This window comes from Pseudomonas kilonensis, from assembly GCF_001269885.1.
GTDB lineage: Bacteria > Pseudomonadota > Gammaproteobacteria > Pseudomonadales > Pseudomonadaceae > Aquipseudomonas > Aquipseudomonas kilonensis.
Genome location: NZ_LHVH01000017.1, coordinates 517,062 through 574,080, shown reverse-complemented (window position 1 = coordinate 574,080; position 57,019 = coordinate 517,062). Strand labels below are relative to the sequence as shown.

Below are 57,019 nucleotides of genomic sequence, written 5' to 3'. Positions count from 1 at the left end.
GCATTGTCGGCCCGGGGCTCGGCGACCACGCGCTGGGTGCGTGGGTCGTCCAGGAACAGGTAATGCACCAGCGCCGACAGCCAACTGGCCACCTTGTGCGGTCCCCGGTGTTGCTCTTCACCCACCAGCATGTGGATGCCGCGATCGTAGTTGCCGGCATCATAGAACGGCGCGATCCGATCTTCCTTGGCCCAATAGGCTTCGAAATAAGCGAACGGCTGGTCATCGAAACAGCCGATCAGGGTCAAGACCCGGGGGTCGGCCTGCAGCTTGCCCAGGTACTCGCGATGCTGTTCCAGGCTGCCCTCCTCCTGCCAGAAACTCGCCACCCGCGGGCTGTTCTGCCAGCGGTTGAAACGCGTAAGGTCCTGCTCGATTTCCAAGGTGCGCAAGGACACCCAGGCCCCCAGCCGCGCATCGAAACGCCGGTACACCTCGCCACGGGGCTTGATGGGCCGACGTGGATGACGCTGGCCATTGGTGATGATCATGTGTTGCGGGTAACTGCCGTTGAACGACACTCCCAGCCAGGGCTGCGGCAATTGCCAGAACATCGTGCGCTCGCAAACGTATTCACCGGCACGTTCAGTGGCCGTCAACAAACCGCTGAGCAAGGCTTCGCCGGGGTGCTCGTCGAGGTGCCAGGTCAGGCGCTGGCAGTCGGGATCGCGAGCAAACAGCCAATAGCAGGCCGCCCACAGCGCCGGGCCCACCGGACGGTCGTTGATTTCCTGCAAGTGCACGTGCAACTCGGGACCGCGCGCAAGGCGCAGCCGGATCAGCGGCGCGCCTTCGAGCATCAGGCTCAGGTGGCGTTCGGTTTCATCGGCGCCGAGGCGACGGCCGCCGGGCAAGGGCAGCGTCGTCGGGTGATTGAAGTTGGACATGGGAGGGGCTCGCGTATTCGTCGGTAGTCAACGTGGGACGTGAGCCGGGGAGGGAAATTTAGTGTCGCCTTCAATGGGAATGCGTGGGCACCAGTTGGATCTGGTAGGGCTGGAAAATCTTCAACAACTGACCGTTATCCCGCAGCGTTTGCAGCAACTGGGCAAACGCTTCACTGGAAATGGGCGCCTGTGGCCGGATCAGCGCGTAATGGTGGTAAACCTGATCGATACGCTCGGACACCAGCAATTGCGGGCCGACGTCCGGATTGCGCAACACGTAATCGTTGAGGTACGAACGGGTCACCAGGGCGATATCCGCCCGTCCTCGCAACACCATCAACAGGTTGCTGTCGTGGGAATACGTCAGCGTGGCGTTGTATTGGCCGGCGAGGAACTTGGGGTCGGCGTTGAATTCGGCAAAGGCGTAGTGATAACCGCTGAACAGGGCCAGGCGCTTGCCCCCGAGGTCAGTGAAATAACTTTGCTGTCGATCCGGCTGGCGCTGGGCGACGAAGACTTCCGCATCCTCCAGGCCCATGTCCACCGAGGTGTGCGGCACATCTTGCCAGCCCCACTCGGGGTTCTCGAAAATCGCCATGTCGACCCGACCCTGCTTGAAATCATTGAAGCGGCGCGGGATCGACGTCGGCACCAATACGAACTGGTAGTCGGTTTGCGACTGGTTCAAGGCCTCCACCATTTGCGGCAGCAGGCCGGTGTCGGCGCCGTTTTCGGGACGAACGGTATAAGGCGGAAAATGCGCAGCACCGATCCGCACCAGTTGCGCCGCCTCGGTCGGCAACGCCAGGAAAACGGCCAGAGCAGCCAGCAGCAGACGCGAGGTCATCCTCATCGGCGAAAACGTCAAGATAACCCACTCCCCAAAAGTCCCATCAATAACAATCAAGCTAGGCGGTTTCAGCCACTTAGCCAGCCACACGGTCATTTAAGGCATTGCTCGATTATTGTTTTTCTTCAAGCACCAGGATCAGGGCTTGCTCGGCCAGCTCATCAAGGCTCAGGCTGCCTTCGGCGCGAAACCAGGTGGTGGTCCAGGACAACGCTCCCGTGAGGAACCGCCGGGTAATGAACACATCACCGCGAATATACCCGGCCTCCTTGGCCTGGCCCAGGACCTCGAGCCACAAGTCTTCATAAATATCACGCAGGGCCAGCACGTGCCGCTGCCCTTCCTGCGATAGCGAACGCCATTCATAGACCAGCACCGCCATGGCCTCGCCGGTGCCGCCCATGATCGACTGCAATTCGCAGCGGATCAGCGCCAATACCCGCTCACGCACGCTGTCGGCCTCGGCCAGGGCGGCGCGCATCAATGCGGTGTTGTAGCGGATGGTTTCTTCCATCACCGCCCGCAGGATTTCGTCCTTGCTCTTGAAATGGTGAAAGATGCTGCCTGACTGGATGCCCACGGCACTGGCCAGGTCGCGCACCGTGGTGCGCTCGAAGCCTTTGTTGCGAAACAGGTGGGCGGCGGTCTGGAGCAGTTTGCCGCGAGCACTGTCCGGGTCGGTCAGTTGCCCGTTGTCGACCAGCTCCCGCATCACGCCCAGGGCTTTTTGCTCGTCCACCCATTCTCTCCTACAGTCGATCAACCCACGCGCGAGCATTGCACACCAAATCATCAGTGGCGCGGGCAATTTAAGCTGACCGAGGCAACCAAGCAAGCGCTCGGCCAGAAGAACCAGCGGCCGTTTACAAACCAAGCGCTTGCTTGGTAGTCTCGAGCCACCTTTGCCGGAGGGAGCGCCATGCCCAAAACGATCCGAATCGGTTGCGCCAGCGCCTTTTGGGGCGACACCTGTACTGCGGCGGCGCAACTGGTCGAGGGCGGGGCGCTGGATTACCTGGTATTCGACTACCTGGCCGAGGTGACGATGTCGATCATGGCGGGAGCGCGGCTGAAGGATTCTTCAAGCGGCTATGCCACGGACTTCATCGAGGTCCTCACACCGCTGCTACGGCGCTTGCATGACGATGGGGTGCGCGTGATCAGCAACGCCGGCGGGGTCAATCCCCAGGCTTGTGTGAAGGCCCTGCAAGCGGCCTGCGACCAGGCGGGTGTGCCGTTGAAGATCGCCGTGCTGCTGGGCGATGACCTGCAACCGCAATTCGAATGGCTCGCCGCCCAGGGCGTCCGTGAAATGTTCAGTGGCGAGCCCCTGCCGCCCGCGTGCGTGTCCATCAACGCCTACCTCGGCGCGCCCGGCATCGTCGAGGCGTTGCGCCTGGGGGCCGATGTCGTGATCACCGGCCGCGTGGTGGACAGCGCCGTGGTCAGCGCCGCCCTGGTGCATGAATTCGGCTGGGCCTGGGACGATTACGACCGATTGGCCCAGGCCGCATTGGCCGGGCACCTGATCGAGTGCGGCGCCCAGTGCACGGGCGGCAACTTCACCGACTGGCAGCAAGTCCCGGGTTATGAACACATCGGCTTTCCCATCGTTGAGGTCAGCGCCGACGGCCAGTTCACGGTTACCAAAACCGAAGGCAGCGGCGGATTGGTCACGCCATTGACCGTCGGCGAGCAGTTGCTCTACGAAATCGGCGACCCGCAAGGCTATCTGTTGCCGGACGTGATCTGTGATTTCAGCCAGGTCAGGTTGATCCAGCAAGGCAAACACGCCGTGCGCGTCCACGGCGCCAAGGGCTTGCCGCCCACCGATCAATACAAGGTCAGCGCCACCTGGCCGGACGGCTGGCGCTGCACCGCCACCTGCCTGATCGCCGGCATTGATGCGGTGGCCAAGGCTGAACGGGTCAGTCAGGCAATCGTCGCCAAGACCTCGCAGATGTTCATCCAGCGTGGCTGGCGGCCCTACAGCGAAGTGAACATCGAACTGCTGGGCAGCGAAGCCACTTACGGCCAGCACGGCCAGCGCCGGGACAGCCGTGAGGTGGTGATCAAGCTGGCGGTTCGGCACCCGGAGAAACAGCCGCTGGTGCTGTTTTCCAGGGAGATCGCCCAAGCCGCCACCGGCATGGCGCCGGGGCTGACGGGGCTGGTCGGTGGCCGGCCGACGGTGTCGCCGTTGATTCGTCTGTTCTCGTTCCTGATCGACAAAGCCACTTGCCGGCTCGACATCGAACTCGACGGCCAGCGTCACCCTTGCCCCCTGCCCACTTTCGCACCGCTGCACACCGTCGATCTGCCGGTCGCCCCGAATGTGCCCAAACCCCAGGGCCGGGCCGATGCCAGCGTACCGCTGGTCAAACTGGCGGTGGCGCGCTCCGGCGACAAGGGCAACCACAGCAACATTGGCGTGATCGCCCGTGAACCCGAATACCTGCCCTGGATCGCCGAAGCGCTGACGCCGGAGGTGATGGTCGACTGGATGAGCCACGTGCTCGACCCGCGGTTGGGCCGGATCGAACGTTGGTACCTGCCGGGCACCCACAGTTTGAATTTCCTGCTGGAAAATGCCCTCGGCGGCGGCGGTGTCGCCAGCCTGCGCATCGATCCCCAGGGCAAGGCGTTCGCCCAGCAGTTGCTGGAAATCCAGATTCCGGTGCCGCAACACATTGCCGACCGGGTCAACGCCTCCCCACACCGCCCTGATGCATGCCTGACCCGTAGGAGCTGACGAGTGCAACGAGGCTGCGATCTTGTCCCGGACAATTGAGTCGCGAGCGAAAGATAAAAATCAAGATCAAAAGATCGCAGCCTTCGGCAGCTCCTACAGGGGGGGCGATTTTGCGCTAATCCGTTTGAAAGGAGTTTGCATGCCAGTCATCGAATCGCACCTTGATCCCCACAGCGCTGACTTCACGCGCAACCACGCGGCGATGCTGGCCGGCGTCGAACATTTGCGCCAGCTCGAACAGGCCGTGCTGGAGAAAGCCGCCCAGGCCCAGGGCAAGTTCGACCAGCGCGGCCAACTGTTGCCGCGCCAGCGTTTGAACTTGCTGCTCGACCCCGGCGCGCCGTTCCTCGAGCTGGCGAGCCTGGCCGGCTACAAACGCCATGACGACAAGGACGGCAGCCAGGCCGGCGGCGGCCTGATCGCCGGGATCGGCTACGTGTCCGGGGTGCGGGCGTTGGTGGTGGCCAACAACAGCGCAATCAAGGGCGGCACGATTTCCCCCAGCGGCTTGTACAAGACTCTGCGCCTGCAACAGATCGCCATGGAAAACAAACTGCCGGTCATCACCCTCGCCGAAAGTGGCGGCGCCAATCTCAATTACGCCGCGCAGATTTTCGTCGAAGGCGCGCGCTGCTTCGCCAACCAGGCGCGCATGTCGGCCATGGGCCTGCCGCAGATCACCGTGGTGCATGGCTCGGCCACGGCCGGTGGCGCCTATCAGCCGGGTTTGTCGGATTACGTGGTGGTGGTGCGCGACAAAGCGCGGCTGTTCCTGGCCGGGCCGCCGTTGCTCAAGGCGGCGACCGGCGAAGTGGCCAGCGAGGAGGAACTGGGCGGTGCGCAGATGCATGCGCAGGTGGCGGGCACCGCCGAATACCTGGCCGAGAACGACGCCGACGGCGTGCGCCTGGCCCGGGAGATTCTCAGCCTGCTGCCCTGGAATGCACAACTGCCGCCGCAGCCCGAACGGAGCTGGACGGAGCCGCTCTACCCTGCCGAAGAATTATTGGGACTGATCCCCGACGACCCGAAGAAACCCTATGACGTGCAGGAAATCATCGCCCGCATCGCCGACGGCTCGAATTTCCTGGCCTTCAAAAGCGAGTTCGACGCCCAGACGATTTGCGGCCACCTGCACATTCGCGGACATGCCTGTGGCTTGATCGGCAACAACGGACCGATCACGCCCCAAGGCGCCAGCAAGGCCGCGCAGTTCATCCAGTTGTGCGACCAGAGCCGTACGCCGCTGCTGTTTTTGCACAACACCACCGGGTTCATGGTCGGCACCGAGTCGGAGCGACAAGGGGTGATCAAACACGGCGCCAAGATGATTCAGGCGGTGGCCAATGCCCGAGTGCCCAAGCTGACCGTCGTGGTGGGCGGCTCCTACGGCGCCGGCAATTACGCCATGTGCGGCCGTGGGCTGGACCCACGCTTCATCTTCGCCTGGCCCAACAGCCATACGGCGGTGATGGGCGGTGCCCAGGCCGGCAAGGTCCTGCGCATGGTCACCGAGGCCACGCAGATCAAAAACGGCCTGACCCCCGACCCGAAGATGCTGGACCTGCTCGAGCAAACCACCGCGCAGCAGCTCGACAGCCAGTCCACCGCCCTCTACGGCAGCGCCAGCCTGTGGGACGACGGGCTTATCGACCCGCGCGACACCCGCACGCTGCTGGGCTTGCTGCTGGACATCTGTCACCAGGCCGAGCAGCGGCCACTGCAAGCCAACAGCTTCGGCGTGGCCCGTTTCTGAGGACGCTCCACGGCTCACAGGAGAACACTAAACATGATCTTCACCCAGGAACACGAAGCGCTGCGGCGCACCGTTCGCCAGTTTGTCGACCACGACATCAACCCTTACGTCGACGAATGGGAGAACGCCGGGCGTTTTCCCATCCACGAGGTTTTCCGCAAGGCCGGCGAGCTGGGCCTGCTGGGCATTTCCAAACCAGCTGCCTTCGGCGGCATGGGCCTGGACTACAGCTATTCGATCGTCGCGGCCGAGGAATTTGGCACCATTCATTGCGGCGGCGTGCCCATGTCCATCGGCGTCCAGACCGACATGTGCACCCCGGCCCTGGCCCGTTTCGGCTCCGATGAGTTGCGTGAAGCGTTCCTGCGCCCGGCCATACGCGGCGAACAGGTGGGCTGCATCGGCGTCTCGGAGGTCGGCGCCGGCTCCGACGTCGCCGGGCTCAAGACCACGGCGCGCAAGGACGGCGACGACTACGTCATCAACGGCAGCAAGATGTGGATCACCAATGCACCCAGCGCCGATTTCATTTGCCTGCTGGCCAACACCTCGGACGACAAGCCCCACGTCAACAAATCGCTGATCATGGTGCCGATGCACAGCCCCGGCATCAGCCTCGGCCAGCACCTGGACAAACTCGGCATGCGCAGCTCGGAAACCGCCCAGGTGTTTTTCGACGACGTGCGAGTGCCACAACGCAATCGCATCGGCCAGGAGGGCGCCGGGTTCATGATGCAGATGCTGCAGTTCCAGGAAGAACGCCTGTTCGGCGCGGCCAACATGCTCAAGGGCCTGGAGCATTGCATCGACAGCACCATCGCGTACTGCAAGGAACGCAAGACTTTCGGCGCGGCCCTGATCGACAACCAGGTGATCCACTTTCGCCTGGCGGAACTGGCCAGCGAGATCGAATGCCTGCGGGCGCTGGTCTACCAGGCCACCGAGCAGTACATCAACGGCCAGGACGTCACGCGGCTGGCGTCGATGGCCAAGCTCAAGGCCGGACGCCTGGCCCGGGAAACCACCGACAGTTGCCTGCAGTACTGGGGCGGCATGGGCTTCATGTGGGACAACCCGGTCGCCCGGGCCTATCGCGACGTGCGGCTGGTGTCCATCGGTGCCGGTGCGGACGAGATCATGCTGGGCATCATCTGCAAGCTCATGGGGATTTTGCCGGGGAAGCACAACTGAGTACATCGCCTGCCAGACCGCCATCGCGAGCAAGCTTTGCTCCCACAGGTGAATGCACTCACTGGGCATTGTGGGAGCAAAGCTTGCTCGCGATGAGGCCCAAACAGACACCACAAAAACCCAGGAATGAACCCCATGCCCGCCTTCAGCAAAATCCTCATCGCCAACCGCGGCGAAATCGCCTGCCGGATCCAGCGCACCGCCCAGGCCCTGGGCTATCGCACGGTGGCGGTGTTCAGCGAGGCCGACGCCGAGGCGCTGCACGTGCGCATGGCCGATGAAGCGGTGTTGATCGGCCCAGCCGCGGTGCAGCAGTCCTACCTCAACCCCTCGGCCATGCTCGATGCAGCCCGGCGCTGCGGGGCCGATGCGATCCATCCCGGCTACGGCTTTCTTTCGGAAAATGCCGGGTTCGCCAAGGCCTGCGAAGCGGCCGGCATCGTGTTCATCGGCCCCAGCCCCGAAGCCCTCGACCTGATGGGCAGCAAGCGCCGGGCAAAAATCGCCATGATTGAAGCCGGCGTTCCCTGCATCGCCGGTTACCAGGGCGCCGCCCAGGACGACGACACGCTGCAGCGCGAAGCCGGGCGCATTGGCTACCCATTGATGATCAAGGCCAGCGCCGGTGGCGGCGGTCGAGGCATGCGCCTGGTCCAGCGCGCCGAAGACCTGCTGGAGCAGTTACGCAGTGCGCGCTCGGAGGCCCTGCACGGTTTTGGCAACGACGAGTTGATCCTCGAACAGGCCTTGATCGATCCGCGGCATGTGGAAGTGCAGATTTTCGGCGACCACCATGGCCAGCTGATCCATTTGGGCGAACGGGACTGCTCGATCCAGCGGCGCCACCAGAAAGTCATCGAGGAAGCGCCCTGCCCGGTCATGACCACTGACCTGCGCCAGGCCATGGGCGACGCAGCACTCAAGGCCGGACGCGCAGTGAATTATGTCGGTGCCGGGACCGTGGAGTTCCTGCTCGCTGCGGACGGTCGGTTTTACTTCCTGGAGATGAACACGCGCCTGCAGGTCGAACACCCGGTCACCGAGTTGATCACCGGCCTGGATCTGGTGGCCTGGCAATTGGACGTCGCCGCCGGCAGGCCGCTGCCCCTGCGCCAGGAGCAGGTGACGCTCAGCGGCCATGCCATGCAAGTGCGGCTGTACGCCGAGGACCCGGCGGCGGATTTCCTGCCCCAGACCGGGCGGCTGATCGGTTGGGAGCCGCCTATACAGGACGGCGTGCGAATCGACCATGGCCTGCTGGAGGGCCAAGCCATCACCCCGTTCTACGATTCGATGCTGGGCAAGCTCATCGTCCACGGCGCCACCCGTGAGGAGGCCCGGCGCAAGTTGTTGCGAGCGGTGGAAGATTGCATATTGCTTGGCGTCCAGAGCAACCAGCGCTTGCTCGCCGGGTTGCTGGCACATCCGCGGTTCATCGACGGCGCCTTTGGCACCGGTTTCATCGGGCAGCACTTAGCCAATCATGCGGCGCTCTTGCCCCTTGAGCCCTCTGCCGAACAACTCGCCATTGCCACGGCGGCGTTCTATCAGGCCTCGCAAGCACGGCATGCCCCGGGCATGGGCGGATGGCGCAACAGCCTCGGCGCGGCGCTGCATTATCGAATCGGCGTCGGGGAGCACGACTGGACGCTGAGCCTGGAGGCCGAAACCGACGGCACACTCAACATCCGCAGCGCCGGGCGCTTGATCGAACTGAGGCTGCTCGACGCTGACCCCCATGGCGCAACACTGGTGATCGATGGGATTCTCCGGCGGCATGCGTGGCGCCTCGATGGCAACGATCTCTGGCTGTTCACCCGACCCGGCGGCCTGCACCTGCAGGACCGAACCCATGCCCCCATCGCCGCCAAGGCCAGTGCCAACGACGGCACGCTCAAGGCGCCCATGGACGGTGCCATTGTCGAGCTGCTGGTCCGCGAAGGCAGCCCAGTGCGCCAAGGCCAGCTGCTGATGGTGCTTGAGGCCATGAAAATGGAGCACCCACTCAAGGCGGGCATTGACGGCGTGGTCAGGCAATTGCAGGTCACACGGGGTGACCAAGTGCAAAACCGGCAAGTTTTGTTGCGTGTCGAAACAGGCGACTAGTCGGATGCCGCGGGTTTGACTACGCTCAAACCCATCAGCACGCCGATACCGGGAACCCTGCAATGCCTCACTGGCTGGTGATTGATCTGGAGGCCACCACCGATGAAGGTGGCTGGCCGGTAACCGAAATGGAAATTATCGAAATCGGCGCCACGCTGGTGAATCGTGACGGTCGCGAGGTGGATCATTTCCAGCGCTTCGTGCGGCCCCTGAGGCGGCCGCTGCTCACGCCCTTCTGTCGCGAACTGACCCACATCACCCAGGCCAATATCGACGGTGCCGCGCCCTTGAGCGAGGTCTGGCCGGCGTTCGAGCGCTGGCTGGCGCCGTATCAGTCGAAGCTGGAAAGCTGGGTCAGTTGGGGCGATTACGACCGCAAGCAACTGCTTCAGGAATGGCAGCACCAGCAGTTGCACAGTGTCCTCGGCCAGGTGCCGCACATGAACCTCAAACAACGCTTCGCCAAGGCCCGTCGACTGGAGCGACCGCTGGGGCTCAATGGCGCGCTGCAACTGGCTGGCCTGCAATTCTGCGGTCAACAGCACCGTGCGCTGGAAGACGCGCGCAACACCGCGCGGTTGTTGCCCCTGGTGCTTCCGGGTTGAACGCCTGCCACCTGCCGGTGCGGCAGATGACGAATGTTGCAGCCTTGTGCATACTGGCCGGCCTTTTCCAGCCCCTTTTTCGAGGAATCGCCCATGTTTAAAGTCAACGAGTACTTCGACGGCACCGTCAAGTCGATCGCTTTTGGCACTGCCGAAGGCCCTGCGACCATCGGCGTCATGGCACCGGGCGAATATGAGTTCGGCACGGCCCAACGGGAAATCATGCACGTGGTCTCCGGCGCCCTGACCGTGAAACTGCCTGACAGCACCGACTGGGAAACCTTCGAGGCCGGCAGCCAGTTCAATGTCCCGGCCAACAGCAAGTTCCAGCTCAAAGTGGCCGTCGATACCGCTTACCTGTGTGAGTACCGCGGCTGATTCTGTGGCATAGATACGCCGCTCATCTGTGGCGAGGGGATTTATCCCCGCTGGGCTGCGCAGCAGCCCCAAAAAGGCTGAACACAATCAGCCTGATACACAGAGGGCGGCAGGTCTGGGGCTGCTTCGCAGCCCAGCGGGGATAAATCCCCTCGCCACACATTTTTATTCACGGATCTTTTTATTCGAGCACTTCAACCGGCATGCCGACTTCAAGCCGACCGTTGCTGTCGTTGACCAGGTTCTGGCCAAACATCGCACCGTCCGGTGTCGAACGGTATTGCTGCAAGGTGGCAAAGGGTTCGCGATTCGGATCGCGTTCGCCGGTTTGCGGATCGACCGTGGTCATGATGCAGCGCGAGCATGGCTTGACCAGCCGGAACTCCACCTCACCGATACGAATGCGCTTCCAACCGTCCTCGGCAAACGCCTCGCTGCCCTCGATCACCAGGTTGGGACGAAAGCGCAGCATTTCCAACGAACGACCAACCCGGCTCGACAGGTCCTGCAAGGACGCCTGGCCAATCAGCAGCAGGGGGAAACCATCGGCAAAGGCGACTTTGTCGTCGTCCTTGCCATAACCGGCTGCCGTGGTGCGCGCCAGTTCCACCGGCACGTGCACCAGCCGCGTGGGGGTGCCGATGAATTCGCTGACCCAGGCCGCGGCCTCGTCACCGGCATCCGGCACGCGCAAGGTGTCACGCCAGATGATCACTGCGCGCCGCTGCTCTTCCTGGGTTGGCGGCAGCGGCACGTCGATGGCGCCATGGCCCGGCGCGCTGAGCGTCAGGCCGCCCGCTTCGTTCCACAAGGCTGAGAGCTGGCTCATCTTCGCCACGGCGCGCTGGGTCAGGAAACGACCCGTGCCCTCATCCACCAGCATCCAGCGCCGATCACCGTCCAATCCCAGCTTGTCCAGCCCAATCCCTTGCAGGGGCTGGCCCTGGCCGGACTTCAACGGATACCGATACAGCGCGCTCAGCCGCAACATGGTCAACTTCCCTGGTGGCGAAAAAATGCCACCTTATACGAGCCGGCCATCGAAGCAAACCATCCTCGGCTTCAGTCGAGCATCAGCCGCTGACGCACCACGTCGACCAGCTTGTCCGGCTGGAATTTGGAGAGGAAGTTGTCGCACCCGACCTTCTTGACCATCGAATCGTTGAAGCTGCCGGACAACGAGGTGTGCAGTACGACATAGAGCCCACGCAAACGCGGATCGTTGCGGATTTCGGTGGTCAGGCGGTAGCCGTCCATTTCCGGCATTTCCGCGTCGGTGAAGATCATCAGCAATTTATCGGTCATCACCTCGCCGGTATCGGCCCAGGCCTTGAGCATGTTCAGGGCTTTGAGGCCGTCGCTGGCGATGTGCATTTTCACGCCCAGTTGCCCGAGGGTATCGCGCAGTTGCGAGAGCGCGACGTTGGAGTCGTCCACCAGCAGCACTTCGCGGCCTCGGGCGCGCTCCAGCACCGGGTCTTCGAGTTTGTCCCGGGAGACCTTGGCGTTGTACGGCACGATTTCGGCCAGGACTTTTTCCACGTCGATGATTTCCACCAACTGATCGTCCACCTTGCTGATGGCCGTCAGGTAGTGCTCACGGCCGGCGCTGGTCGGCGGTGGCAGGATGGCTTCCCAGTTCATGTTGACGATGCGGTCGACACCGCCCACCAAAAATGCCTGAACCGAGCGATTGTATTCGGTCACGATAATGGTGCTGTTAGGACCTGGCACCAGCGGACGCATGCCAATGGCCTGGGACAGGTCGATCACCGGCAACGTCTGGCCCCGCAGATTGACCACGCCGCACACGAACGGATGGCGCTGCGGCATCAAGGTCAGCTTCGGCAGTTGCAGGACTTCCTGGACCTTGAACACGTTAATGGCGAACAACTGCCGCCCCGCCAGGCGGAACATGAGAATTTCCAGGCGATTCTCACCCACCAGTTGGGTTCGTTGATCTACTGTGTCGAGAATGCCGGCCATCGATGACTCCTGGGCTTGTTCGGATGAATCCAATAAAACAGATATCGGCTGCACCAACCGAATCTTGACCCCGGATAAAATACAAGTGAGGGGGCATTGATGTCACATTAACATCATGCTTTACTGGCTTCGCAACTTCATCTGCGATTTCCCTCGCCGCGCGACCCAGGTTTGCGCGCAAAGTTCCGCTGCCTAAGGGATTCCCCTAGGCACAATCAGGTCCAACCTGATATTCCCGTTATCCAATAGCCATTAATGTGACGCCATTCTCATTGCTGAACGGAGTCAGGCTTTTGTGCGCGACCATTGGACATCGGACCTCCAGTCTTTCGGCCGATCCCACCCGTGCAATTGTTTGCGAATTCACTTTCGCTGAACGGCAGGGGCGTGTCGCCGTGCGTCCGTCCGCAATCGACCTTGAGATCCAGCCGTTCGCCATAAGCGGTTTTCTTTCGCCTGACATGATGTTGTGGAGATAAGCATGCCGAACGATCGTAGGAACTGGAGTCAGCGTCTTCCCGAACTTCTGATCGAAGCCGAGACGCTGTTGGCCAAGTCGGAGGAATGCCTGAGCCATCTGCAATTGATCAACAACGACAAGGACGCCATCGATTGCATGCTCAGCACCTTGCTGAAACTCTCGAACAAGGCCAATGCCCTGGCGCTGGAAGCCGTTTCGGAGTTTTCACTGCATATCCATGGTTTGCTCAATCACGCGCAAAACCACATGGAGTTGCATGACCAGGCCTTGGACGCCCTGAAGGATTGCTTGACCCTGATGGCCTGGCAACTGGAACTGGTCGATCACACCACAGGCCAGTTGAGCCTGGACAGCAGTGAACAGATCTCGTTGATCGAGGCATTTGCTTTCCAGGTAGGCCAGTGTCCTGGCCAGGCATTGGCAGCGCCACGTCCGCTGGCGTTGATACCCTACTCCCAGAAACAAGCCTGATGCGATGATATCGGCTCAATGCGGCGCGCCCGGCCCATGGTGCTTTCGCCGCGCCATGCCGAGCGCGACCAACGATAAGCGAAGTGGTACCATCTCGCGCGTCAGCCACTTCAAGACAGCGCCGTAAAAGCCGCCAACCGAAGCCGCCCTCGACCTGAAACGTTTACCCGACCGGCCTGTCAGATGCGCTGACCGGCCTGCCCGCAGCGAACATTCATTGGCTCCATCCGCTATGTACGCCAGCCTCAAGTCATTCATCACCTGGCCTCCCTCCCGAGAAAACGCCCGTCGCTTCACATTATTGTTGTGCGTCTGCTCGACCCTCGGCAGCCTGCTGGCCTACCTGTTCGCCCATACGGTGCCGTTGAGCCTGTTGGCACTGAATGTCGCAGCCATGACCTGTGTCTGGATCCACCATCGATTGTCGCGCAAATCCATCAAGTTCCAGCCCCAGGAACTGGCCGACCGATTACTTGAAGTGCAGGAAAACGAGCGCCATCGTCTGAGCCGCGAATTGCACGACGACATTGGCCAGCTGCTGACCGCGGCGAAACTGCAAGGCGAATGGCTCAAGCGACGGATGCCGGAAGAATTGCAAGGCCAATGCGCGCTGCTCTGCGAGATCCTGGACGAAACCCTCAACAAGGTCCGCGATGTATCGGCGATCCTCAACCCCAGGGAACTGACCAGCCTCGGACTTGAAGCCAGCCTGCGGGCACACCTGCTCAAGACGCTGGCCAACGTCCCGGTGAAATGGAGCCTCGATTGCCAACAGCGCATGGCAGGCATCCCCGAGGAAATGTCGGTCGCGGTGTTCCGGATCACCCAGGAAGCGGTCACCAACATCTTGCGTCATGCGCGGGCGACGAATCTGCTGGTACGCCTGCAACGCCTGCCCGACGGCCTGACCCTGGAGATCAGCGACGATGGCCTGGGGTTTGTCCCGGCCACCCACCCCGCGCGCGAAGGTCAACGGGGCATGGCCGGCATGTTGGAGCGGGTCGAACAATTGGGCGGCACCCTCAAGGTCATCAGCGAGGCCGGCAAAGGCACGCACATCGAAGCACGCTTTCCCTGGGCACCGCGTGCCCTGGAACGAGCCAGTAAGAATAAGGTTCTCCTTTGATTTGTAATTTGCTTCTGGTAGATGACCATTCCCTGATCAGGGCCGGCGTACGCGCGCTGGTCATGGATATCCCCGGTTATGCCGTCATCGGCGAGGCCAGTGATGGCACGCAATTGGTGGAATTGGTCGAACGGCTGAACCCCGATATCGTACTGCTGGACATCTCCATGAAGCACACCAGCGGCCTGGACGCCCTGCTACAGCTCAAGCGAGTGCGCCCCCACAGCAAGGTGCTGATCCTGTCCATGCATACGGATCCGGCGCTGATCATGCAGGCGCTGGAATCCGGAGCCCATGGCTATCTGCTCAAGGACACCACTGCCAATGAGCTGAAACACGCCCTGGAGGCGTTGCGCAACAATGAACGCTACCTGAGCCCGGCCATCGCCCACACCGTGATCAACCAGGCGCTGACTCGCGTCCAGAAGCACCAGCCGCCCCCCGCCCAGGCCCATAACCTGACAGCACGCCAACTGGAAATACTGCGATTGATCGTACGCGGCAAGTCCACCCGGGAAATTGCCAACGGCCTGAACCTGAGCATCAAGACCGTCGAAACCCACCGGGCGCAAGTCATGAAGCGCCTGCAGATCCATGACGTGGCCGGCCTGGTGCTGTTCGCGGTGCGCGAAAAAATCATCAGCCTGGACGATTGAGCGCAGCCGCACCGCCCAACAGCGGCGAATCGGACGGCAGATGCACGCGCAGTGCCTTCGGGCGGACAGTGAAACGCAGGGCGTCGACCTGCAACGGCTCGCCATCGAGATTGATATCCAGGCCTTGGGCGACCTTGATCTCCACCCATGGCAAGCGCGCGCGAACAAACATGTTGTCGATGCCCAGGCCGCCCGCCAGCAAGTCCTTCAACGTACTGACCACTTCCTGAGGCGCCGGCAGGATGCTGATGTCCAGCAACCCATCATCGGCCAACGCCTGCGGGCACAGCACATGGCCTCCCCCCGCCTGTCGACCATTGCCGATACCCAGCGCGAGCAAATCGCCCTGCCAGTGGAAATCGGGGCCTTGCAACTCACCATAGGCGGCACTCAGCTCACTGAATCGCGACAGGCCGGTGAACAGGTAGGCCGCGCCCCCCAGGACTTTCTTGAGGTCCTCGGAGGTGTTCGCCGTCACCTGGCTGCCAAAACCGCCAGTGGCCATGTTCAGGAAAATCCGGCCGCAGACTTCGCCCACATCCACCGCCCGTGGCGCAACGTCAAGCAAATCCAGGGCCTGCGCCGGCTCCAACGGAACGCCGGCGGCCCGGGCGAAATCGTTGGCAGTGCCCAGCGGCAGCAGTACCAGGCTGGCATCGCTCGCTTTGAGGACGATCGCTTCGGCGATGTCACGCAAGGTCCCATCACCGCCGCCGGCGATCAGTCGCGTATAACCGGCCTCCAACGCCTCGTCGACGCATCGTTGGGCATCACCGGCTTCCCAGGTCAACCGTACCGCCAGGTCCCAGCCCTGCTCGCGCTTGAGCATCACCGCCGTGCGAACCTCTTCGTTGAGCGCTTGCTTGCCATGCAAAATCAACAGCGCCTTGCCTTTGCTCATCGTTGTCTCCGTCATTGGAAGGTTCAGGAAATGTGACCGCTCATTCGACCGAAATAGCCTCGATGAAGCTCAATTCATTAAAAAAGGCAGGAAGGTTTGCCCCGGGAGAAAAACCGTTGGGCAGCTCGCACGACCGATACGCCTTGATTCGAAGAGTTTTCTTACAAGATCTGGCGAATCGGCTCAATTGACCCTCTAGCGGTATTGAGAGACCTTGGCCTTCTGTTCTGCTGGAACGCTAAAACCCTCATCACACAAGGAAGCACTTACCCATGGATGGATACGTCACGGCCCGTCGGGGCCGGATCAGTCGTTTGAACAGTTATGGCCAAGGGGATGAACCGTCCCATGCATAACCGTGAATACAAACTGTTGCCCCGGCAGCGCCCGTCCTTCGGGAACGGGCGGGCCGATACTCGGAACGAATGCAAAAGTTGCAGTAATCCCGCTGGAGGAATTGATTTGGAACCGCGCGTCGTTGAACTGGAAACCCACCTCAAATACATCCGCAAAGACATGGATGAAATTCGCACCGACGTAAAGGTGATCCGCCACCGGCTGGCCTACTCGGCTGGCGCTGCAGCGGTGGTGCTCGGCCTGCTGGGCTGGATTGCGAACAATCGATTCGATCAGTTGGTGATGCTGCTCACACGATGAAGGGTGAGACGCATGCAGGCCCGAGTATCCGACTCGGGCCGCAGAACACCTGCCACAGGGCTAGCCAAGGACTTCACTCAAGGGAATGAAGCCCACTTCATCGCCCTCCACCAGCGTCCGTCCCTCGATCACTTCGACCAGCCCTTCGGCCCAGGCCGCGCTGCGCAGGACACCCGAGCTCTGATTTCGGTAGATGATCGCTCGACCATTCTCCATGCGGCCGCGCAAGTACTCTCGTCGACCGCCCGCCTTCGGCCAGGCGAAACCGGCCGGCACCTTGAACTTGAGCGGCGCCACCGACTGAACGCCCTGGCGTCTCAGCAGGTAAGGCCTTGCCAGCAATGCGAAAGTCACGAGGGTGGAGGCCGGGTTTCCAGGCAGGCCTATGACCGGCACGCCGCGGTAATGCCCGAACGTCAGCGGCTTACCCGGCTTGATGGCGAGTTTCCAAAGCGCCAGCTCACCGTCCTCGCGCAAGGCGATGCCCAGGAAGTCCGCCTCCCCCACCGATACCCCGCCGGTGGACAGGATCAGATCGACATCTGACAACTGTGCCAGGCGCTCGCGGGTGGCCGATAAATCATCGGGCAGGATACCCGCGTCAACCACCTCACACCCCATGCGTTGCAGCCAGCCACACAGCAGCACGCGGTTGCTGTTATAGATCTGGCCTGGGCCCAGCGCCTGACCGGGTTCAACCAGCTCATCCCCCGTGGACAGGACTGCGACGCGGACCTTGCGCACCACTTCCAGCGATGCACAGCCCAAGGAGGCCGCCAGCCCCAGCTCGATCGGCCCCAGGCGAGTGCCAGCAGAGAGAACCTGCTCCCCGACGGTGGTCTCCTGTCCCTGGGGGCGAATGTTCTGCCCGCTGACCATACGCTCGGTAAAGCGCACCCGCTGGTCGTCTTCAACCACGGCATTTTCCTGCATCTCGACGCAATCGGCGCCAGCAGGGACTGGCGCCCCGGTGAAGATCCGCGCGCACGTGCCAACGGCCAGCGGCTCCGGGGCCTGCCCGGCAAAAATCCGCTGGCTGACCCTCAACGGCTCGCCATTCCAGTCAGCCAGCCGCAAGGCATAGCCGTCCATGGCGCTGTTGGGCCATGGCGGCAAATCAAGGGTCGACACCAGATCCTCGGCGAGCACTCGCCCTAGCGCCGCGGCCAACGGCAAATGCTCGCGCTGGACAATCGGCGTGGCCGCCGCCATCTCGAGCAGTCGCTCCAACGCGACCTCAACGGCCATCAAGGCCCCGGCCTTGCCCGGTTTACCCACGGGATTCACAAGGCGCTGCCTGTTTCAAATGAGCCACGAAGTTGCACGGCCGATGCCGCACATCCAGTTGTTCAGCCAGGATGCCATCCCATCCGGTACGCACCGCATTGGTCGAACCCGGCAGGCAGCACACCAGCGTGCCATTGGCCAGGCCAGCCAGCGCCCGGGACTGCACGGTGGAAGTACCGATGTCGGCCACGGATATCTGTCGGAACAACTCACCAAAACCATCGACCTGTTTGTCCAGCAGGCACGTGACGGCTTCCGGCGTACTGTCACGCCCCGTGAAGCCGGTGCCGCCAGTGATCAACACCACCTGCACCACGTCCTCGGCAATCCAGGTCGCGACTTGCGCGCGGATCTTGTACAAATCATCTTTGAGCAGGACCCGCTCCGCCAGGTTGTGCCCGGCCGCCGTGAGCCGATCGACGAAGACCTGCCCGGACGTATCGGTTTCCAGGGTACGGGTATCACTGACAGTCAGCACCGCGATATTGAGCGGCACGAAAGGTACATCAGCCTTGGCTTTCATAGGCTCGTCCAGTTGTGGAGGAAACAGCCCGGTGTTATATCACAGCGCTTCATTTTTTCGCCCGTGCGGAGACACGCCATGACCTCGAACACGTCACTGCCACCCTGCTCCATCCTGCTCCTGGCGGGCGGGCGCGGACAACGCATGGGCGGCCAGGACAAAGGCCTGGTGCCGTGGCAGGGCGAACCGCTGATTGCCCATCTGCATCGCCAGACCCGCGCCATGAGCGATGATCTGATCATCTCCTGCAACCGTAATGCGCAACGTTATGCACCGTATGCCGATCAGTTGGTGCATGACGAGGAAGGCGACTTTCCCGGGCCACTGGCGGGCATCCGGGCAGGCCTCAAGGCTGCGAAGCATCCGTATTTGCTGGTGCTGCCGTGTGATGTGCCGCAAATCGACGCCAACCTGCTCGACGACATGCGCAGGACGGCCAGCCAGCACCCCGACCAACCGTTGATGGTGCGCCACGGCGAGCATTGGGAGCCGTTGCTGTGCGTCATCCCGTTGACTCTGGCAGCACGCTTCGAACAGGCCTGGAGCGAAGGCGAACGCAGCCCCGGTCGCATCATGCGCGCGCTGCACGCCGTTGCCTTGCAATGCCCTGCCGACGATCCGCGGCTGGCAAATCTGAACACACCGGAGTTACTGGCCCGACACAAAGGCGTGTCAGATTGACACTAGCCAGGAACTTGCGCGCGATGTATACGTCTGAAGGTCAGTAACTTGAAGAATCCATTTCGGAGAAACACCATGACACAACGGACCCTCGCCACGTTCATGCTCGCTCTGGGCCTCGCCACCCTTGCCGGGTGCGCTTCGCCAACAGTGATCACCTTGAATGACGGTCGCGAAATCCAGACCGTCGATGCCCCACGTTACAATGAAGAAAGCGGCTTCTACGAATTCGAGCAACTGGATGGCAAGCAGACTCGTGTGAACAAGGATCAGGTTCGTACCGTTAAGGATTTGTAATCTGTAACGCTGCTGCCCGATGTCGCTAAAAAACGGCGCTTCCTGAAGAGGGAGGCGCCGTTTTTTTTGGGGCTTGGTTTTGGGTGTATATCCGTTTTTTTGGTAACGGCGGCTTAGGGTTCCGCTCTTACAGCGGCTCACTTTTGAGAAGCGCAAAAGTAAGCAAAACGCTTCTGCCCCACCACTCGGCACCTCGCTTAGGCTCGGTGCGCCCTCACTCCGGCATTGCTCCGTGGGCCCGTGTTTCTCCTGTGGGAGCGGGCTTGCTCGCGAAAGCGGTGGATCAGTTTGTGATGATGTTGGATGTGCCTATGTCATCGCGAGCAAGCTCGCTCCCACAGGTGTTTGTGTCGTGTGCTGATGCTGTGAATACCCGCAGCCCCATGTGGGAGCGAGCCTGCTCGCGATAGCGGTGGCCCAGCCACACAGATGCTGGACATACCCCGCTCTTGCTTTGCTTTGGATTTTGATCTGGACGCCCCGTTAAACCACGCTGGCCGAACGCAGGCATTGTGGAGTGGGTATCCCGGCATGGATGCCGGGATAGCCGCGCTGGGCCATGGATGGCCCTTCGCGGCGGCCCACGGAGCAATGCCGGAGTGAGGGCACACCGAGCCTAGGCGAGGTGCCGAGTGGTGGGGCAAGCCTTTTTTGCTTACTTTTTTTGGCGTTTGAAAAAAAGTGAGTCGCCGTAAGGGCGAAACCCTAAGTAGCCGTTACCGAAGAAACGGATATACACACCATTCCCCTGAACAAAAAACTACCACTGCAACGAAATACCACTCTCGAACCCCCGCTCCTGACCAGTAACCGGATCAACAAAACGCAACCCTTGAGCCAGCAGCTTCAAAGGATTCGAGTAATCATCCTCAACATCCCGAAGCACATCAGGGTAAAACGGATCATTGCAGATCCCCGCCCCAAGGGCATTCATGTGAACCCGCAACTGATGCTTCTTACCCGTAACCGGATACAAGCCATAGCGCCACAATTCGCCGTTCCTTTCCAGCACTTCGATGGCCGTTTCGGTATTGGGCTCGCCCGGCCCTTCCTGCATCCGAAAGAATGGCTCACCATCGATCATCCGGCTTTTGTGCACCATGGGAAAGGCCAACCCAGGCAATGCCCGGGCAATGGCCTGGTAGCGTTTTTCAATCTGCCGCGTCGGAAATAACGACTGATACGCCGAGCGGGTGTTCGGGTTGGCCGAAAACAACACCAGCCCGGCCGTATGCCGATCGATGCGGTGCAAGGGCACCAGATGAGGGTTGTCCAACCGACGGATCAGCCGCCGCAACAAGGTTTGCTCGACATATTCGCCCGCCGGAGTGACAGGCAGAAAATGCGGTTTGTCTGCCACCACCAGGTGTTCGTCGGCGTACAGGATCGACTCCACCACCGGGATCGGCTTCTCATCGGGCACTTCACGAAAATAGTGGATGCGCAGGCCTTCGCGGTACGGCAAGTCGACCTGGATAGCCTTGCCCTCCCCGTCCAATACCCGGCCCCGAGCGATCCGGTCCAGCCACTGCTCGCGACTGATGGCGCTGAAATGCTCGCACAGGCACTCCAGCACCGTCTGCCAGGAACCGGGTGGCAGATACAACGTACTGGCCTGATGATGAGCGGCGGAAAACGATGAACCGGACATTGAAAACTCTTAGGCATTTTTGCAGGGTGGCATTATCCGACAGTCGCACCAGCCAGCCCAGCAATGATTGCCCTACGCCGTGACTGAAGTCGGTTTTGCCGCCGCTTCGGTGAACTCTTTCAACCAGCGCAGCACTTCCACCGCCTCCCAGCGACCTGGATCGTACAGCGCGTACAACAGGCCCTGGTAACCCACCACATCCAACTGTTTGTGATAGCCGGCACGCTGGAACAACGCTTCGATCTCGGCGAAACAGGTGTTGAAATGCAGTTTATTGAAGGGGGTCTTGCCTTCGGTAACCAAGCCATCCAGGCGCAGTTCCAGGACTGCCTCGCGCACAACGTCCGCGGACATCCTGTTCACGCTGCTTTTCAGTTGTTCGACATTGACCAAGGGGACGCACTCCAGATAGCTGTATGGGCATACAGTAACCGAAGACTGCAATTTTCGCCAATGGCTGCGCGTGGATACGATGAATGGAGAGACTATCAACGCAGAAACGCGACAACCTGTTCGGCGTCAAAAGGCCAGTCAAGCTCTGCGTCAGTATCGATTCGGCGCAGGACAGGGATACGTAGCCCATAAGTTTCGGCTGTAGCTTCGCTCTCGGCGATATCCACCAACTCCACCAACAATCCATGTTCGACGAAAGGCATCAGTTCAGCTTCGGCTACTTCGCAAAGATGACACCCCAGGGTGCCGAACAACTGGCATTCAGGAAGCATGGCGGGTAGACCCAAAAAAGTTAGACGGTCATTCTAGGCCCGCCTCGGAAAACCGTCGAGTCGCTGGCTCGCTTCAAGGTGTTTCGGTAAAACGCTGATGCAAATCACTGAGCGCCAATGCTTTTCCAGCGACGCTTGTCGCATTTTCCCCTCTACGCTGTGCGTTGTAGCCTTGAAACGGAGTTCCCCTTGTTTGCCAACCTGCTGATCATCCTTGCCTCGTCCCTGGTGGTCATCGCCTTGTTCAGACGGCTGCGCCTGCCACCCGTGCTGGGTTATCTCTGCGTCGGGCTGGCGGTCGGGCCTACCGCGCTGGACTGGGTCAACGACAGCGAAGAACTGCCAGACTTGGCCGAGCTCGGGGTGGTGTTCCTGCTGTTCTCGCTGGGCCTGGAGTTTTCCCTGTCGAAAATGCTCGAACTGCGTCGGGTCGTGTTCGGCCTCGGCAGCCTGCAGGTGCTGTGCTCGGGGGCAGTCCTGGCGGGATTGCTGGCATTGGGCGGCGCGCCTGCGATCGCCGCGTTGTTGCTCGGTGCCGGGCTGGCCTTGTCCTCCACTGCCATCGTCAGCAAGGAGTTGACCAGCCTGGGCGAGATTTTCAGCAGCCACGGCCAGAACGCCATCGGCGTGTTGTTGTTCCAGGACGTGGTCGCGGTGCTGCTGTTGACCCTGGTACCGGTCTTCGCTGGCAGTAGCGAGCACCCGTGGTACTGGGCGCTGCCCTTGACCCTGGGCAAGACCTTGGTTTTGTTCGGTGGCCTGCTACTGGCCAGTCGGCTGCTGTTGCCCCGGCTGTTCCATGAAGTGGCGGCGTCCCGATCCGCAGAACTGTTCGTGCTGCTGGCCCTGGTGATCGTGTTGCTGACGGCATGGCTGACCCACCTGCTCGGTTTGTCACCGGCCCTGGGTGCGTTCCTGGCGGGCATGCTGCTGGGGGAAAGCCACTACCGACATCAGATCGAAGCCGACATACGCCCGTTCCGCGACATCCTGCTGGGGCTGTTCTTTGTCAGCATCGGCATGCTGATCGACCTGCAGCTGTTCCTCGATGACGGCTTGTTGATCCTGGGATTGACCCTCGGTTTGATGCTCATCAAGGGCTGCGTGGTCGCCATCCTGGTGAAATGGCGCGGCAGCGACGGTGAAACCGCCTGGCGCAGCGGCCTGGCGCTGGCCCAGGGCGGCGAATTCTGCTTTGCCCTGATGGCGCTGATGCAGCAGAACCGCCTCATGCCCGCCGACATCAGCGGCCTGCTGCTGGCCGCGACATTCTGCTCGATGCTGCTGACCCCGTTGTTGCTGCGCGCCGCGCCACGCGTAGCCGCGCACCTGCATCGCAAACCCAACGAAGAGGCGCAACTGGACCAGATCAGCGCACTCAATGCCGGCTTGTCGGGCCATGTGGTCATTTGCGGCTACGGCCGCGTCGGCCAGTCCATCGGGCGGTTCCTGCGCCGCGAAGGCCAGGCGTTCGTCGCCCTGGATGACGACCCGGTGATCATCCAGGAAGCCACCGTCGGGGAAAACTGCGTGCACTATGGGGATTCACGACGAGGTGACCTGCTTGCGGCCGTTGGCTTGAGCCGCGCCAGGTTGCTGGTGATCGCGGTGGACAAGACCGACATCGCCATCACCGTGCTCAAGGCGGCCCGCCAGGTCAACCATCAAGTACCGATCCTGGTGCGCACCCGTGACGACAGCCAACTGGCCGAATTGCAGGCAGCCGGGGCCAGCGAAGTGGTCCCGGAACTGCTCGAGTCAAGCCTGATGCTGGCTTCCCACGCCCTGATCATGCTCGGCCTGCCCGAGCAGCAGGTCCAGCAGCATGTGGATCAGGTCCGTCATGACCGCTATCGCCTGCTCCATGGCTTTTATCCTGGCAACCAGGACAAGGAGCCTTAGTGCAACGCTCAGTCCTGGCTGACCGCGCCGATCTTGTGAATCGACAGGTCGGCGCCGTAATACTCTTCTTCCTGGGTCAGGCGCAGCCCCAGCACGGCGTTGATCACGCCATAGACCGAAAACCCGCCGGCCAGGGCGACGACAACACCCAGTGCCGTGCCAATCAACTGGCTGATCAGGCTGACCCCACCCAGGCCGCCCAGGGCACTCTGGCCAAAGACGCCACAGGCAATGCCGCCCCAGACCCCGCACAGCCCGTGCAACGGCCAGACGCCGAGCACATCGTCGATCTTCCACTTGCCCTGGGCCGCCGTGAAGCACCAGACAAACAAGGCTCCGGCAATGGCACCGGTGGCCAGCGCACCGACCGGGTGCATCAGGTCGGAACCGGCACAGACAGCCACCAAACCGGCCAGCGGGCCGTTGTGCAGGAAACCCGGGTCATTGCGTCCGACAATCAATGCCGCCACGGTACCGCCCACCATGGCCATCAACGAATTGACCGCCACCAGCCCGCTCACCCCGGGCAAGGTCTGGGCACTCATCACGTTGAAACCGAACCAGCCGACAATCAGGATCCACGACCCCAGGGCCAGGAATGGAATGCTCGAAGGCGCGAACGCCACCAGGCGACCGTCCCGGTAGCGGCCGTTACGCGGGCCGAGCAAGAGCACGGCAGCCAGCGCCAGCCAGCCGCCCATGGCATGTACCACCACGGAGCCGGCGAAGTCATGGAAACTGGCGCCGAACCGGGCTTGCAGCCACGCCTGCAGGCCAAAATTGCCGTTCCAGACCACGCCTTCGAAAAACGGATAGACAAACGCCACGATCAACACCGTGGCGCACAACTGCGGGGCGAACCGCGCACGTTCGGCAATACCGCCGGAAATGATGGCCGGGATCGCGGCGGCAAAGGTCAGCAGGAAGAAGAACTTCACCAGGCTGTAGCCATGATCGGCACTGAGCACCGCCGCCGGTTGCAGGAAGGTCACGCCGTAGGAAATCCAATAACCGACAAAGAAATAGGCCAGGGTCGAAACCGCGAAATCGCTGAGGATTTTCGACAGCGCATTGACCTGGTTCTTTTGCCGGACCGTTCCCACTTCAAGAAACGCAAAGCCGGCGTGCATGGCCAGGACCATGACTGCGCCGAGCAGGATGAACAGCGTATTGGAGCTGTGGACCAGACTGTCCACGGCACTTTGCATATTTTCCATGGTATTGGCAGACCTGAAAAAGTTGAAAAAAGCACCAAATCGGTTCGCTTGCCTTGCGAGCGCACCAAGTTGAAACGACTCATTGGCCGGACGCAGCCCGCTGAACCGCTTTGGTGCGCAAGAACGGTCAAAACGAAATCCCGCCTGGAGGTGCTTCGCGGGTTTTGATTATTTGGGTTAAGGTTTTTCGGGCTTTCGCCCAGCTTCAGCGCACTGGCGCAGGCTGACGCACCAGTACATGGCAAAAGCCTGAGCAAAAGTTGTACCAGTCACTTGTACTGAACCTTCCAGCAAGGCTCATACTCGAACGTTTCAGACGTCACTTACGGAGATTCACCGATGGCCAGAACCCAGGCAAAGACTGCTCAAGAAACCCTGATGGAAGATTTCCAGACGCTGGTCAGCGACACGGAACGGTTGCTTGATCACACCGCGACGCTGGCAGGCGATCAAGCCGATGCACTGCGCAGTCAGATTCACGAAACCCTCCTGCGCGCCCGCGAAACGCTCAAGCTTACGGAAGATTCCATGCGCGAACGCGGCCAGGCTGCGGTGGTCGCCACCGAGGAATATGTACAGGCCAACCCTTGGCAATCCGTGGGCATTGCCGCGGGCGTTGGCTTTCTGATTGGCCTGCTGGCAACACGGCGCTAATGATGGGTATCGACGAATCCGGCTCGTCCGAAGCGGGCACACAACCGACAGCACGTCGCCTGGGCGCGGCGTTCCTTGGCTTGTTGCATAGCCACGTCGAATTGTTCGGCATGGAGTTGCAGGAACAGAAGGCACGCACCGTCAGCCTCCTGCTGTTCGCCGGCCTTGCGCTGGTGTTCGGCTTGCTGCTGTTGGTCGGGCTTTCGGCACTGGTACTGATCCTGGTATGGGACACCTATCGCCTGGCGGGCATTATCGGCCTGTGCCTGTTCTACCTGCTGGCAGCGCTGTTCTGCGGTCTGCGGCTCAAGGCAGCGATCTATGACGAGTCCTCCCCTTTTAACGCCACCCTCGAAGAGCTGGCCAATGACCGGGAGCGCCTGCTGCCATGAGCCTGCCTGATATCCCTCAAGCCCGAACCCGACAGGAAATGCGCAAGGCGCTGGTGCGTCTGCGCATGGAAATGCATCGCCAGGAAATCCGTCAGGAAACGCGCCAGTTGCTGCAGCCCTTGCAACGGGTGCGCGGCTTGACGCAAAGCTGGCACGAAGGTTTCGGCATCAAGCACGCGCCACTGTGGGGCGTGGCGGCGGTGTCCCTGCTCGGTTTCATCACCGGCAAACGGACCCGCAATGGTGGTGGCGGTGGCTTGACTGGCCTGATCCGCCTGGCAACCACATTGCTGCCGTTGGTCAAGCTGGCCAAAGACCTGCGCAAACCCTGAGGGACCCGCACCCTGTGGTGAGGGGTTTTATCCCCTCACCACAAAAGGTTATGTATCCGGTCCGTGCGGTCTATAGGCCTTGCAGGGCAGCCCACGAACCGGGAAGCTAGGGCATCGACATCATCAAACGGAGCAACCGGCCTTGGATTGGCATACCCTGCTGACTCGCGAACGCCTCGGAAAACCGCTGCACAGTCCGCAAGAGCTGGGCCGCAGTCCTTTCCACAAGGACCACGACCGCATCATCTTTTCCGGCGCCTTCCGCCGCCTCGGACGCAAGACGCAAGTTCATCCGGTCTCCAGCAACGACCACATCCACACGCGCCTGACCCATTCCCTGGAAGTCAGCTGCGTCGGCCGTTCCCTGGGCATGCGCGTGGGGGAAACCATTCGCAATGCCCTGCCTGACTGGTGCGAGCCAAGCGACCTGGGCATGGTGGTGCAATCGGCCTGCCTGGCCCACGACATTGGCAACCCGCCGTTCGGTCACTCCGGCGAGGATGCTATTCGCTATTGGTTCCAGCAGGCCGCCGGCCGTGGTTGGCTCGATGCAATGAGCGAAGCCGAGCGCAACGACTTCCTCAACTTCGAAGGCAACGCCCAAGGATTCCGCGTTCTCACCCAGCTTGAATACCATCAGTTCGACGGCGGAACGCGGCTGACCTATGCCACCCTCGGCACCTATTTGAAATACCCCTGGACGGCCCGCCACGCGGACTCGCTGGGCTACAAGAAGCACAAGTTCGGTTGCTACCAGAGCGAACTGCCACTGTTGGAGCAGATTGCCCACAAGCTCGGCTTGCCACAGATCGAGGATCAACGCTGGGCGCGGCATCCCTTGGTGTACCTGATGGAGGCCGCCGATGACATCTGCTACGCGCTGATCGACCTGGAAGACGGCGTGGAGATGGATCTCCTGGAATACCCCCAGGTGGAATCGCTGCTCCTGGACCTGGTGGGCGACGATCTTCCGGACACTTACCGCCAGCTTGGGCCGCTGGACTCGCGGCGACGCAAACTGGCGATCCTGCGGGGCAAAGCCATCGAACACCTGACCAACGCCGCCGCCCGGGCTTTTGTCGAACAGCAGGAAGCATTGCTTGCCGGTACATTGCCAGGGGATTTGGTGGAGCATATGCACGGCCCGGCAAAACGCTGCGTGTTGAATGCCAAGGACATGGCGCGCCGGAAAATTTTCCAGGACAAGCGCAAGACCCTGCATGAAATCGGTGCCTACACCACGCTGGAAATCCTGCTCAACGGATTTTGCGGGGCCGCCCTCGAACAGCACGGAGGCCGTACGCCTTCGTTCAAGAATCGCCGCATTCTCGACCTGCTGGGGAACAACGCGCCAGATCCCAACGGCCCCTTGCATAGCGCTTTCCTGCGAATGATCGATTTCATCGCCGGGATGACTGACAGCTACGCCAGCGAAATGGCCCAGGAGATGACCGGCCGCACGCGCCAATAAAAGGCGTGGATCGACGAAGTGCTGCGCCTGGCACAAAACCTGTGGGAGCGAGCTTACTCGCGATGGCGGTGGATCTGTGCGCATCAATGCAGGATGTGCCACCGTCATCGCGAGCAAGCTCGCTCCCACAGGGATTGGCGGTGAATGTGAATTTTGTAGCGCTGCGCCACAAGGAGTTTGAAGTAGATAAACAACTGTATGGTTTACACAAACCTCGATTGAAACGTTTCTTTTGTTTGCACAAACAACACTATCAAAGAAATATCCCTTCACACACCGCCAACACATCCCCCTCTTATTGTCGCCCACCGACTAAAAAACCGATTACCTCGTAATATCTTGCCTCTTTTTTTGTAGGAAACTTCTGAAATTGAAGTTGCATGCCCGTCTCTTCGTACGGCCCTGGTTGTAAGTGGGCTAAGGTGCGCGCTTTATTCAAGTTCGCAGGGTAATTTATTCATGAACTCCGTTTTCATTGTCGACGATCATCCGGTCATCCGCCTCGCTGTTCGCATGCTTCTGGAGCATGAGGGCTATAAGGTCGTAGGAGAAACTGACAACGGCGTCGATGCGATGCAAATGGTGCGCGAATGCATGCCAGACCTGGTTATCCTGGACATCAGCATTCCCAAACTCGACGGGCTGGAAATCCTCTCGCGCTTCAACGCCATGACCACTCCGCTCAAGACGCTGGTGCTCACGGCCCAGTCGCCGACGCTCTTCGGCATTCGATGCATGCAGTCCGGTGCCTCTGGTTACGTTTGTAAACAGGAAGACCTCAGCGAACTTGTCAGCGCAATCAAAGCGGTATTGTCCGGCTACAACTACTTTCCCAGCCAGGCGCTGAATCCGGTACGCCCGGATGACCCACGCAGTATCGAGCTGGACCTTTTCAAAAGTGTCAATGATCGGGAACTGATGGTGCTGCAACTTTTTGCCCAGGGCCGTACCAACAAGGAAATAGCCAAAGGCATGTTTCTAAGCAATAAAACCGTCAGTACTTATAAGAAGCGGCTGATGCAGAAGCTCAAGGTCAAGTCCCTGGTCGATCTGATTGAAATGGCGAAGCGCAACGCGCTGGTGTGAGAAGAAACAGGATGCTCAGACGCATAACCGAATGTCTCCTGCTGATCAGCGCAGCGTTATATGCAGGAGTGCTCATGGCGGCACCGGATGCGCCCGAGCACTATACGTTGCTGGGCCGTTCGTCCATGGCCCATACCGAGATCAAGCTGGATGACGTTCACCGCGCTTGGCTACAGGATCGGCAAGCGCTGGTCCTGGGAACGTCCGCGCCGGATTACCCGCCCTTCGATCTCTCCACCAGCGGACGCGACTACGAAGGCCTGACGGCCGATTACGCCGACATCATCGCCAAAGCCACCGGCCTGCCCATGAGCGTCCTGCGCTTCGACTCCCGCGAGGCGGCCATGGCCGCACTCAAGGATGGGCAAATCGATATGCTTGGCACCGCCAACGGCTTCGAGGCGCGCAACCCCGATATTGTGCTGTCAACGCCGTACGCAGTGGACCAACCCGTTCTCGTCACCCGAACGAATGAAAGCCGATCCCTGACTGACGATCTCGAAGGGTTACGGCTGAGCATGGTCTATCACTACCTGCCGCTACGGGAAATTGAAAAACTCTACCCCAAGGCACTCATCACCACCTACCCGTCCTACCAGAACGCCATCAATGCCGTCGCCTTCGGTCAGGCCGACGTATTTCTCGGCGATACCCTTTCCACCCACTACATGATCAACAAGGGCTACTTGAGCAATATCCGCATGGCCAGCTTCGGCAAACACGAATCCCATGGGTTCGGTTTCGCCGTACGACGTAGCGACACCCGCTTGTTGGAAGTCATCAACGCTACGCTGAGCCAGGTCTCCATTGCCGAGCAAGCCGCCATCTCCAAGCGCTGGAGTGCAGGCAGCGACCTGTATCTCACGGACCACAGGATACAACTGACCGACCGCGAGCAACGCTGGCTGGCCAGGCATCCGGTGGTCCGAGTAGTGGTGAACGACACCTCCGCGCCCTTCACCTTCTTCGATGCGGATGGGGACTTTCGCGGCATCAGTGCCGACCTGCTGGAACTGATCCGGCTGCGCACCGGCCTGCGCCTGGACATCCAGCGCCGCCAGAACGACAGCGAGATGATTACCGCGGTCCTCAACGATCAAGCCGACATGATCGCCGCACTTTTGCCCAGCAGTGAACGACAACTCCAGTTGAAGTTCAGCCGCCCCTACGTCGACAGCTCGTTCGTCCTGCTGACCCGCAAACAGTCCGACACGCCCACGACACTCGATCAGTTCGGCCACGCCAGCCTGGCAATCGCCAAAGGCAATCCGGTCATTGAATGGCTACGCAGCCAATACCCAAACATCCAAATCATCGAAACGGACGGCCCCTTGCGCGCCGTGGAAATGCTCGTCCACGGCCAGGTCGACGGCAGCGTGAACTCGCAGGTGATGGCCAACTACTTCATCTCCTCCTATGCGTGGCGCGACAGGTTGCAAATCAGCAGCACGGTGGGCACCCAACAGGCCATGTTCGCGCTGGCCACGGCAAAAAACGCCACCGAGTTGAACGCCATCCTCGACAAGGCCCTGACCAGCATCGACCCCGACGAACTGGGCGTCATCAACAACCGCTGGCGCGGTTACGTCTCGCCCTCGGAACACACCTGGCGTACCTACAACCGCCTGTTCCTGCAGATCGGCGCGGGCGTTGGCCTGTTGTTGCTGTTTTCCCTGGCGTGGAACGCCTACATGCAGCGCCAGATCAGGCAACGTCAACGGGCGGAACTGGCCCTCAATGATCAGCTCGAATTCATGCATTCGCTGCTCAATGGCACCCCCCACCCCATCTACGTGAGGGATCGCAACGGCATCCTGCAAAGCTGCAACGACAGCTACCTGCAAACGTTCGACATCAAACGCGAAGACGTCATCGGCAAGAGCCAGATGCCAGGATCCATGAGCAACGCCTTCGAAGCGCAGGAGTACCAGGCGGACTACCAGCGTGTCATGGCCGAAGGCACCGCCCTGATCGTCGATCGGCCCCTGCACATCGGGGACAGGCAACTGACGATCTATCACTGGATCCTCCCCTACCGAAACTCCGCCGCCGAAGTGCGAGGCATCATCGGCGGCTGGATCGACATCAGTGAGCGGCGCCAGCTGTTCGAGGAACTGCGCGCGTCCAAGCAACGAGCCGATGACGCGAACCGCGCCAAAAGCACGTTCCTGGCAACCATGAGCCATGAAATCCGCACCCCCATGAACGCGGTGATCGGCATGCTTGAGCTGGCGCTGAAACAGGCCGACAAGGGCCGCGTGGACCGTTCGACCATCGAAGTCGCGTACGAGTCGGCCTCCGGCATGCTCGAACTGATAGGCGATATCCTGGACATCGCCCGTATCGAATCCGGCCACCTGAGCCTGGCCCCCGAACGCGTCGATCTCAGGACCCTGCTGCAATCGGTCATTCGGGTATTCGAGGGCGTGGCCCGGCAGAAAAACCTGGCGCTGTCCTTGCAGTTCGACGCCGCCGAGGGCAGCCCTGACGTGTTGATGGACCCGTTGCGATTCAAACAGGTGCTGTCGAACCTGATCAGCAATGCCCTCAAATTTACCGAGCAGGGCCAGGTCGTGGTCAAGGTCCGGCTGTCTCCAACCAACCAGGACGACGTTCTGCAAATGCATCTGGAGGTCAACGACAGCGGCATCGGTATTGGCCCGGCGGACCTGCAACGTTTGTTCGAGCCGTTTGCCCAGGTCGATAACACCAGCCGGATGGCCCGCAACGGTGCGGGGTTGGGGCTGGTGATCAGTCGCAACCTGTGCCGGATGATGGGCGGCAACCTGCACATGAACAGCCAACCCGGCAGCGGCACCCAGGTCCAGGTCTGCCTGCAACTGACCGTCCTGTCGACGGCGCCGGTTCGCCCGCCACCTGAACCGGTCATCGAAACGGCCCAGGCCACCCTGAACGTCCTGATCGTGGACGATCATCCCGCCAACCGCCTACTGATGTCGCAGCAATTGGAATACCTGGGCCATCACTACCAGGTCGCCCATGATGGTGCCCACGGGCTCGAGGTCTGGCAAAAAAATCATTTCGATCTGGTCATCGCCGATTGCAACATGCCCATCATGAACGGCTACGAACTGGCCCGATCGATTCGTCGCGATGAGTCCGAGCAGCAACGGCCACCTTGCACCCTCCTGGGGTTCACCGCCAATGCACAACCGGAGGAAAAACAACGCTGCCAGGACGCTGGAATGGATGACTGCCTGTTCAAGCCGATCAGCCTGAGCGCCTTGAGCCAATGGATCAAAGCAGTCAAACCCGCCGGACGCCCCACCGTTTTCAGTGTACAAAGCTTGCAGGCGTTGACCGGCGGCGACCCTTCGTCCAACCGGCGCCTGCTGGCTGAATTACTCAGCAGCAGCCGCTCGGACCGCCAGGAATTGCTCGACGTCGCCCGCGGCGCAAACCGGCAAGCGCTGACCGAAATAGCGCACAAGATAAAAGGCGTCGCCCGCATCGTCCAGGCGACCTCGCTGATCCAGTGGTGCGAGGCGTTGGAGCGCGCTTGTCACCAGGCGCAGGCACCTGGACGAATCAGCGATTGCATCGACGCCCTCGACCGCGCCATGAGCGAACTGGAGCGGGCCCTCGAAACGGAGATCGCCAAGGCAAAATAATCCAGCGTTTACTATGCTATTCGCTCAGCAGTGCGTACCTGGGGGGTTCTCGATCGGTTTCCCTTGCACGCGGGAACACCCATCGAGAACACCCCCTGACACTTGGAGTGACTGCAATGCCCAGCGCACCGCGTCCGGACAAACGCCGGTTCCCCCTGCACGTCCACATCAGCGTGATGTTTACCCTGCTTTTGCTGCTGACCGGGGTGGTGCTGGGGGTTTTCAATTACCGGCAAACCACGCAAATCATCCTCTCCAGCAGTGAAAAACTGTTCAACCGTATTGAACAGGACGTGCGCCTGGATTTGTACGACACCTACGAACCCATCCGTCACCTGTTGAGCCTGCTGGCTGACTACCCGGCGACGCGCACGCCGCAGATGGCGCAACGCCTGGCCCTGCTCGTGCCCTTCAGCCAGGCGCTGCGGGACAACCCTAACCTGGCATCGTTGTACCTGGGCGATCAGCGCGGCAATTTCCTGATGGTCCGGCCGCTGCGCACCGCGGCCCTGAAAGCCGCCCTGCAGGCGCCGGCCAACTCGGCCTACCAGGTCTGGACCGTGGAACGGGCCACCGAGCAAGGCCCGGTTCATTCCCAGTCGCGGTTCTACGACGAGGCCCTGACACTCATCGGGCGCCGGGACATAGCCGACGAAATCTACGATCCCCGCGGCCGCAGCTGGTTTCGCAGCGCCGTCGGCAGCACCGAGCAGATTACCACCGAGCCCTACGTTTTTTTCTCCACCCAAAACGTCGGCACCACCCTCGCCCGGCGCAGTGGCGAGCAGGCTGTCATCGGCGCCGACCTGACCCTGGTGGCCCTGTCCCAGACCCTGGCCAAGCACAAGGTGACGGCTGGCACCGAGGTCGTGCTGCTTGATCCCAGGGGCAACGCTGTGGGTTATCCCGACAGCCGCCGGCTGCTCGCCGACGCCCAGTCGACACACCTGATCAAGGCCCGCGACCTCAGCCCGGCCATCGCCGCCGCACTCGACAACAACACTGACACCACGCGCCTGGAAGCGGCCGGACGCCAGTGGATCGTGTCTCGCAGCCACATGCAGGAAGGCGGGCCCCAAGGCCTGGAACTGGCGTTGCTGGTCCCTGAAGATGAGCTGCTGGACAATGCCTACCGCATGCGCTGGCAAGGCGCGCTCATCACCCTCGCCACCCTGCTGCTGTGCCTGCCCCTGGGCTGGCTGACGTCCAGGATCCTGGTCAAGCCTTTGCGCGAACTGGTGCAGGAGGCCGATGCCATTCGCAGCTTTGACTTCAACTACCCGGTGTCCCGTCGCTCCCCGGTGCTGGAGGTCGATCAGTTGAGCGTCTCGATGGCGCGCATGAAAGAGACCCTGGCAAGTTTCTTTGAAATCACCGCCAGCCTGCGCGCCGAAACCCGCTTCGCCCCGTTGCTGGAACGGGTGTTGTTTGAAACCGTGAAGATCGGCCAGGCCCAGGCCGGCCTGATCTACCTGCGCGAGAACGACGACAATCGGGTCAAGCCGTATGGGCTGGTGATCGATGGAACGCCCAGGGACCTCGACGCCTTCAAGTTGCGCAGCCATGCACTACAGGCGAGCGCCAGCCCGCCATGGCTCCAGCAACTGGCTACCTCGGACAACCTCGTGGCATCCCTGGGCTTCGAACAGGCGGGCGACCTGCAGGGCGTGCTGCGGGAGCTGGACTCCCCGCGCGTCCACTTGATCGGTATTCGCCTGCGCAATCGGCATCAGGAAACCGTCGGCGTACTGGTGTTGCTGGTCACCGACAGCGGCACCGAAGCCGACCTGGAAAAACTGCAGCCCGACCGCATCGCCTTCCTCCAGGCCGTGTCCGGCGCCGCCGCCGTGAGCATCGAGGCCCAGCGCCTGCAAGCCAGGCAAAAGCAATTGCTGGACGCCTTCATCCAATTGCTGGCCGGCGCGATCGATGCCAAGAGTCCCTATACCGGCGGCCATTGCCAGCGGGTGCCGGTCCTGACCCTGATGCTCGCCCAGGCCGCCGCTGCCAGCCAGGCACCGGCATTCGACGCCTACCGGCCAACGGAGGATGAATGGGAAGCCCTGCACATCGCCGCCTGGCTGCACGATTGCGGCAAGGTCACCACTCCCGAATACGTGGTCGACAAAGCCACCAAACTGGAAACCCTGAACGACCGGGTCCACGAAATACGCACCCGCTTCGAAGTGCTCAAGCGCGACGCCTGGGTCGACTACTGGCAGGCCGTGGCAAGCGGCGGCGAGCCGTCATCCCTGGCGCAACAGCGTGACGCGACATTGACGGCCCTGGATGACGACTTCGCCTTCGTCGCCCGTTGCAACCTGGGCGCCGAAGCCATGGCCGAGGCCGACCTGCAACGCCTGCAGCAGATTGCCCAACGCCCGTGGACCCGGACCCTCGACGATCGCCTGGGGGTTTCCTGGGAAGAGAACCGACGCCAGAATCGCACGCCCAAGCCGACACTACCGGTCACTGAGCCGCTGCTGGCAGACAAGCCCGAACACCTGCTTGAGCGCCACGCGGCCGAACTGATCCCGGCGGACAACCCATGGGGCTTCCAGCTCGATGTTCCGGCCTGGAAATACAACCGCGGCGAACTCTACAACCTGAGCATCACGCGCGGCACGCTGACCCGCGAGGAGCGCTACGTCATCAATCATCACATGGTGCAGACGATCCTGATGCTCAGCCAGTTGCCCTTCCCCAGTCACCTGGACAGCGTGGCGGAGATCGCTGGCGGTCATCACGAGAAAATGGATGGCAGTGGTTACCCCAAGCGCCTCCAGCGCGAAGAGATGAGCCTGCCGGCGCGCATGATGGCCATTGCCGACATTTTCGAAGCACTGACGGCGGCCGACCGCCCCTACAAGAAAGCCAAGAAACTGAGCGAGGCCCTGGGCATCATGGCCACCATGTGCCGTGACGCCCATATCGATCCCGAGCTGTTCGGGCTGTTCATCGAAGAAAAAATCTACGAGAGCTACGCCAACCAGTTCCTCGACCCACACCAGATCGATGAAATCGACCCCCACGGCCTGCTGGTCAAGGCAGGGTTGAAGGCATGAAGGCTATCCCTGTAGGAGCTGACGAGCGAAGCGAGGCTGCGATCTTTCCCCTGACGCTTGAACCTCAAGCGAACGATCAAAAGATCAAAAGATCACAGGCTTCGCCAGCTCCTACGCAAAGCGAGTCAGCAATCCGTCAGGCGCAGGAAGATCGCGGCCAACTGCTCGATGCCGGCTTGATCATGTTCGGTAAAGCGCGCCAGTTTCGGACTGTCCAGGTCGAGCACGCCGATCAGGCGCCCGTCCTTGACCAGCGGCACCACCAGCTCGCTGTTCGACGCGCTGTCGCAGGCGATGTGCCCGGCGAAGGCATGGACGTCTTCGACGCGCTGGGTCTGCCGGGTCGCGGCCGCCGTACCGCATACACCGCGGCCAAAGGGGATCCGCACGCAGGCGATCTGGCCCTGGAACGGTCCCAGGACCAACTCTTCGTTGCGATTGAGGTAGAAACCGGCCCAGTTCAGATCATCCAGCTGACTGGACAGGAAAGCCGAGAACTGCGCGGCGTTGGCGATGAAGTCACGCTCATCGGCCAGCAAGGATTCCAGCTGTGCCGATAACAGCGCGTAGCCGTCAAGGCCGACTCCGGTGCCCTTCAAATCGATCATGCCTTGTGCTCCAACAATTTCAGGCCAACCCAATAACGGGCAAACTGATAGGCGCAACGTCCGTTGCGATTGCCGCGCCCGGTTGCCCAGCGCACCGCCAGTACATCCAGCGCTTCGTCGCGCTGCCAGGCCAGGCCGGCCTTGGCCGCCAGTTCGCCGATCCAGTGCTCCACCACGTTGAGGAAATGCTCCTGGGTAAACGGATAAAACGACAGCCACAAGCCAAAGCGGTCGGACAAGGCGATCTTGTCTTCTACCGCTTCGCTGGGGTGAAGTTCGCCGTCGACCCGCTTCCAATTCTCGTTGTCGCTTTCCTTTTCCGGCACCAGGTGACGACGGTTGGAGGTGGCATACAGCAGCACGTTGTCCGGCGCCTGCACCAGGGATCCATCCAACACGCTCTTGAGCACGCGGTAATCGCCTTCACCGGATTCGAACGACAAGTCATCGCAGAACAACACGAAGCGCTGGGGCAGTTTCGCCACCTGCTCGACCACGCGGGGCAGATCGGCCAGGTGATCGCGTTCGATCTCGATCAAGCGCAGGCCATGCTGGGCATGCTCAGCCAACAGGGCGCGCACCAGGGACGACTTGCCGGTGCCACGCGAGCCCCAGAGCAAGGCATGGTTGGCGGGCATGCCATCGATGAATTGCCGCGTGTTGCGGCCCAGTTGTTCAACCTGGCGCTCCACGCCGATCAGGTCCGACAAGCGCATGTCGAGGCTGACCTGCAGCGGTATCAGATAGCCGCTGCGCCCGTCACGCTGCCAGCGGGCGGCCAGGGTCTGGGTCCAATCGATGGAGGGCCGAGGCGCCGGCAGCAAAGGTTCGATCCGGGCCAGCACGGCATCGGCACGCTCAAGAAAAGCATTCAATCGCGAGTCCACGTCTTCTCCTCGGACAGGTTCACAGTAATGATGGCGCTCCAGCAACGAAACGCCGTATCCAATGGCGGGTCTACTTCACACAATACACACCGGCTGCACCGGTATTCAGAGATGATCAGCTATGCTTGACCGGCGAAGGGAAACGTAAGTGGCTCATCACTCAATGGACATCAGATTCACCCAACGGCTTTCCTACAAGCAGGCCCGCCTGACCGTCCTGGTGGGCTTCGTGCTGGGCACCTTGCTCAGCCTGATGCAGATTGGCATCGATTATGCCAGCGAAGACGCGTCGATCAACCGTGAAATCCTCTCGCTGCTGGAAATCAGCCACAACCCGGCCTCGCGCATCGCCTACAACATCGACGCCGAACTCGCCCAGGAGTTGTCCATGGGCCTGTTGCGCTCACCGGCCATCATCGGGGCCGAGCTGATCGACAACAACAATACCGTGCTGGCCAGCGTCAAGCGGCCCGAGCTGCAAAGCAGCTACCGGTTCATCAGCGACTTCCTGTTCGGCGCCCAGCGGCAGTTCGAGGACCGGCTCTACCTGGATCACTTGCCCAGCGAATCCCTGGGCATGCTGCGACTGGACGTCGACACCTATGCGTTCGGCAGTCGTTTCCTGCGCCGTGCCGAGGTCACCTTGCTCAACGGCTTCGCCCGCAGCCTGATCCTGACCGGCCTGCTGCTGGCGCTGTTCTACGTGATGCTGACCAAGCCCCTGGTGCGGGTCATCCGCGAACTGAGCAGCCGCGACCCGAGCAGCAGCGAACAGAGCCACCTGGAATGCCCTGCCGGCCATCAGTCCGATGAAATCGGCGTGCTGGTGTCCGTCGCCAACCAGCAGTTCGAAAACATCTCCGCCGAAATCCAGCAGCGGCGTACGGCCGAAAATCGCCTCACTGAATACCTGGCGCAACTGGAGAACATCGTCTCGGCACGCACCGCCGAACTCAAGGCCATCAATACCCGCCTCAGCCAGTCCAACGAGGAGCTGGAAGTGGCCCGGCGCACAGCCCTGGACATGGCCGAAGCCCGCTCCGCGTTCCTCGCCAACATGAGCCACGAGATCCGCACACCGCTCAACGGCCTGCTGGGCATGATCGCGCTCTCCCTGGATGGCCCCCTGACGGCCGAACAACAGCAGCAGCTATCGATTGCCCATGACTCGGGCAAGGTATTGGTCGAACTGCTCAACGACATCCTCGACCTGTCGAAATTCGACGCCGGCCAACTGGAACTCGAACGCATTCCGTTCGATCTCGGCTCCCTGGTGGAGGATACCGCCAACCTGCTTTCCCAGAACGCGGCCCCCAGTGTCGAACTGGCCTGCCTGATCGACCCGCAGTTCCCGGCGCAGGTAGTCGGCGACCCGACCCGGGTGCGCCAGATCGTCAGCAACCTGCTGTCCAACGCACTGAAGTTCACGCGCTTCGGTCGAGTCGACGTGAAGATGAGTCATTACGAAGGCGGCGTGCGAATCGAGGTCTGCGACACGGGCATTGGCATTCCCCAGGAAGCCCAGGCGAGAATCCTGCAACCGTTCACCCAGGCTGGCGCCGGGATTACCCGCCAGTTTGGTGGCACCGGCCTGGGCCTGGCATTGACCTACAACCTCTGCGAAGCCATGCAGGGCCGGTTGACGATCAGTTCCGAAGCCGGCTTTGGCAGCCAGTTCTGTGCCGATCTGCCCCTGCCGTGCCATACCCCGGCGACGCCGGTCGAACCGTTGCACGGCAACGTCGTCGCCATCACCGCCAGCAGCAGCGGGCTGGCCGAGTTGCTGGGCATGCTGTTGCCGGGATGGGGCCTGGATTATGTGCAGCGCTCCATCGAGGACAGGTTGCTGGGGCTCACGCCCGACGTACTGATTACCGACTGCCCGGAATGCCTGTTCAACCTGCGGCCGACCTTTGACGCGCCGATCCTGCTGGTGACCGCCTATGGCAGCTTCATGCCCAGCGAGGAAGCCGCCGCCCTCGCCCCGCTGATACAACAGGCCCGGCCGCTGGCGCGCCATGCGCTGTACCAGATTCTGCGACGCGCCATGCAAAGCGAGGCGACCATCATCAATGACGCACAGATCGAAGCCCTGGCGCCTGCCAAGCGTGGACGGGTGCTGCTGGTGGAGGACAACCCGGTCAACCAACTGGTGGCCAAAGGGATGTTGGTGAAGCTGGGCTGCGAAGTCACTGTCGCGGCCCATGGCGTCGAAGCCCTGGATCAACTGGAACAGCGGGTGTTCGACCTGGTGTTGATGGACTGCAACATGCCGGTGATGGATGGTTACGAAGCCAGCCGGCAGATCCGCCGCAGCGGGCGCTGGTCGGACCTGCCGATTGTGGCCCTGACGGCCAACGCGATGCCCGAGGAACGCGAGCGCTGCCGTGCGGCCGGCATGAACGATTACCTGTCCAAGCCGTTCCGCCGCGAAGAACTGGCGGCAGTGCTGGACCAGTGGGTGCCGACTACGTCAGCGCTTTGATCTGGCCCAGCAGGTGATCGAGACCGTCTCGCAACGTTCCGAGGCGGTCCAGGTCAACACCGCTGTCACATAACAGGCGGGCCTTGAGCGGGCCGACCTGTTCACGCAACGCTCGCCCTGCTGCCGACAGGCTCAAGTGCACCTCCCGCTCGTCCCGGGCCGAACGCTGGCGCTGGACCAGGTCCAACTGTTCCAGGCGCTTGAGCAGTGGCGTCAGCGTGCCGGAATCCAGCGCCAAACGCTCACCCAGGGCCTTGACCGTCGGCTGTTGCGGGGCCGTGTCCTGCCATTCCCACAACACCAGCATCACCAGGTATTGCGGATAGGTCAGGCCGAGCTGATCGAGCATTGGCTTGTAGCCACGAATCACCGCACGCGAAGCGGCGTACAGCTTGAAGCACAACTGGCTGTCGAGTTTCAGCGAATCGGCTGACAGGTCATTCATTTGAGCAGCGCTTCGATCTCACCGGTCAGGTCCTGGGGCTTGGTGGTCGGGGCAAAACGCTTGACCACCTGACCGTCCTTGCCGATCAGGAACTTGGTGAAATTCCACTTGATGCCTTTGGACCCCAGCACGCCAGGCGCCCGCTGTTTAAGCTGGACGAACAGGGGATGGGCGTTGGCACCGTTGACCTCGATTTTCTTGAACAGCGGAAAACTCACACCGAAGTTCAGCTCGCAAAACTCGGTAATCGCCCCTTCGTTGCCCGGCTCCTGCTTACCGAACTGATTGCAGGGAAAGCCCAGCACCACCAGGCCCTGGTCCTTGTAGGTCTGCCACAGCGCCTCAAGCCCCTTGTACTGCGGGGTGAACCCGCACTGGCTGGCCGTGTTGACCACCAGCACAGCCTTGCCGGCGAAATCGGCGAGGGTCTTTTGCTCACCCTTGATGGTGGTGCACGGGATGCTCAGCAGGTTGTCGCTCATGGCAAGGCTCCAGATGGGAAGAAGAGGAGCTTGAAGATAGCGAGCAATTAAATTGCATGCAATTTAATTATCGAAAAAACCCACACAACAGACTGTGGGAGCAAGGCTTGCCCGCGATGAAGGCGATGCGGTCTTTCAGAGATCGAGGCGCCCTGTTTCGCGAGCAAGCTTTGCTCCCACTGAATTACCCCCGTGGGACCAGATCCAGACACACCGAGTTGATGCAGTACCGCAAACCCGTGGGAGGCGGGCCGTCGGGGAAGACGTGGCCCAAGTGGGCGTCGCATCTGGCGCAGACCACCTCGGTGCGAATCATGCCGTGGCTGACGTCCCGCACCTCCACCACCGCGCTGCCCTCGATCGGCGCGTAGAAACTCGGCCAGCCGCAGCCGGAATCGAATTTGGTCTGCGAATCGAACAACGGTTCGTTGCAGCAGATGCAGTGGTACACACCGTCGGTCTTGGTGGCGTTGTATTTACCGGAGAACGGCCGTTCGGTGCCCTTCAATCGACAGACGTTGTACTGCTCCGGGTCGAGCATGGCGTGCCATTCTTCAAGAGTTTTCTCCAACTTTTCCATCGTCCCACCTCGGCAATTGAAAAAGCCCGATCCGACGCTTTTCCGCAGATCGGGCGGCACGTATGATTGCGCCTCGTCAGACGCCAGTCTGGCAGCCACGTCATGCGCATTCAAACGGATTGTGACGCATGTACCGCGCCAGGCCTGGGCACAGACGCAGGATCCCCAGTACGGCCGTTCATACGCCACCTGGATCGTTCATTTTCGGGAACACATCGCCATGCAGGTCAGCAAATCGAACAAGCTCGCCAACGTCTGCTACGACATTCGCGGCCCGGTGCTCAAGCACGCCAAACGCCTGGAAGAGGAAGGCCATCGCATCCTCAAGCTGAACATCGGCAACCCGGCCCCCTTTGGTTTCGAAGCGCCCGATGAAATCCTCCAGGACGTCATCCGCAACCTGCCGACGGCCCAGGGCTACAGCGACTCCAAGGGCCTGTTCAGTGCCCGCAAGGCCGTGATGCAGTACTACCAGCAGAAGCAGGTCGAAGGGATCGGCATCGAGGACATCTACCTGGGCAACGGCGTGTCCGAGCTGATCGTGATGTCCATGCAGGCCCTGCTCAACAACGGTGACGAAGTGCTGGTGCCGGCACCGGACTATCCGCTGTGGACCGCTGCCGTGAGCCTGTCCGGTGGCAACCCGGTGCATTACCTGTGCGACGAACAGGCCAACTGGTTTCCCGACCTGGCGGACATCAAGGCCAAGATCACGCCCAATACCAAGGCACTGGTGATCATCAACCCGAACAACCCGACCGGCGCCGTGTATTCCAGGGAAGTGCTGCTGGGCATGCTGGAACTGGCCCGCCAGCACAACCTGGTGGTGTTCTCCGACGAGATCTACGACAAGATCCTCTACGACGATGCCGTGCATGTGTGCACCGCGTCCCTGGCGCCAGACCTGCTGTGCCTGACCTTCAACGGCCTGTCCAAGTCCTATCGGGTCGCCGGTTTCCGCTCCGGCTGGATCGCCATCTCCGGGCCCAAGCACCATGCCCAGAGCTACATCGAAGGCATCGACATGCTGGCCAACATGCGCCTGTGTGCCAACGTGCCGAGCCAGCATGCGATCCAGACGGCGCTGGGTGGCTACCAGAGCATCAACGACCTGGTCCTGCCCCAGGGCCGGCTGCTGGAACAGCGCAATCGCACCTGGGAACTGCTCAACGACATCCCCGGCGTCAGTTGTGTCAAGCCGATGGGCGCGCTGTATGCCTTCCCGCGGATCGACCCGAAGGTCTGCCCGATCCACAACGATGAAAAATTCGTCCTCGACCTGCTGCTATCCGAAAAGCTGCTGGTGGTCCAGGGCACGGCGTTCAACTGGCCGTGGCCGGATCACTTCCGCGTCGTGACCCTACCGCGGGTCGATGACCTCGACCAGGCCATTGGCCGGATCGGCAACTTCCTCAAGTCCTACCGTCAATAAGCCGGACGGCGTGCGAGGCGTCCTCACCTCGCACGCTGTTTGATTCAGCAACATATCCGTTCTGCCGACTCTGCAAGGCCTTCTACACTACGGGCGGGACCGCCGACGTCCCCCCAGGCTCAACGTTCACGGGGGGCAGGCGTCGTATTTCTTTTCCCCATTCACTTTCAGAAAAGTCTTTCAAACATTTAGGACGCCTGTAGGACACAGTTTGAAATAGTCGGCGAGTTGAATAGCCTGCGGCAGCACCTTATATACCCCGCATAACGCTACATCTTTAGCACGAGGAGATTTTCACAACCATGATGCGCATCCTGCTGTTCTTGGCCACTAACCTGGCGGTCGTGCTGATTGCCAGCATCACCCTGAGCCTCTTCGGCTTCAACGGGTTCATGGCGGCCAATGGGGTTGACCTCAACCTCAATCAGCTGCTGATCTTCTGTGCGGTGTTCGGTTTCGCCGGTTCCCTGTTCTCGCTGTTCATCTCCAAGTGGATGGCGAAGATGAGCACCGGCACCCAGATCATCAGCCAGCCGCGCACGCGTCACGAACAATGGCTGCTGCAGACCGTCGAGCAACTGTCCCGCGAAGCCGGTATCAAGATGCCGGAAGTCGGGATCTTCCCGGCCTACGAGGCCAACGCCTTCGCCACCGGCTGGAACAAGAACGACGCACTGGTCGCCGTCAGCCAGGGGTTGCTCGAGCGGTTCTCGCCCGATGAAGTCAAGGCCGTGCTGGCCCACGAGATCGGCCACGTCGCCAACGGCGATATGGTGACCCTGGCGCTGATCCAGGGCGTGGTGAACACCTTCGTGATGTTCTTCGCCCGCATCATCGGCAACTTCGTCGACAAGGTGATCTTCAAGAACGAAGAAGGCCAGGGCATCGCCTACTACGTGGCGACCATCTTCGCCGAGCTGGTACTGGGCATCCTCGCCAGCGCCATCGTCATGTGGTTCTCGCGCAAGCGCGAGTTCCGCGCCGACGACGCCGGTGCACGCCTGGCCGGCACCAGTGCCATGATCGGTGCCCTGCAGCGCCTGCGCGCCGAGCAAGGCTTGCCGGTGCACATGCCCGACACCCTGAATGCCTTTGGCATCAACGGTGGCATCAAGCAGGGCCTGGCACGCATGTTCATGAGCCACCCGCCGCTGGAAGAGCGTATTGACGCACTGCGTCGTCGGGGTTGATCGCCGGGCTCAAAAAACCCGCAGTAATGTTGTTCACTTAGAAAAAACGGCGCTTCTTTCAGAAATGGGAAGCGCCGTTTTTTTGGTTTTGTTGTTTTGGTGTGTATATCCGTTATTTAGGTAACGGCTGCTTATGGTTCCGCTCTTACAGCGGCTCACTTTTGAGAAGCGCAAAAGTAAGCAAAACGCTTCATGCCCCACCACTTGGTGCCTCGCCTAGGCTCGGCATACCCTCACTCCGGCATTGCTCCGTGGGCCGCCGCGAAGGGCCATCCATGGCCCAGCGCGGCTAACCCGGCATCCATGCCGGGTTGCCCACTGCGCAATGCCTGCGTTCGGCCATCGTGGTTAACGGGGCGCCGAGATCAACATCCACGCCGAGGCGGCCTTATAGCCGACCTGGCTCTCCCGGTCATACACCCATCAGAACTGTGGGAGCAAAGCTTGCTCGCGATGGCGGTGGCTCAGTCACATGGATGTTGGGTTTGCTGGCCTCATCGCGAGCAAGCTTTGCTCCCACAGGGGATTTGGGTGTTCATGAGTCTTGTGTTCACTGCAGCCCCATTGTGGGAGCGAGCCTGCTCGCGATAGCGGTGGCTCAGCCACATAGATGCCGGCCTGAGCCCCCTGCTCTTGCTTTGGATCTTGATCTGAACGCCCCGTTAACCACGCTGGCCGAACGCAGGCATTGCGCAGTGGGCACCTCGGCATGGATGCCGAGGTAGCCGCGCTGGGCCATGGATGGCCCTTCGCGGCGGGCCCACGGAGCAATGCCGGAGTGAGGGCATGCCGAGCCTAAGCGAGGCACCGAGTGGTGGGGCAAAAGCGTTTTGCTTACTTTTGCGCTTCTCAAAAGTGAGCCGCTGTAAGAGCGGAACCCTAAGCCGCCGTTACCGCAGCAACGGATATGTACTCGATCAACAAAATCCAGGCCACCTGTCAGGCCGCCATCGGGAGCGAGCATGCTCCCGATGGCGTCAGCACAACCACCGCTTCAACCTCTGGACAGCCGATAAACACGCTCATCCAACCGTTTCACACCCGCCTGCAAAAACTTCCAGCTCTCCCCCAGTACATCCTGCTCCTGCAACACCTCCAACTGCCAGACACCTCCCAGCAGCCGCTGCACCTCATCATCCCCGACGGAAAACGGCGGGCCAGGCATTTCATCCTGGTTGTAATCCAAGGTAATCAACAAGCCGACCCCATCGGGCAAGATCTTCTGCAGATGAGCCGCGTACCGTTCCCGCATCGGCACGGGCAACGCGATTAATGCAGCGCGGTCGTACAGAGCCGTGCAATCGGCCACATCCTGCGGGTCCAGGGCAAAGAAATCACCGCAGCGAATCTCGATATCACCGGCACGGAACACCCTGAAAGCGCCCTCTTCACTCACAACCGCCTCAAGCTGATGCTCAAGGAAAAAATCCGTGGCGGCTTTTTCCGACAATTCCACGCCCAACACCGAATAGCCCTGATGAGCAAGCCACAGCAGATCCAGGCTTTTGCCACACAACGGCACCAGCACCCGACTGCCCTGGGCCAAGCCCAATTGCGGCCAGAAACGTTGCAGGTAGGGGTTCACCTCTGGCAGGTGAAAACCAATCTGGTTCGATGACCAGCGCTTGTGCCAAAACTCGGGCTCCATGATTCGCTCCAAAAAAATCGATCAAAACGGGCTAAAACTTATATTAGATTTAGATCATTGACCTGACGGAAGATGACTCCATCTTAACGCTCAGGAGTCCCTTCATGCTGCCCAGCCTGTTTATCTCCCATGGCTCACCGATGCTCGCCCTGGAGCCCGGCGACAGCGGTCCGGCATTGGCTCGCCTGGCCGCTCAATTGCCCAAGCCCAAGGCCATCGTCATCGTGTCCGCCCACTGGGAAAGCAACGAACTGCTGGTCAGCGCCAATCCGCAGCCGCGCACCTGGCACGACTTCGGCGGCTTTCCACCAGCCCTGTATGAGGTGCAGTACCCCGCGCCTGGCGATCCTCAACTGGCCACGCAAGTCGCAGCCATGCTCAACACCGCGCATCTGCCGGCACGCCTCGATCCTCAACGGCCGTCCGACCATGGCGTCTGGGTGCCATTGTCTTTGATGTACCCCGAGGCCGACATCCCGGTGGTGCAGGTTTCCCTGCCCAGCCGCCAGGGACCGGTGTTGCAGACACAGGTCGGCCAGGCCCTGGCGAGCCTGCGTCAGCAGGGCATCTTGCTGATCGGTTCCGGCAGCATCACCCATAACCTGCGCGACCTGGACTGGAACGCCGGCCCCAACAGCATTGAGCCCTGGGCCAAGGCCTTTCGCGATTGGATGGTTGAGACGCTGGCGGCCGACGACGAGGCCGCGCTGCATGATTACCGTCGCCAGGCGCCGAACGCCGTGCGCAGCCACCCCAGCGATGAGCACTTGCTGCCGCTGTATTTTGCCCGGGGTGCCGGCGGGAAATTCAGTGTTGCCCATGCGGGGTTCACGATGGGGACGCTGGGGATGGATATCTATCGGTTCGACTGATTGACCGAGTCGCTTCAATCGCGAGCAGGCTCGCTCCCACAGGGGTTTGGTGAGCGCCGAAGATCCAGTGTGGGGCGAGCCTGCTCGCGATTGGCGTCCACACCACACCTCCTGAAGGAACACCAAACGACAGGCATAAAAAATCCCCGAACCAGTCGGGGATTTTTCATGTTCGATCAATCAGCCCAAGAGCCGATCAATCTTCGCGGTAGCGACGCAGTTTGAGCTGCTTGCCAGCCACGCGGGTGTCTTTCAGCTTGGTCAGCAACTTCTCCAGACCATCTTCCGGCAGCTCTACCAGACTGAAGCTATCACGCACCTGGATGCGGCCGATCGCTTCGCGGGCCAGGCCGCCTTCGTTGAGGATGGCACCCAGCAGGTTCTTGGCAGCGATGCCGTCACGGGCACCCAGCGCGGTACGGCAGCGAGCACGACCTTCGGCCAGCGGGATCGGAGCACGACGCTCGCGATCACCACGGTCCGGACGATCACCGGTACGCTCAGGACGATCGCCACGCGGTGCGTTGTTCGGCACCAGGGGACGTTCCTTCTCGATTGCAGCCAGGTTCAGCGCTTGGCCATTGGTGGCCTTGCGCAGCAGTGCGGCGGCCAGGGCGCGTGGGGTGCAACCGATGTCGGCGGTCAGGCGATCGAGCAGATCACCGTGGGTCGATTCGGCGTCAGCCACCAGTGGCGACAGGCTGTTGGTCAGTTTCTTGATGCGAGCATCGAGAACGGCCTGGGCGTCCGGCAGGCGAACTTCAGCTACCTTCTGGCCAGTTACACGCTCGATCACTTGCAGCATGCGACGCTCACGCGGGGTGACCAGCAGCAGCGCACGGCCTTCGCGACCGGCACGACCAGTACGGCCGATACGGTGAACGTAGGATTCCGGATCGTACGGCATGTCCACGTTGAATACGTGGGTGATGCGCGGAACGTCCAGGCCACGGGCAGCAACGTCGGTCGCCACAACGATGTCCAGGCGGCCATCCTTGAGGGAGTCGATCACGCGCTCACGCTGGTTCTGGGCAATGTCACCGTTCAGCGCAGCGGCTTTGTAGCCTTTGGCTTCCAGGGCGCTGGCCAGGTCCAGGGTCGCTTGCTTGGTGCGCACGAACATGATCAGGGCGTCGAAGTCTTCCACTTCCAGCAAGCTGAGAACGGCAGACGTCTTCTGGTCAGCGTGAACCAGCAGGTGAGCCTGCTCGATCGCGGTGACGGTCTGGGTCTTGGTCTGGATCTTCACGTGTTGCGGATCGCGCAGGTGGCGCTCGGCAATGGCACGGATCGATTGCGGCAGGGTGGCCGAGAACAATACAGTCTGGCGAGTCGCTGGCAGGGCCTTGAAGATGACTTCCAGGTCATCCATGAAACCCAGCTTGAGCATTTCGTCGGCTTCGTCGAGAACCAGGTGGTTCACGGTAGCCAGGACTTTTTCGTCACGACGCAGGTGATCGCACAGACGACCCGGAGTGGCGACAACGATCTGCGCGCCATTACGGATGGCTTTCAGTTGTGGGCCCATCGGGGCACCGCCGTAAACGGCCACAACGGTAACGCCAGGCATCTGCTTGGAATAGGTTTCGAAAGCGGTTGCTACTTGCAGCGCCAACTCACGAGTTGGCGCCAGGATCAGGGCTTGCGGTTCGCGCTTGGCAGGATCGATGCGATGCAGGATCGGCAGGGCGAACGCAGCGGTTTTACCCGTACCGGTTTGCGCCTGGCCAATCATGTCGTGGCCGGCCATGATGATCGGGATCGATTGCTGCTGAATCGCCGAAGGTTCTTCGTAGCCGGTCGCAGTGACGGCAGCAAGAATGTTCGGGTTGAGATTAAAAGCGGCGAAGCCGCCGGTTTCCTGGGTCATGGGTCTGCCTCTAAGTGCATCCGCAAAGACCCATGCTCCAAAGCTGCGCGTGCCGTGTTGAGACTCAAGAGTCGCCCTGGCTGCTTTGTCGGCGGGGATTTGCGAAAACGAATGAATGAAAAAGAACGTCGTGGAAGCATCCGTTGTGCGGACATGCAACCGAAGCTGACTTCGGGGAATTGCGCTACCTTGACGCGGCCCGGCTAAAGGCCGGCGCGCACTATACCGGAATTCGCCCAAAAAGGGAGCTTTTTTTATTGCCTGAGCCCGTTATGGGGCTCGCTGTGACAAGGCCTTGGGGTTAACGGTACAACCGTTTGTTTTACAGAGGCCCAGCGTTGCGGGGATGGGTGCTAAAACGGTTCATCTTTACCTGTGGGAGCAAAGCTTGCTCGCGATGCAGACACCGCGACTTCCGCAAAGGTCTGAGTGGTGTTCATCGCGAGCAAGCTTTGCTCCCACAGGAGGTTGTCACACCTTGGACGGGGGTCAGGTTGCCGGGCGGATGGCCTTGATCAACGACTGCAACGAATAACCCAGCCTCGGCGCCAGCCCTTCGGCCCTGGCGACCAGTCCCTGCATGTCCAGCTCCTGATCCAGGTCCGCCGGCACGATCAGGATCACGTTGCCCTCCTTCACCGGCAGCTCCCAATAATGCCGGTGGTACAAGCCGCGCAACAGCGCCGCGCCCAATGGCTTGCCGTCATCCGTGGCCCACTGGTTGATCACCAGCCAGCCGCCCGGGTTGAGGCGTTTCTGGCAATTTTCCAGGAAGCCCCAGGCCAGGTGCCCGACGCCGGGACCGACATCGGTATAGAGGTCGACGAAAATCAGGTCCGCCGGCTCGGCGCTTTCAAGCAGTTCCAGTGCATCGCCGACGCGGATGTACAGGCGCGGATCGTCATCCAGCCCCAGGTATTCGATGGCCAGGCGCGGCACGTCGGGGCGCAATTCAATGGCCTCGACATCTTCCAACGGCAGGAACTTGAGGCAGGCCTGGGTCAACGTACCGGCGCCCAGCCCCAGAAACAGCGCACTTTCCGGCTGCTCGTGACACAACGCGCCGATGAGCATGGCGCGGGTATAGTCATATTCGAGCCAGCTCGGGTCGGCTGTGAACACGCAACTCTGCTCGATGGCATCGCCAAACTCGAGAAACCGGTAATCGGCCACTTCGAATACGCGAATCATGCCGAACTCGTCGTGCACCTCGGCGAGCAAATGCTCGACGCGCTCCTCTGTCATTTCATCTCCTGATGGTGGCCGTGCCGGCTTGAGCCTGCGTATACGGGACAAAGGCGCGATTGTCCGCGAAGCGACCGGAGCAGGTCACGCACTAATTTGCTGATAACATGGCCGTCCGAGCGTAAATCACCTAGAGATCATGATGAGCCAACCCTGGAGCCCTGACAGCTGGCGCGCCCTGCCGATCCAGCAACAACCCCGCTACCCCGACGCCGCGCACCTGTTGCAGGTGGAGCAGACCCTGGCCAGTTATCCGCCACTGGTGTTTGCCGGTGAAGCCCGGGAGTTGCGCCGTCAGTTCGCCGAGGTGACCCAGGGCCGGGCGTTCCTGCTGCAAGGCGGCGACTGCGCCGAAAGCTTTGCCGAGTTCTCGGCGGCCAAGATCCGCGACACCTTCAAGGTGCTCTTGCAGATGGCGATCGTCATGACCTTTGCCGCCGGCTGCCCGGTGGTCAAGGTCGGGCGCATGGCGGGGCAGTTCGCCAAGCCGCGCTCGGCCAACGACGAAACCATCGACGGCGTGACCCTGCCGGCCTACCGGGGCGATATCGTCAACGGTATCGGTTTCGACGAGAAAAGCCGCGTACCGGACCCGGAGCGGTTGCTGCAGTCCTACCACCAGTCCACCGCCACCTTGAACCTGCTGCGCGCCTTCGCCCAGGGCGGGTTCGCCGACCTGCACCAGGTGCACAAGTGGAACCTGGACTTCATCGCCAATTCGGCCCTGGCGGAAAAGTACAGCCACCTGGCCGACCGCATCGACGAAACCCTGGCATTCATGCGCGCCTGCGGCATGGACACCTCGCCGCAACTGCGCGAAACCAGCTTTTTCACTGCCCACGAAGCGTTGCTGCTCAATTACGAAGAAGCCTTCGTGCGCCGTGACAGCCTGACCAACGACTATTACGACTGCTCGGCCCACATGCTGTGGATCGGCGACCGCACCCGTCAGTTGGACGGCGCCCATGTCGAATTCCTGCGCGGGGTGAACAACCCGATCGGGGTCAAGGTCGGCCCGAGCATGGACCCGGACGATCTGATACGCCTGATCGACGTGCTCAACCCGCAGAACGACCCCGGCCGACTGAACCTGATCGCCCGGATGGGCGCTAACAAGGTCGGCGAACACTTGCCGCCGCTATTGCGCGCCGTGCAGCGTGAAGGCAAGCAAGTGCTGTGGAGCTCAGACCCGATGCATGGCAACACCATCAAGGCCAGCAGCGGCTACAAGACCCGCGACTTTGCGCAGATCCTCGGTGAGGTGAAGCAGTTCTTCCAGGTCCACGAAGCCGAAGGCACCTATGCCGGCGGGATTCACATCGAAATGACCGGGCAAAACGTCACCGAATGCATCGGCGGCGCACGCCCGATTACCGAGGACGGGCTGTCGGACCGCTACCACACCCACTGCGACCCGCGGATGAATGCCGATCAGTCGCTGGAATTGGCTTTCCTGATTGCTGAGACGTTGAAGCAGGTTCGGCGGTGAATCAGTAGATCCTTCTTCGCCGGTTCAATCGCCTCGCGAGCAGGCTCGCTCCCACAGGGATATGCGGTGACCACAGCTTTTGTGTCCACGGCAAATCAAATGTGGGAGCGAGCCTGCTCGCGATGAGGCCAGGTCAGTCACCACTTAATTGGGCCAACGCCACCGCCAACCGCCCCCCACTCACCCGCTGGCAATTGAGCTGCACCCGCTCCAGCCCCAGCCACCGGGCCATACGCCTCAGGTTCAGCGCCAGGGCCTGCATCCCCTCCTCGTCCAGCCCCGACGCATCCTCGTGCACGGCATGCACGGCCAACTGCCCCAAGGCCCGTTCTGCCCGCAGGTCCACCCGCGCGGCAATGCGTTCGTGGTGCAGGAACGGCAACACGTAATAGCCATACACCCGCTTGTGCACGGGGGTGTAGATCTCCAACCGGTAGCGAAAGTCGAACAACCGCTCGGTACGGCCGCGCTCCCAGACCAGCGAGTCGAACGGCGACAACAAGGCACTGGCGGCGACCTTGCGAGGAATTTTCGCCGCAGGTCGGCACCAGGCCGGTTGTTTCCAGCCCTGCACCTGGCAGCGCAGCAGTTCCCCGGCCTCCTCCAGCTCGGCCAGGCGCCCGCGACAGTCGGCCGGAGCGAGGCGAAAGTAGTCGCGCAGGTCTTTCTCGGTGGCAATGCCCAAGGCGTCGGCAGCATGCATCAGCAAGCCGCGTTGGGCCTGGGCCTCGTCCGGCAACGGTTGCTGCAGGATCGCGGCCGGCAGTACCCGTTCCGGCAAGTCGTAGAGCCGCTCGAACCCGCGTCGCCCCGCCACCGTGACTTCGCCCGCGGCGAACAGCCACTCCAGCGCATGTTTCTCCGCGCTCCAGTCCCACCAAGGCCCGGCCTTTTCCTTGCGCGTAGACAAACTGCCCGCACCCAGGGCGCCCTGTTCCTGGACCGCGGCCAGGACGCGGCGGATGACATCCTGGCGTTCTTGGCCGAAACGCGCCAATTGCTGGTAGATCCCTTCGCCACCCGAAGCCCGATCCATGCGCCAGCGCATCAGCGGATACATCGACATCGGCAGCAGCGACGCTTCATGGCCCCAGTATTCGAACAGCGTGCGACGTCGGCCCTGGCTCCAGGCTGCTTGATCGAGCAAATCGCGATTGTAGTGACCGAGGCGGGAGAACAGCGGGAGGTAATGCGAGCGCACCAACGCATTGACTGAGTCGATCTGCAGGACGCCGAGGCGTTCGATCAGGCGGTTGAGGCGTGAGGGTTGCACCGAAGCTGGCGGTGAGCGCCCATCGAATCCTTGGGCGGCCAACGCCAGACGCCGGGCCTGTTTGAGGGTAAAGGACAGAGTCGCGGGCATGAAGATCTCCTTGTCTGCTCGCAACCTACCTCACCAGTAAGGGGTTTGTGTAGGAAAGGATGGCTCATTTGTGCATTGGGTCGTCCCAGAATGGCCGAACCACTTCCTGCTCCACGTCGGCACGACTCACACCGATGTCCTTGAGCGCCTCGTCGCTCATTCCGGCCAGCAGTTCACGCTCGTGGTGCAATTCGTACCAGCGGCTAAACTTGTGCAGCAGGGCGCTGACGGAAAAGCCGTGGGAGAGTTTGTCTATCAGTAGATAACCTTTTTGACCTTTCATCGTGATGTCCTCCGTTGGGGATGGATCAAGTCTCGCGCTAACGATAAGATCAATCCAACGAATGTTTCTTATGCAATACATCTCGGAGATTGATCAATTGTCGAGTTACCCGAGCATCGATACGGAAGTGCTGCGTACCTTTGTCGCCATCGCCGACCAGGGCGGTTTCACCCGGGCCGGGGAATTGGTCAATCGCACCCAGTCTGCCGTCAGCATGCAGATGAAGCGGCTGGAAGAGGATGTATTACAGCGACGGCTGTTCGAGCGTGACGGGCGCCAGGTCAAGCTCACCGCCGAAGGCCAGGTGCTGCTGGGTTACGCGCGGCGGATCCTCAAGCTGCACAGCGAAGTGTTCAATACCCTGCGTGAACCGCACATGGTCGGCACGGTGCGCATCGGCACGCCGGACGATTACGTGATGCGCTTCCTGCCAGGCATCCTGCAGCGCTTCGCTCAGTTCTACCCGCTGATCGAAATTGAAGTGCACTGCGAATCGTCCAAGCAGTTGCTGCTGCGCCAGGACCTGGACCTGTCCATCGTCACCCGCAAACCGGGGGACGAAATCGGCCAGTTGCTGCGCAAGGAGCGCTTTGTCTGGGCCGAAGCCGCCTGCTTCAATGTTCATGAACAAACACCGCTGCCGCTGGCGATGTTCAACAGTGACTGTTTCTGCCGGCAATGGGCCTGCAATGCGCTGGATGCCATGGGCCGCGATTATCGCGTGGCGTACAACAGCTCGAGCCTGTCGGCGCTCATGGCGGTGGTGGGTGCCGGCCTGGCAATCACGGCGCAACTGGAAAGCCTGCTGACCCCGGACATGCGCGTACTGGGCGAAGCTGAAGACCTGCCGGAACTGCCCGAGGCCAGCATCATGCTGATCCGCAACCTGCATAACCCATCGCCGATCACCGAGTGCCTGGCCGAGCACATCATCGAAGGCTTCAAACTTTAAAGGCGAGCAGCACCGCGCACAGCACCAGGAAACCGCAGAACAGCCCGCGCAACAGCCGCTCCGGCAAGGCGTGGGCGACCTTCACCCCCCAACTGATGCTCAGCAGGCCACCGACGGCCAGCGGCAGGCCGATGCTCCAGTCCACCTCATGGTGAAACGCATAGGTGGCGAGGGTCACGCCGGTACTGGGCAAGGCCAGTGCCAGGGATAACCCTTGGGCGACCACCTGGCTGGTGCCAAAGATGCTGGTCAGGATCGGCGTCGCGACCACGGCCCCGCCAACACCGAACAAACCACCCATGGTCCCGGATGCCGCCCCCAACACGGCGAGCCATGGCCAGCCATAACGCATCTGCGCCGACGCCGGTGCGGTGGCGGCGAACATGCGGGCCAGGTTGTAGAGGGTCAGCGCGATCAGGAACGCGACGAAGCCGATCCGCATGCTGTTCGCGTCGATCCCCACGGCCCAGATCGAACCCAGCCAGGCAAAGCAGAAACCCATGGAAGCCAACGGCAGGACATGGCGCAATTCGATGCGATTGCGCTGGTGATAGCGCCACAACGCGAGCATCACGTTGGGTACCACCATGACCAGCGCCGTACCTTGGGCCAGTTGCTGGTCGAGGCCGAACCAGACGCCCAGCACCGGAATGGCAATCAAGCCGCCGCCGATCCCGAACAATCCCCCCAGGGTGCCCAACACGGCACCAAACACCAAAAACTGCACAAATTCGAACAAGACGATTCCCCTTTCATCAGGGTGCTTATCCTACGCAGTCGGCGCCAGCGGGGAAACGTAACATCTCTCATGACGTCAGAATTATCTGGCGCATTAAAGATTCGCCCGCTAGATTCGTATCGATCATTGATTGAAGGTTTTGCCATGAACACCCTGCGTGACACCCCCGAAGCTTGCGAAGCCCTGTTGCTCGACAACCAGGTCTGTTTCGCCTTGCACTCCACGTCGCTGCTGATGACCAAAGTCTATAAGCCGCTGCTACAGGCCTTGGGCCTGACGTATCCGCAATACCTGGCGATGATGGTGTTGTGGGAAAAGGACGGATTGACCGTCGGTGAAATCAGCACACGCTTGCTGACAGACCCCGGCTCGCTGACGCCACTGCTCAAGCGCCTGGAAGCCGAAGGCCTGTTGAGCCGCACCCGCAGTCGTGAAGACGAACGCGTGGTGATTGTCGAACTCACCGAACAGGGCCGCGCCCTGCGCGAAAAAGCCCTCGACATCCCCCAATGCATCCTCGCCGCCAGCGGCCTGACCCTGGAGCAGTTGAAGAAGCTGCAACTTGACCTGCAGGCACTGCGCGGGCATTTGCAGGACAGCCTCTGACCTCTCCTGTGGGAGCGGGCTTGCTCGCGAAGGCGCCGGCACATCCAATACCCCCACCAACTGATCCACCGCTATCGCGAGCAGGCTCGCTCCCACAGTGGTTCTGTGTCGGACATGAATTTTGTGTTCACAGGAGATCCAGTGTGGGAGCGAGCCTGCTCGCGATAGCGGCAGCCCTGTCTACCCTGCCCTCCTCAAAAAATTTTTACGCTCAATAACCGCTCTAGCTAAAGGCTTTCAGGCCTTTTCAGATTGCCGATTCCATCTCGCCTCGAAAATTTATCTTGCGCGCAAAATATTAGCGCTATACATTCGCTTCACACCTACTTAGCGCGCAAATATTTAGCGCAACAACACCAACCCAGAAGCGAGGCTCTCATCATGCAAACTCTCTACACCGCAATCGCAACCTCCACCGGCGGCCGTGATGGTCGTGCGATCTCCAGCGACAACATCCTCGACGTCAAACTCGCCACGCCCAAGGAACTCGGTGGTGCAGGCGGTGCGGCGACCAACCCTGAGCAACTGTTCGCCGCCGGCTACTCGGCCTGCTTCATCGGCGCACTGAAATTCGTGGCCAGCCAGAGCAAACGCAAGATCCCGGACGACGCCTCGATTACCGCCCATGTCGGCATCGGCCAGATCCCCGGCGGTTTCGGCCTCGACATCGACCTGCACATCAGCCTGCCAGGGCTGGACCAGGCCGACGCGCAAAGCCTGGTGGATGCGGCTCACCAAGTCTGCCCGTACTCCAACGCCACCCGCGGCAACGTTGATGTGCGCCTGCACGTCACCGTCTGACCACCGACCCTGGACCCGAACCTAAGGAGATGCACATGAACACGCTCAGCAAAGCCTTGACCGCCACCCTTCTCGCCCTCAGCGTCAGCAGTGCCTTCGCCGACGGCATCGTCGAACACAACACCCAGGCGTTTCTCGACGCGCTGAATGCCGGCACCGGCAAGCCCCTGGAGCAACTGTCGCCCAAGGACGCCCGCGCCGTATTGGTGGGCGCCCAGGCAGGGGTAAAACTGACCCTGCCCAAGGCCGACGTCAGCGAGAAAACCATCCAGGTCGATGGCCAGCCGATCAGCCTGACCATCGTTCGCCCAGCCGGGGTCAAGGGTGAGTTGCCGGTGTTCATGTTCTTCCACGGCGGTGGCTGGGTATTGGGCGACTTCCCAACCCACGAACGCCTGGTCCGGGATCTGGTGGCGGGCTCGGGCGCTGTCGCGGTGTTCGTCAACTACACGCCCTCACCCGAGGCGCATTACCCGGTGGCGATCAACCAGGCCTACGCCGCCACGAAATGGGTGGCCGAACACGGCAAGCAGATCAACGTCGACGGCAAGCGCCTGGCCGTGGTGGGCAACAGCGTCGGCGGCAACATGGCGGCGGTCGTGGCCTTGATGGCGAAGGACAAAGGCACGCCGGCGATCCGTTTCCAGGCGTTGCTGTGGCCGGTGACCGATGCCAGCTTCGAGACGGCGTCCTACAACCAGTTCGCCGAGGGGCACTTCCTCAGTAAAAACATGATGAAGTGGTTCTGGGACAACTACACCACCGATGCCGGGCAACGCAGCGAGATCTATGCCTCGCCGTTACGCGCCAGCACCGCACAACTCAAGGGCCTGCCGCCCGCGCTGGTACAAACCGCCGAGGCCGACGTCTTGCGTGATGAAGGTGAAGCCTATGCCCGCAAGCTGGACGCGGCCGGTGTACCCGTCACGGCCGTACGCTACAACGGCATGATCCACGACTATGGTTTGCTCAACGTGGTCAGCCAGGTGCCCGCGGTGCGTTCGGCAATGCTGCAGGCGTCGCAGGAGCTCAAGCAACACTTGAAGTGATTTGTGGTGAAACACTGTGGGAGCAAGGCTTGCCCGCGATGAGAACAGTGCGGTGTCTCTGGAACCGAGGCGTCTGTATCGCGAGCAAGCTTTGCTCCCACAGGGCAGGGATAAATCCCCTCACCACAGATCCCATCCGGTCCCTCGGTCTGAACATGATCCGCAGGCATAAAAAAGCCCGACTCAATGGTCGGGCTTTTTCATACACAAGGCTTCGCTTATTTAGCGCGGCCTTTGTAGGAACCGCCTTCGCGGGTATCGATCTCGATCTTGTC

General features: G+C 61.3%; 53 protein-coding genes (2 of these 53 only partly in view). 29 read left to right on the top strand and 24 right to left on the bottom strand.

Annotated elements, in window-relative coordinates; translation table 11 throughout:
• The 3 genes from AD662_RS09190 to AD662_RS09180 form a co-directional block, all read right to left on the bottom strand.
• Positions 1 to 887, bottom strand: the 5' portion of a protein-coding gene (locus AD662_RS09190; RefSeq protein ID WP_053186742.1) for a GNAT family N-acetyltransferase. 127 nt of this gene lie to the left of the window's left edge; only the first 887 of its 1,014 coding nucleotides appear in the window; it begins with the start codon at positions 885 to 887; the stop codon falls past the left edge of the window.
• A gap of 70 nt (positions 888 to 957) precedes the next feature.
• Complete coding sequence (locus AD662_RS09185; RefSeq protein ID WP_018603198.1) at positions 958 to 1,734, bottom strand: substrate-binding periplasmic protein; 777 nt, start codon at positions 1,732 to 1,734, stop codon at positions 958 to 960.
• A gap of 115 nt (positions 1,735 to 1,849) precedes the next feature.
• Positions 1,850 to 2,476 (bottom strand): TetR/AcrR family transcriptional regulator, encoded by a 627-nt coding sequence (locus AD662_RS09180; RefSeq protein WP_046063788.1) that lies wholly within the window; start codon positions 2,474 to 2,476, stop codon positions 1,850 to 1,852.
• 180 nt (positions 2,477 to 2,656) lie between these two features.
• Here AD662_RS09180 and AD662_RS09175 point away from each other — a divergent pair, with 180 nt between their 5' ends.
• From AD662_RS09175 to ppnP, 6 genes are all read left to right on the top strand, one after another.
• Entirely contained in the window at positions 2,657 to 4,489 is a 1,833-nt protein-coding gene (locus AD662_RS09175) for an acyclic terpene utilization AtuA family protein (protein WP_053186739.1), read from the top strand.
• A gap of 139 nt (positions 4,490 to 4,628) precedes the next feature.
• Positions 4,629 to 6,245, top strand: a complete 1,617-nt coding sequence (gene atuC, locus AD662_RS09170) for a geranyl-CoA carboxylase subunit beta (protein ID WP_053186736.1) — start codon at positions 4,629 to 4,631, stop codon at positions 6,243 to 6,245.
• A 33-nt stretch (positions 6,246 to 6,278) separates the two neighbouring features.
• A complete protein-coding gene (gene atuD, locus AD662_RS09165; RefSeq protein WP_053186733.1) occupies positions 6,279 to 7,436 on the top strand; it encodes a citronellyl-CoA dehydrogenase in 1,158 nt (385 codons plus the stop codon).
• Positions 7,437 to 7,571: 135 nt separating this feature from the next.
• Positions 7,572 to 9,542, top strand: coding sequence for an acetyl/propionyl/methylcrotonyl-CoA carboxylase subunit alpha (locus tag AD662_RS09160; RefSeq protein WP_053186731.1), 1,971 nt, complete (start codon positions 7,572 to 7,574; stop codon positions 9,540 to 9,542).
• Positions 9,543 to 9,604: 62 nt separating this feature from the next.
• Entirely contained in the window at positions 9,605 to 10,147 is a 543-nt protein-coding gene (locus AD662_RS09155; RefSeq protein WP_053181541.1) for a 3'-5' exonuclease, read from the top strand.
• 93 nt (positions 10,148 to 10,240) lie between these two features.
• Positions 10,241 to 10,525 (top strand): pyrimidine/purine nucleoside phosphorylase, encoded by a 285-nt coding sequence (ppnP, locus tag AD662_RS09150; protein WP_014337306.1) that lies wholly within the window; start codon positions 10,241 to 10,243, stop codon positions 10,523 to 10,525.
• A 181-nt stretch (positions 10,526 to 10,706) separates the two neighbouring features.
• On the opposite strand, the gene AD662_RS09145 is transcribed toward ppnP, so the two are convergent.
• Both AD662_RS09145 and AD662_RS09140 read right to left on the bottom strand, forming a co-directional pair.
• Positions 10,707 to 11,516 carry an MOSC domain-containing protein gene (locus AD662_RS09145; protein WP_053186728.1) on the bottom strand — a complete coding sequence of 270 codons (810 nt, stop codon included), beginning with the start codon at positions 11,514 to 11,516 and terminating at the stop codon, positions 10,707 to 10,709.
• A 71-nt stretch (positions 11,517 to 11,587) separates the two neighbouring features.
• Positions 11,588 to 12,511 (bottom strand): chemotaxis protein CheV, encoded by a 924-nt coding sequence (locus tag AD662_RS09140; protein WP_003183670.1) that lies wholly within the window; start codon positions 12,509 to 12,511, stop codon positions 11,588 to 11,590.
• A 481-nt stretch (positions 12,512 to 12,992) separates the two neighbouring features.
• On the opposite strand from AD662_RS09140, the gene AD662_RS09135 reads away from it, so the two are divergent.
• From AD662_RS09135 to AD662_RS09125, 3 genes are all read left to right on the top strand, one after another.
• Complete coding sequence (locus AD662_RS09135; protein WP_018603181.1) at positions 12,993 to 13,463, top strand: hypothetical protein; 471 nt, start codon at positions 12,993 to 12,995, stop codon at positions 13,461 to 13,463.
• Positions 13,464 to 13,695: 232 nt separating this feature from the next.
• On the top strand, positions 13,696 to 14,589 hold the full coding sequence (locus tag AD662_RS09130; protein ID WP_018603179.1) for a sensor histidine kinase: 894 nt from the start codon (positions 13,696 to 13,698) through the stop codon (positions 14,587 to 14,589).
• Entirely contained in the window at positions 14,586 to 15,245 is a 660-nt protein-coding gene (locus tag AD662_RS09125; RefSeq protein WP_018603177.1) for a response regulator, read from the top strand. The genes AD662_RS09130 and AD662_RS09125 overlap by 4 nt, the downstream gene beginning before the upstream one ends.
• Here AD662_RS09125 and yegS read toward each other — a convergent pair.
• Entirely contained in the window at positions 15,229 to 16,146 is a 918-nt protein-coding gene (yegS, locus tag AD662_RS09120) for a lipid kinase YegS (RefSeq protein WP_053181548.1), read from the bottom strand. The genes AD662_RS09125 and yegS overlap by 17 nt on opposite strands.
• A gap of 348 nt (positions 16,147 to 16,494) precedes the next feature.
• Here yegS and AD662_RS29755 point away from each other — a divergent pair, with 348 nt between their 5' ends.
• On the top strand, positions 16,495 to 16,803 hold the full coding sequence (locus AD662_RS29755; protein WP_233903679.1) for a hypothetical protein: 309 nt from the start codon (positions 16,495 to 16,497) through the stop codon (positions 16,801 to 16,803).
• 60 nt (positions 16,804 to 16,863) lie between these two features.
• Here AD662_RS29755 and AD662_RS09110 read toward each other — a convergent pair whose 3' ends face one another.
• On the bottom strand, positions 16,864 to 18,051 hold the full coding sequence (locus tag AD662_RS09110; RefSeq protein WP_162493995.1) for a molybdopterin molybdotransferase MoeA: 1,188 nt from the start codon (positions 18,049 to 18,051) through the stop codon (positions 16,864 to 16,866).
• Positions 18,052 to 18,073: 22 nt separating this feature from the next.
• On the bottom strand, positions 18,074 to 18,613 hold the full coding sequence (gene moaB / locus AD662_RS09105) for a molybdenum cofactor biosynthesis protein B (RefSeq protein ID WP_003183685.1): 540 nt from the start codon (positions 18,611 to 18,613) through the stop codon (positions 18,074 to 18,076).
• A 78-nt stretch (positions 18,614 to 18,691) separates the two neighbouring features.
• Here moaB and mobA point away from each other — a divergent pair, with 78 nt between their 5' ends.
• Positions 18,692 to 19,294, top strand: coding sequence for a molybdenum cofactor guanylyltransferase MobA (mobA, locus tag AD662_RS09100; protein WP_053186722.1), 603 nt, complete (start codon positions 18,692 to 18,694; stop codon positions 19,292 to 19,294).
• Between the two features lie 75 nt (positions 19,295 to 19,369).
• Positions 19,370 to 19,591: a YgdI/YgdR family lipoprotein gene (locus tag AD662_RS09095; protein WP_018603169.1), complete on the top strand. Its 222-nt coding sequence runs from the start codon at positions 19,370 to 19,372 to the stop codon at positions 19,589 to 19,591.
• Between the two features lie 760 nt (positions 19,592 to 20,351).
• On the opposite strand, the gene AD662_RS09090 is transcribed toward AD662_RS09095, so the two are convergent.
• The 3 genes from AD662_RS09090 to AD662_RS09080 form a co-directional block, all read right to left on the bottom strand.
• Positions 20,352 to 21,242, bottom strand: coding sequence for a pseudouridine synthase (locus tag AD662_RS09090; RefSeq protein WP_053186719.1), 891 nt, complete (start codon positions 21,240 to 21,242; stop codon positions 20,352 to 20,354).
• A 72-nt stretch (positions 21,243 to 21,314) separates the two neighbouring features.
• The gene (locus AD662_RS09085; RefSeq protein ID WP_014337296.1) at positions 21,315 to 21,635 is read right to left on the bottom strand and encodes a hypothetical protein; all 321 of its coding nucleotides are present in this window, start codon (positions 21,633 to 21,635) and stop codon (positions 21,315 to 21,317) included.
• Positions 21,636 to 21,730: 95 nt separating this feature from the next.
• Positions 21,731 to 21,967 carry a glutaredoxin family protein gene (locus AD662_RS09080; protein ID WP_018603163.1) on the bottom strand — a complete coding sequence of 79 codons (237 nt, stop codon included), beginning with the start codon at positions 21,965 to 21,967 and terminating at the stop codon, positions 21,731 to 21,733.
• Between the two features lie 189 nt (positions 21,968 to 22,156).
• On the opposite strand from AD662_RS09080, the gene AD662_RS09075 reads away from it, so the two are divergent.
• Positions 22,157 to 23,869, top strand: coding sequence for a cation:proton antiporter (locus AD662_RS09075; RefSeq protein ID WP_018603160.1), 1,713 nt, complete (start codon positions 22,157 to 22,159; stop codon positions 23,867 to 23,869).
• An 8-nt stretch (positions 23,870 to 23,877) separates the two neighbouring features.
• Here AD662_RS09075 and AD662_RS09070 read toward each other — a convergent pair whose 3' ends face one another.
• Positions 23,878 to 25,086, bottom strand: a complete 1,209-nt coding sequence (locus tag AD662_RS09070) for an ammonium transporter (RefSeq protein ID WP_053186716.1) — start codon at positions 25,084 to 25,086, stop codon at positions 23,878 to 23,880.
• Between the two features lie 339 nt (positions 25,087 to 25,425).
• Here AD662_RS09070 and AD662_RS09065 point away from each other — a divergent pair, with 339 nt between their 5' ends.
• The 7 genes from AD662_RS09065 (at position 25,426) to AD662_RS09035 (ending at position 35,718) form a co-directional block, all read left to right on the top strand.
• The gene (locus tag AD662_RS09065) at positions 25,426 to 25,740 is read left to right on the top strand and encodes an ElaB/YgaM/YqjD family protein (protein ID WP_003199441.1); all 315 of its coding nucleotides are present in this window, start codon (positions 25,426 to 25,428) and stop codon (positions 25,738 to 25,740) included.
• Positions 25,741 to 25,742: 2 nt separating this feature from the next.
• A complete protein-coding gene (locus AD662_RS09060) occupies positions 25,743 to 26,132 on the top strand; it encodes a phage holin family protein (protein ID WP_024618372.1) in 390 nt (129 codons plus the stop codon).
• On the top strand, positions 26,129 to 26,464 hold the full coding sequence (locus tag AD662_RS09055) for a hypothetical protein (RefSeq protein WP_003199437.1): 336 nt from the start codon (positions 26,129 to 26,131) through the stop codon (positions 26,462 to 26,464). The genes AD662_RS09060 and AD662_RS09055 overlap by 4 nt, the downstream gene beginning before the upstream one ends.
• Positions 26,465 to 26,606: 142 nt before the next feature.
• A complete protein-coding gene (locus AD662_RS09050; RefSeq protein ID WP_003199435.1) occupies positions 26,607 to 27,935 on the top strand; it encodes a deoxyguanosinetriphosphate triphosphohydrolase in 1,329 nt (442 codons plus the stop codon).
• 459 nt (positions 27,936 to 28,394) lie between these two features.
• Positions 28,395 to 29,021, top strand: a complete 627-nt coding sequence (locus AD662_RS09045) for a response regulator transcription factor (protein ID WP_003199430.1) — start codon at positions 28,395 to 28,397, stop codon at positions 29,019 to 29,021.
• An 11-nt stretch (positions 29,022 to 29,032) separates the two neighbouring features.
• Positions 29,033 to 32,653 (top strand): transporter substrate-binding domain-containing protein, encoded by a 3,621-nt coding sequence (locus AD662_RS09040; protein ID WP_053186713.1) that lies wholly within the window; start codon positions 29,033 to 29,035, stop codon positions 32,651 to 32,653.
• 116 nt (positions 32,654 to 32,769) lie between these two features.
• A complete protein-coding gene (locus tag AD662_RS09035) occupies positions 32,770 to 35,718 on the top strand; it encodes an HD domain-containing phosphohydrolase (RefSeq protein WP_053186710.1) in 2,949 nt (982 codons plus the stop codon).
• A gap of 125 nt (positions 35,719 to 35,843) precedes the next feature.
• Here AD662_RS09035 and AD662_RS09030 read toward each other — a convergent pair whose 3' ends face one another.
• The gene (locus AD662_RS09030) at positions 35,844 to 36,326 is read right to left on the bottom strand and encodes a GAF domain-containing protein (protein WP_014337288.1); all 483 of its coding nucleotides are present in this window, start codon (positions 36,324 to 36,326) and stop codon (positions 35,844 to 35,846) included.
• Positions 36,323 to 37,213, bottom strand: a complete 891-nt coding sequence (locus AD662_RS09025) for an ATP-binding protein (RefSeq protein WP_053186707.1) — start codon at positions 37,211 to 37,213, stop codon at positions 36,323 to 36,325. The genes AD662_RS09030 and AD662_RS09025 overlap by 4 nt, the downstream gene beginning before the upstream one ends.
• A 163-nt stretch (positions 37,214 to 37,376) precedes the next feature.
• On the opposite strand from AD662_RS09025, the gene AD662_RS09020 reads away from it, so the two are divergent.
• Positions 37,377 to 39,698, top strand: coding sequence for a hybrid sensor histidine kinase/response regulator (locus AD662_RS09020; protein ID WP_018603148.1), 2,322 nt, complete (start codon positions 37,377 to 37,379; stop codon positions 39,696 to 39,698).
• On the opposite strand, the gene AD662_RS09015 is transcribed toward AD662_RS09020, so the two are convergent.
• The 3 genes from AD662_RS09015 to msrB form a co-directional block, all read right to left on the bottom strand.
• Entirely contained in the window at positions 39,682 to 40,143 is a 462-nt protein-coding gene (locus AD662_RS09015) for a MarR family winged helix-turn-helix transcriptional regulator (protein WP_018603147.1), read from the bottom strand. The genes AD662_RS09020 and AD662_RS09015 overlap by 17 nt on opposite strands.
• Positions 40,140 to 40,625: a glutathione peroxidase gene (locus AD662_RS09010; RefSeq protein ID WP_003199416.1), complete on the bottom strand. Its 486-nt coding sequence runs from the start codon at positions 40,623 to 40,625 to the stop codon at positions 40,140 to 40,142. Before AD662_RS09010 ends, AD662_RS09015 begins: the two co-directional genes overlap by 4 nt.
• A gap of 184 nt (positions 40,626 to 40,809) precedes the next feature.
• Positions 40,810 to 41,205, bottom strand: a complete 396-nt coding sequence (gene msrB, locus AD662_RS09005) for a peptide-methionine (R)-S-oxide reductase MsrB (RefSeq protein WP_018603143.1) — start codon at positions 41,203 to 41,205, stop codon at positions 40,810 to 40,812.
• 220 nt (positions 41,206 to 41,425) lie between these two features.
• Between msrB and AD662_RS09000 the strand changes: the two genes are divergently transcribed.
• Positions 41,426 to 42,637 (top strand): pyridoxal phosphate-dependent aminotransferase, encoded by a 1,212-nt coding sequence (locus AD662_RS09000; protein WP_018603142.1) that lies wholly within the window; start codon positions 41,426 to 41,428, stop codon positions 42,635 to 42,637.
• Positions 42,638 to 42,939: 302 nt separating this feature from the next.
• On the top strand, positions 42,940 to 43,827 hold the full coding sequence (gene htpX, locus AD662_RS08995; RefSeq protein WP_003183732.1) for a protease HtpX: 888 nt from the start codon (positions 42,940 to 42,942) through the stop codon (positions 43,825 to 43,827).
• A gap of 994 nt (positions 43,828 to 44,821) precedes the next feature.
• On the opposite strand, the gene AD662_RS08990 is transcribed toward htpX, so the two are convergent.
• Positions 44,822 to 45,475, bottom strand: coding sequence for a thiopurine S-methyltransferase (locus tag AD662_RS08990; RefSeq protein WP_018603135.1), 654 nt, complete (start codon positions 45,473 to 45,475; stop codon positions 44,822 to 44,824).
• A gap of 104 nt (positions 45,476 to 45,579) precedes the next feature.
• Here AD662_RS08990 and AD662_RS08985 point away from each other — a divergent pair, with 104 nt between their 5' ends.
• Positions 45,580 to 46,347, top strand: a complete 768-nt coding sequence (locus AD662_RS08985) for a DODA-type extradiol aromatic ring-opening family dioxygenase (protein WP_053181574.1) — start codon at positions 45,580 to 45,582, stop codon at positions 46,345 to 46,347.
• A gap of 196 nt (positions 46,348 to 46,543) precedes the next feature.
• On the opposite strand, the gene AD662_RS08980 is transcribed toward AD662_RS08985, so the two are convergent.
• Both AD662_RS08980 and AD662_RS08975 read right to left on the bottom strand, forming a co-directional pair.
• Positions 46,544 to 48,217 (bottom strand): DEAD/DEAH box helicase, encoded by a 1,674-nt coding sequence (locus AD662_RS08980; RefSeq protein WP_014337279.1) that lies wholly within the window; start codon positions 48,215 to 48,217, stop codon positions 46,544 to 46,546.
• Positions 48,218 to 48,706: 489 nt separating this feature from the next.
• The gene (locus tag AD662_RS08975) at positions 48,707 to 49,462 is read right to left on the bottom strand and encodes a spermidine synthase (RefSeq protein WP_003199402.1); all 756 of its coding nucleotides are present in this window, start codon (positions 49,460 to 49,462) and stop codon (positions 48,707 to 48,709) included.
• 142 nt (positions 49,463 to 49,604) lie between these two features.
• Here AD662_RS08975 and AD662_RS08970 point away from each other — a divergent pair, with 142 nt between their 5' ends.
• Entirely contained in the window at positions 49,605 to 50,951 is a 1,347-nt protein-coding gene (locus AD662_RS08970) for a class II 3-deoxy-7-phosphoheptulonate synthase (RefSeq protein ID WP_024618152.1), read from the top strand.
• 133 nt (positions 50,952 to 51,084) lie between these two features.
• Here AD662_RS08970 and AD662_RS08965 read toward each other — a convergent pair whose 3' ends face one another.
• Together AD662_RS08965 and AD662_RS08960 are read right to left on the bottom strand one after the other, a co-directional pair.
• A complete protein-coding gene (locus AD662_RS08965; protein WP_018603128.1) occupies positions 51,085 to 52,314 on the bottom strand; it encodes a winged helix-turn-helix domain-containing protein in 1,230 nt (409 codons plus the stop codon).
• A gap of 64 nt (positions 52,315 to 52,378) precedes the next feature.
• Positions 52,379 to 52,597, bottom strand: coding sequence for a DUF1127 domain-containing protein (locus AD662_RS08960; RefSeq protein ID WP_003199394.1), 219 nt, complete (start codon positions 52,595 to 52,597; stop codon positions 52,379 to 52,381).
• Between the two features lie 97 nt (positions 52,598 to 52,694).
• On the opposite strand from AD662_RS08960, the gene AD662_RS08955 reads away from it, so the two are divergent.
• Complete coding sequence (locus AD662_RS08955) at positions 52,695 to 53,549, top strand: LysR substrate-binding domain-containing protein (protein WP_018603125.1); 855 nt, start codon at positions 52,695 to 52,697, stop codon at positions 53,547 to 53,549.
• Here the strand turns inward: AD662_RS08955 and AD662_RS08950 are convergent.
• Complete coding sequence (locus AD662_RS08950; protein WP_018603124.1) at positions 53,539 to 54,288, bottom strand: sulfite exporter TauE/SafE family protein; 750 nt, start codon at positions 54,286 to 54,288, stop codon at positions 53,539 to 53,541. The genes AD662_RS08955 and AD662_RS08950 overlap by 11 nt on opposite strands.
• 144 nt (positions 54,289 to 54,432) lie before the next feature.
• On the opposite strand from AD662_RS08950, the gene AD662_RS08945 reads away from it, so the two are divergent.
• The 3 genes from AD662_RS08945 (at position 54,433) to AD662_RS08935 (ending at position 56,744) form a co-directional block, all read left to right on the top strand.
• Positions 54,433 to 54,894 (top strand): MarR family winged helix-turn-helix transcriptional regulator, encoded by a 462-nt coding sequence (locus AD662_RS08945; protein ID WP_003199391.1) that lies wholly within the window; start codon positions 54,433 to 54,435, stop codon positions 54,892 to 54,894.
• Positions 54,895 to 55,275: 381 nt separating this feature from the next.
• Positions 55,276 to 55,695: an organic hydroperoxide resistance protein gene (locus AD662_RS08940; protein ID WP_003199389.1), complete on the top strand. Its 420-nt coding sequence runs from the start codon at positions 55,276 to 55,278 to the stop codon at positions 55,693 to 55,695.
• 35 nt (positions 55,696 to 55,730) lie between these two features.
• Positions 55,731 to 56,744, top strand: coding sequence for an alpha/beta hydrolase (locus AD662_RS08935; protein ID WP_053186704.1), 1,014 nt, complete (start codon positions 55,731 to 55,733; stop codon positions 56,742 to 56,744).
• A gap of 218 nt (positions 56,745 to 56,962) precedes the next feature.
• Here the strand turns inward: AD662_RS08935 and AD662_RS08930 are convergent, their stop codons facing one another.
• Positions 56,963 to 57,019 carry the final stretch of an elongation factor P gene (locus AD662_RS08930; protein WP_018603118.1) on the bottom strand. It continues 513 nt past the right edge of the window, so 57 of the gene's 570 nt are visible here — the last part of the coding sequence; its start codon lies beyond the right edge, outside the window; its stop codon occupies positions 56,963 to 56,965.

Excerpts from the sequence above, each read along its gene's own strand:
- AD662_RS09185 (WP_018603198.1), bottom strand. The coding sequence starts at position 1,734 with ATGACCTCGCGTCTGCTGCTGGCTGCTCTGGCCGTTTTCCTGGCGTTG.
- AD662_RS09175 (WP_053186739.1), top strand. The coding sequence starts at position 2,657 with ATGCCCAAAACGATCCGAATCGGTTGCGCCAGCGCCTTTTGGGGCGAC.
- atuC (WP_053186736.1), top strand. The coding sequence starts at position 4,629 with ATGCCAGTCATCGAATCGCACCTTGATCCCCACAGCGCTGACTTCACG.
- atuD (WP_053186733.1), top strand. The coding sequence starts at position 6,279 with ATGATCTTCACCCAGGAACACGAAGCGCTGCGGCGCACCGTTCGCCAG.
- AD662_RS09160 (WP_053186731.1), top strand. The coding sequence starts at position 7,572 with ATGCCCGCCTTCAGCAAAATCCTCATCGCCAACCGCGGCGAAATCGCC.
- AD662_RS09155 (WP_053181541.1), top strand. The coding sequence starts at position 9,605 with ATGCCTCACTGGCTGGTGATTGATCTGGAGGCCACCACCGATGAAGGT.
- ppnP (WP_014337306.1), top strand. The coding sequence starts at position 10,241 with ATGTTTAAAGTCAACGAGTACTTCGACGGCACCGTCAAGTCGATCGCT.
- AD662_RS09145 (WP_053186728.1), bottom strand. The coding sequence starts at position 11,516 with ATGTTGCGGCTGAGCGCGCTGTATCGGTATCCGTTGAAGTCCGGCCAG.
- AD662_RS09140 (WP_003183670.1), bottom strand. The coding sequence starts at position 12,511 with ATGGCCGGCATTCTCGACACAGTAGATCAACGAACCCAACTGGTGGGT.
- AD662_RS09135 (WP_018603181.1), top strand. The coding sequence starts at position 12,993 with ATGCCGAACGATCGTAGGAACTGGAGTCAGCGTCTTCCCGAACTTCTG.
- AD662_RS09130 (WP_018603179.1), top strand. The coding sequence starts at position 13,696 with ATGTACGCCAGCCTCAAGTCATTCATCACCTGGCCTCCCTCCCGAGAA.
- yegS (WP_053181548.1), bottom strand. The coding sequence starts at position 16,146 with ATGAGCAAAGGCAAGGCGCTGTTGATTTTGCATGGCAAGCAAGCGCTC.
- AD662_RS29755 (WP_233903679.1), top strand. The coding sequence starts at position 16,495 with ATGCATAACCGTGAATACAAACTGTTGCCCCGGCAGCGCCCGTCCTTC.
- AD662_RS09110 (WP_162493995.1), bottom strand. The coding sequence starts at position 18,051 with ATGGCCGTTGAGGTCGCGTTGGAGCGACTGCTCGAGATGGCGGCGGCC.
- moaB (WP_003183685.1), bottom strand. The coding sequence starts at position 18,613 with ATGAAAGCCAAGGCTGATGTACCTTTCGTGCCGCTCAATATCGCGGTG.
- mobA (WP_053186722.1), top strand. The coding sequence starts at position 18,692 with ATGACCTCGAACACGTCACTGCCACCCTGCTCCATCCTGCTCCTGGCG.
- AD662_RS09095 (WP_018603169.1), top strand. The coding sequence starts at position 19,370 with ATGACACAACGGACCCTCGCCACGTTCATGCTCGCTCTGGGCCTCGCC.
- AD662_RS09090 (WP_053186719.1), bottom strand. The coding sequence starts at position 21,242 with ATGTCCGGTTCATCGTTTTCCGCCGCTCATCATCAGGCCAGTACGTTG.
- AD662_RS09080 (WP_018603163.1), bottom strand. The coding sequence starts at position 21,967 with ATGCTTCCTGAATGCCAGTTGTTCGGCACCCTGGGGTGTCATCTTTGC.
- AD662_RS09070 (WP_053186716.1), bottom strand. The coding sequence starts at position 25,086 with ATGGAAAATATGCAAAGTGCCGTGGACAGTCTGGTCCACAGCTCCAAT.
- AD662_RS09065 (WP_003199441.1), top strand. The coding sequence starts at position 25,426 with ATGGCCAGAACCCAGGCAAAGACTGCTCAAGAAACCCTGATGGAAGAT.
- AD662_RS09060 (WP_024618372.1), top strand. The coding sequence starts at position 25,743 with ATGGGTATCGACGAATCCGGCTCGTCCGAAGCGGGCACACAACCGACA.
- AD662_RS09055 (WP_003199437.1), top strand. The coding sequence starts at position 26,129 with ATGAGCCTGCCTGATATCCCTCAAGCCCGAACCCGACAGGAAATGCGC.
- AD662_RS09045 (WP_003199430.1), top strand. The coding sequence starts at position 28,395 with ATGAACTCCGTTTTCATTGTCGACGATCATCCGGTCATCCGCCTCGCT.
- AD662_RS09040 (WP_053186713.1), top strand. The coding sequence starts at position 29,033 with ATGCTCAGACGCATAACCGAATGTCTCCTGCTGATCAGCGCAGCGTTA.
- AD662_RS09035 (WP_053186710.1), top strand. The coding sequence starts at position 32,770 with ATGCCCAGCGCACCGCGTCCGGACAAACGCCGGTTCCCCCTGCACGTC.
- AD662_RS09030 (WP_014337288.1), bottom strand. The coding sequence starts at position 36,326 with ATGATCGATTTGAAGGGCACCGGAGTCGGCCTTGACGGCTACGCGCTG.
- AD662_RS09020 (WP_018603148.1), top strand. The coding sequence starts at position 37,377 with ATGGACATCAGATTCACCCAACGGCTTTCCTACAAGCAGGCCCGCCTG.
- AD662_RS09015 (WP_018603147.1), bottom strand. The coding sequence starts at position 40,143 with ATGAATGACCTGTCAGCCGATTCGCTGAAACTCGACAGCCAGTTGTGC.
- AD662_RS09010 (WP_003199416.1), bottom strand. The coding sequence starts at position 40,625 with ATGAGCGACAACCTGCTGAGCATCCCGTGCACCACCATCAAGGGTGAG.
- msrB (WP_018603143.1), bottom strand. The coding sequence starts at position 41,205 with ATGGAAAAGTTGGAGAAAACTCTTGAAGAATGGCACGCCATGCTCGAC.
- AD662_RS09000 (WP_018603142.1), top strand. The coding sequence starts at position 41,426 with ATGCAGGTCAGCAAATCGAACAAGCTCGCCAACGTCTGCTACGACATT.
- htpX (WP_003183732.1), top strand. The coding sequence starts at position 42,940 with ATGATGCGCATCCTGCTGTTCTTGGCCACTAACCTGGCGGTCGTGCTG.
- AD662_RS08990 (WP_018603135.1), bottom strand. The coding sequence starts at position 45,475 with ATGGAGCCCGAGTTTTGGCACAAGCGCTGGTCATCGAACCAGATTGGT.
- AD662_RS08985 (WP_053181574.1), top strand. The coding sequence starts at position 45,580 with ATGCTGCCCAGCCTGTTTATCTCCCATGGCTCACCGATGCTCGCCCTG.
- AD662_RS08980 (WP_014337279.1), bottom strand. The coding sequence starts at position 48,217 with ATGACCCAGGAAACCGGCGGCTTCGCCGCTTTTAATCTCAACCCGAAC.
- AD662_RS08975 (WP_003199402.1), bottom strand. The coding sequence starts at position 49,462 with ATGACAGAGGAGCGCGTCGAGCATTTGCTCGCCGAGGTGCACGACGAG.
- AD662_RS08970 (WP_024618152.1), top strand. The coding sequence starts at position 49,605 with ATGAGCCAACCCTGGAGCCCTGACAGCTGGCGCGCCCTGCCGATCCAG.
- AD662_RS08965 (WP_018603128.1), bottom strand. The coding sequence starts at position 52,314 with ATGCCCGCGACTCTGTCCTTTACCCTCAAACAGGCCCGGCGTCTGGCG.
- AD662_RS08960 (WP_003199394.1), bottom strand. The coding sequence starts at position 52,597 with ATGAAAGGTCAAAAAGGTTATCTACTGATAGACAAACTCTCCCACGGC.
- AD662_RS08945 (WP_003199391.1), top strand. The coding sequence starts at position 54,433 with ATGAACACCCTGCGTGACACCCCCGAAGCTTGCGAAGCCCTGTTGCTC.
- AD662_RS08940 (WP_003199389.1), top strand. The coding sequence starts at position 55,276 with ATGCAAACTCTCTACACCGCAATCGCAACCTCCACCGGCGGCCGTGAT.
- AD662_RS08935 (WP_053186704.1), top strand. The coding sequence starts at position 55,731 with ATGAACACGCTCAGCAAAGCCTTGACCGCCACCCTTCTCGCCCTCAGC.